The sequence below is a fragment of the Flavobacterium sp. 140616W15 genome (genome assembly GCF_003668995.1).
Lineage (GTDB): Bacteria > Bacteroidota > Bacteroidia > Flavobacteriales > Flavobacteriaceae > Flavobacterium.
The window spans coordinates 173,015-230,685 of the sequence record NZ_CP033068.1 but is presented as its reverse complement, the minus strand read 5'-3'; the positions used below and the strand labels follow the sequence as shown (position 1 = coordinate 230,685).

Here is a 57,671-nt window from a genome sequence, read left to right as displayed (position 1 = left end):
AATACTTTACCTCCAATTATTTTAAAAAAATAATTTCGTTTAATCATATAAGAAAAAAATAAAATTATGTAATCATCCTATAAATGAACAAATTAACTTTACATTAAGCGCTTTACTAAATGATTAATTAAATCATTTTACAATACTAATTATAAAAAAAGTCTTATTCATTTATAGTTTATCACTGCTAATTTTTGAGTTAATCATTTATTCTTTTAATAAAACCGAGTCTAACAAATAACCTTTGCACTATGAAAATAATAAAAAGTATAAATATAGTAAGACGTAATTTGATGCATCGTTTAACCAAAAACATTAGCTATACGAAACCCTCTAAAAAAAGTGATTTAATAATTAAACCCGATATTAAAAGAGTCTTAATTTCCAGACCTAATGCTCGATTAGGAAACTTATTATTAATTACCCCGTTATTAGAAGAAGTTATAAATACATTTCCAGGATGCAAAATAGATCTATTTGTAAAAGGAAGCCTGGCTCCTATTCTATTCGAAAACTATGATAATGTCGATACAATAATCCAACTACCTAAAAAGCCTTTTAAGAGCTTACTTCAATACATTAAAGTCTGGATATCACTTCGACAACAACATTATGACATTGCAATTAATGTAGATAAAAATTCATCCTCTGGAAGACTTTCAGTAAAATTTTCAAATTCAAAATTCAAATTCTTTGGAGATCCTACTACTGAAGACATTCAATTAAAATACAATGATTATGATCATATTGCAAAATACCCTGTATATAATTTTAGAAGTTTTTTAAATGAAATAGGTTTTATTCCTAGTGATACTCCTATTTCAGCGTTAAACCTTAGATTAAGTAATTCTGAAATCACTGAAGGTAAAAAAATATTAGAAAACTTGATCGATAATGACAAAAAGACAATTTGCATTTATACCTATGCCACTGGCGATAAATGCCATTCGAAATCTTGGTGGGGGAAATTTTACAAAAAACTAAAAACTCAATATCCCAATCATAATATTATTGAAATTTTACCTATCGAAAATGTCTCACAAATAGACTTTAAAGCCACTCATTTTTACAGTAAAGATATTCGTCAAATTGGTGCATTAATTGCAAATACTGAGGCTTTCATTGGAGCTGATTCTGGGATCATGCACTTAGCAAGTTCTGTACAAACTCCTACAGTCGGTTTATTCTCAATTAGTGAGCAAAAAAAATATGAGCCTTATTGTAATCATAGTATAGCTATAAATACTAACAAAACTTCTATTTTACAATCTATAAAAATAATAGCATACATGATTAGTCATAACTTATCGCTTAGAGTTACTACTACATCTACAATTATCGCTTTTTCTTAAGTAAATTTTTGATTTTTAGTAACTATATTAAATTTTAATCGTCTATTACTAATATATACTTAAAATATAGTAACCAAAAATCATCAATCATCATGAAAAAAAAATCAAATCACTCTTTATTTAAAGTGCTTATTTTCAGTGTTCTTTTTCAGTTAATCTTAACAAACACAAGTATTGCACAAACCAAGGCCGACAAAATAAATGAACTACTAAGCTTATATTCAAAATACGATCAGTTTACAGGTACTGCCCTTGTAACAGAAAATGGTCAGATTATTTATAAAAAAGGCTTTGGATTAGCCAATATGGAATGGAAAATCCCCAACCAGCCTAATACAAAATTCAGATTAGGCTCTATTACTAAACAATTTACTGCCCTAGCAATACTCCAACTAGTGGAACAAGGAAAACTTAAACTAGATGTTCCAATATTTACTTATCTTCCTGATTACTCTAAAACTAATGGCGACAAAATAACCATTCATCAATTACTAACACACACAGCGGGAATACCTAATTACACTTCATTTCCTAATTTTTTCCAGATATTAGCAGAAATCCATATACGCCAGAAGTTTTTATAAAGACATTTGCTGATTTACCACTTCAATTCAAACCTGGAGAAAAATTTGCTTATAGCAACTCTGGTTATTTTGTATTGGGTTACATCATAGAAAAAGTTACAGGAAAAACTTATGAGCAATACCTGCAAGAAAACATTTTCACTCCACTTAAGATGATTAATTCCGGATACGACCATCATAGTGACATTATAGAAAATAGAGCTACTGGATATGAAAGAAACGGAAAAGCCTATGTAAACTCACGTTATATAGATATGTCTCTTCCTTACGCAGCTGGTTCTCTATATTCGACTGTAGAAGATCTATACTTATGGGATCAAGCTCTTTATTCTGAAAAACTACTATCAGCTAAATACAGAGATTTATTATTTGGCAAATACATTCCTGCTGGACCGCCATCTTATTATGGATACGGCTGGTCTATTGAAGATGTCAACATTGGAGAATCAGACGAAAAAGTACAAATTGTCGAACATGGTGGAGGCATAAATGGTTTCAATACATTAATCACCCGAATTCCTTTATCTAAAGATCTGATAGTTTTATTAAATAATACCGGTGGAGCAAGTCTTAATGAGATGTGTCGTGCAATAAGAGCTATTTTATATGACAAACCATATGATATGCCTAAGAAATCTAGTGCATATGTTTTTTTAGATATTATTAAATCCCAAGGACTAGAAGCTGGCTTAGCAAAACTAAAAGAACTCAACAAATCTGATGAATATGCTATCAAGGAAAACGAAATGAACAGTGCTGGATATCAATTATTACAATCAGGAAAAACCAAAGAAGCTATAGCTGTTTTTAAAATAAATGCAGATACTTTTCCTAAATCTGGAAATGTATACGATAGCTTAGGTGAAGCTTATTTAAAAGATGGAGATAAAAAACTTGCCATTATAAACTATAAAAAGTCATTACAGTTTGATCCAAAAAATGAAAATGCGAAAAAAGTATTAGAAGAAATATCAAAATAACGATTTTAACAAACTTATTAGAACAACTGTAATTTTTCTAAATTGCAGTTTTCTTTTATAAAACCACAACTATGATGAGCTCTAAGCCTAAAACCATTGATGAATATATAGCTAGCTTTCCAACTGAGATTCAGGAAATACTGGAACAAGTCCGCCAAACAATAAAAAAAGTGGCTCCTACTGCCGAAGAAAAAATAAGTTATGCTATTCCTACTTTTACTCTTAATGGAAATTTAGTCCATTTTGCTGCTTTCAAAAATCATATCGGTTTTTATGCAATGCCTTCTGGAAATGAAGCGTTCAAGCATGAACTATCTACTTATAAAAAAGGAAAAGGTTCAATTCAATTCCCAATAAACAAACCAATGCCTTTGGATTTAATAACTAAGATTGTAAATTTTCGAGTTAAAGAAAATTTAGAAAAAATAAAAAAATAGCTATTCTAAAATGAGTAGTTAAGGCAATATCTTCAGTAAATATTTTATTCTAAAATACGATTAACTTGAGTAAAGTTTCTTTCGTAATATGCCTCTTTTGTCGAAGACACAATAACACCACGATGTACCGATGAATGAATAAATTTAATTTCACCATCGTTGGCTTCTATTACCATTCCAACATGATTTATCTGACGTCTTCCATTTGTTTTAAAGAAGATTAGATCTCCTTTTTTTGCCTCTTCTGAAGCAATTTTAACTCCAATACGAGATTGTTCAATAGAACTTCTAGGTAACTTAATATCAAAACTACCAAATGTTGTAACCATTAAACCCGAACAATCAAAACCTGATCTAGTTGTACCACCTGAGCGATAACGAACTCCTACATTTTCGGTTGCATTTAAAACCAGTTGGTTTAATAAGTCTGAGTTATGAGTAAATCTTCCTTCAGTTGTTGTAGCAGTATCTTTTACAACTCCTGTTGCTACTGCAGTAGCGGTATTATCAATTGAAGTTTTAGCTTCTTCTTGTACATTATTCTCAACGTAAGTTCCTGAAGGATTAATTTTTAAAACTGAACCTACTGGTAATCTCTTTTTTATAAATGGATTTTGTTTTTCTAATTCAGCAACTGTAAGTCCGTATTGTTTAGCAATTGCATATTTAGTTTCTTTAGGCAAAACCTTCCGTACAATTTCAGCTTCTGCCGTTTTTTCAATTATCTCTGGCTGAGTTGTAGTAATTGATACATTCTCTAATGAAGCTATTTCTTCTTGAGAATTGGCTTTTATAATTGGCTTAGCATTTCCTGGAATTAGAATTTGCTGTCCTATTTTAAGTCCTTCGCTTTCTAATTTTGGATTGGCTTTTTAAGATCTTCAACTGTAAGTTGGTATTGCTTTGAAATTCCATACAATGTTTCTTTTGCTAAAATTTCATGTGTAGTAGTTTCTTGAAGACTATTTGTTACATTACTTGCAATTACTTCTTTGGTCTTTTTTGTTTTATTAGCAATCGTTTTCTTTGAATTTGGTATTAGCAAGATTGAATTCAGTTTCAATAACTGGCTTGCCTTAGGATTTAAATCAAGAATTTCTTTAACTTTAACATTATATTTTTTTGCTATTACACTAACATTCTCTCCTTTAGTAATTTTGTGCTTGATATATTTTTCTTGCGAAAAAACACCAAAACTAAAAAAAAACAACGCTAATACTAGTCCAAAACTTTTCATGCTACTCAAATTACATTCGCAGATTCTAATTTGATTTATTGAAAAAACCAAAACATCAATCTAAATTACTTAAAAAGCTAATTTAATTTTTTAAACTAAAAATTGCTAATTTTTAACAACTCTTTATATTCAAATTAACAAATTCCGCATAAAATATAATCATTCTATATTAATTCAATTATTTTTATTGAAAAATATTCTTACTTTTAAAGAATGAATAATCAATTAAAATAATGATTCCTTGAGAAAATTAATTTTTATTTTCATTCTTTTTCCTGCAGTATTTATTGCTCAAAATACAAAAGGCAATGTAATTTCTCAAAAGACAATCTTCCAGTTGAAAACACTAATGTATTTGCATTGTCTAGTAAAGTTGGAACTATAACCGATGAAAACGGTAAATTCTCTTTGAATCTTCTTCCTGAATTTAAAAACGATGAGACATTAGAATTTTCTCATATTGGCTACATCACTAAAAAAGTTTCTTTAAGCTACCTGATAAAAAATAATTATAAAGTTTTTCTTGAAGAAGAGGTACAAAATTTATTAGGTGTTACAATTGCCACCAATCCTAAATTAAAAACAAAACTTGCTTTTACAGAAATAACGTCTTTAAAACATCCTGTATATTCATTTGGATCTTTTTTAAAAAACGATAAAATTTATATTAGTGGCGGTGATGCTTATCCTGAAATCGATCACATGGCTAAAGTGCGAGCAAAAATAGCCGCCCCTACCTTTCAGGACTTTTTTTATGAAGGAAAATGGGCAACTAAACGACATTATAAGAAGTACCTTTCTATTTACGATATCAAAACCAACTCTTGGGAATTTCCAGATTTAAAACTACAGGTTAGGGCGTATCATAACATTCATTTCTACAACAATTTGATTTATATTTTGGGAGGAAAAAAATGTTCGTAAATGAAGTAAGCAGCTGGGAATATCTACAAGATCAAATTGAAGTTTTAGATCTTAAAAAACGCAGCATTAAAGTCGACAAAACAAATCCACATCAGGCTGCTGATTTTGCTTCTTTTACTTATAAAGATAATATTGTTGTAATGGGAGGTTCTATAAAAGCAACTGAAAGTGGTGTAAAAGATTTTACAGATAAAGTGCATTTGTACAATATTACTTCAGGATATTGGTATGAACTTACGAGCATGCCAACGGCAGAAGAAACTACCGGAATACTGATAGACGATACAATTTACCTTATTGGCGGAAATAACGGAAAACCAATATCTAAAATAGAAACCTTTGATTTAGTATCAGAAAAATGGCAAACTGAGGGGGAACTATTTTCAGGATTAGAAAGACCTGCTATTGCTTACAATGACGATATTATTTATTTTTTTGAGGATGAAAAAATGTATACTTACAATCTAAAATCAAAGCTATTAAAAGAATACGAAATCAACCTTCCTATAAAATATTCAGCCATGTATTATAACGATAATAAATTATATATTTTGGGTGGACGTATTGACAATAGTTACTCTAAAATTCCTTCTGCAAAAGTTTTTAGTATAGATTTAAATGAATTTAAATTAACAAATCCGAATAAGATTAAAAGCTTATCTCAAGAAACAACTCTGGCAAAAATACAGGGTTAGTTTTATAATGTCAGAGCTATAATGTGTAAAATTATAATACCTGACAGATAAAAAAATCTTGGAGATCTTTAACTAAATTTCTTTTTCAAATAGACTTCCTTGCCCAGATAAAAGCAGCATCCTTTTCTTTTTTCCTTAAAAAAGAAAAGATATAGTGGATAGCTGGACCCGAGCGATACGAACTGACGAAGTAAATGACTTCAAATAAAAAACTCCCAAGTTACCTTGAGAGTTTTTAATATACTTTAAATCTTTAATTACGCTTTTCCTGCAGCAATTAAATTTAATGCTGAACCAGCTACAAACCAGCCAATTTGTCCTGCATTATACGTATGATTTGCTAAGATTATATCTTTAGTCCCATTTGCGTGAACGAATTCTAACGTTAATGGTTTTCCTGGAGCAAAATCTACTAAATCAACAAAATTGATTGTATCATCTTCTTGGATTTTATCATAATCTGCTTCGTTAGCAAATGTTAATCCTAAAAGCCCTTGTTTTTTAAGGTTAGTTTCATGAATACGAGCAAAAGATTTCACCAATACTGCTTTAACTCCTAAGAAACGTGGCTCCATTGCTGCATGCTCACGTGAAGAACCTTCTCCGTAGTTATGATCTCCCACAACAACAGACGGAACTCCTGCAGCTTTGTATGCACGGGCCACTGCTGGAACTGCATCGTAAGTTCCTGTTAGTTGATTTTTAACTGAATTCGTTTTTTGGTTGAATGCATTTACTGCACCAATCAACATATTGTTAGAAATATTATCCAAATGTCCACGGAAACGCAACCATGGTCCTGCCATAGAAATATGATCTGTAGTACATTTTCCGAACGCTTTGATTAACAATTTTGCTCCTGTTATGTTTTTACCATCCCAAGCATCAAACGGTGCTAACAACTGTAAACGCTCTGATGTTGGACTTACAACTACCTGAACTCCTGAGCCATCTGCAGCCGGAACCTGGAATCCTGGATCTTTAACATCAAATCCTTTTGGAGGCAATTCGTCTCCAGTAGGCTCATCTAACATTACTTCTTCTCCATCTTCATTGATCAAAGTATCCGTTAATGGATTAAAACTTAAATCTCCCGCAATAGCCATTGCAGTCACCAATTCTGGCGAACCTACGAAAGCTAGTGTATTAGGGTTTCCATCCGCACGTTTTGAAAAGTTACGGTTAAATGAATGAACGATTGTATTTCTTTCTTCTTTCTCTGCTCCTTCTCTATCCCACATACCAATACATGGTCCGCAAGCGTTAGCAAAAACTGTCGCTCCAATTTTATGGAATGTATCGATAAAACCATCACGCTCGATTGTATAACGAACTACCTCTGAACCTGGAGTAATTGTGAACTGTGATTTTGTTTTTAAATTTTTAGCCGAAACTTGTCTTGCCAAAGATGCTGCACGAGCAATATCTTCGTAAGAAGAATTGGTACATGAACCAATTAAACCAACTTCAATCTTTAATGGCCAATTATTTTTGATTGCTGCTTCTTTCATTTTAGAAATTGGAGTAGCTAAATCTGGCGTAAAAGGACCGTTTAAATGTGGCTCTAATTCAGTTAAGTTAATTTCGATTACCTGATCAAAATATTTTTCTGGATTTGCATATACTTCAGCATCTCCTGTTAAGTATGGTGCAATTTTATCTGCAGCATCTGCCACATCAGCTCTGTTTGTAGAACGCAGGTAACGACTCATAGAAGCATCGTATCCAAAAGTTGAAGTCGTTGCTCCAATCTCAGCCCCCATGTTACAAATAGTACCTTTTCCTGTACATGACATAGAAGTAGCACCTTCTCCAAAATATTCAACAATTGCACCTGTCCCACCTTTTACAGTAAGAATTCCAGCAACTTTAAGGATAACATCTTTAGGAGCTGTCCATCCTGATAATTTACCAGTTAATTTTACTCCAATTAATTTAGGGAATTTTAATTCCCATGCCATTCCTGACATAACATCTACCGCATCGGCTCCACCAACACCAATAGCTACCATTCCTAATCCTCCTGCATTTACAGTATGTGAATCGGTACCAATCATCATTCCTCCTGGAAAAGCATAATTTTCAAGTACTACTTGGTGAATAATTCCTGCTCCTGGCTTCCAGAAACCAATTCCGTATTTATTAGAAACTGATGAAAGAAAATCAAACACTTCATTACTTTGTGTTTTTGCTCTAGCCAAATCGGTTACAGCATCTACTTTAGCTTGAATTAAGTGATCACAATGTACTGTTGTAGGAACTGCTACTTTTGATTTACCTGCATGCATAAATTGCAATAATGCCATTTGTGCAGTTGCATCTTGACATGCAACGCGATCGGGTGCAAAATCAACATAATCAACTCCTCTTCCAAACGCCTTGGTTGGGGTTCCATCCCAAAGGTGATTGTACAAAATTTTCTCCGTTAAAGTAAGTGGACGACCAACAATTTCGCGTGCTTTATCAACACGACTTGGCATGTTGTCATACACTTTTTTAATCATTTCAATATCAAATGCCATAATATACTTGTTTTATTTTTTATTCTTTTTTGAACATGACAAGTTACAAAAAATAGAATAGCTGTAAAAGAAAAAGCCTGAGTTTATCACTCAGGCCTTTTATATATAATCATTATAACTTATCGTAAATTACATCACTAACAGTTTATGAGAAGGAGCAAACCTAGTCAGGCTAATACCTTCTACAGCTGCTGTATATTCATCTAATGTAGGAGTTCTACCTAAAATTGTAGACAACACCACAACTGGCGTAGAAGAAAGCAATGACTCTCCCTTTTTACCTTCTGTATCCTCTACTACTCTTCCTTGGAAAAGACGAGTAGATGTTGCCATTACAGTATCTCCTTTTGAAGCTTTTTCTTGGTTACCCATACAAAGATTACATCCAGGACGTTCTAGATACAACATGTTCTCATATTCTGTACGCGCAGCACCTTTAGGAGCGCTATCGTTAAATTCGAAACCTGAGTATTTCTGTAAAACTTCCCAGTCTCCTTCAGCCTTAAGTTCATCCACAATATTATATGTAGGCGGTGCTACAACAAGTGGTGCTTTAAACTCAACCTTACCGTGCTGTTCTTCTATATTTTTAAGCATTTGAGCAAGGATCTTCATATCACCCTTGTGAACCATACAAGAGCCAATAAATCCAAGATCTACTTTTTTCTCTCCTCCATAAAAAGATAATGGTCTGATTGTATCGTGAGTATATCTTTTAGAAACATCAGCATTATTTACATCTGGATCAGCAATCATAGGCTCTATAATCTGATCCAAATCAACAACAACTTCAGCATAATACTTCGCATTTGCATCTGGAGTTAAAGCTGGCTTCTCAGCCGATTTAATTTCTGCAATTCTCTTATCTGCTTTATTAATCAATCCCTGAAGAACTTGTTTTTCATTGTCCATTCCTTTATTGATCATAATCTGGATTCTGCTTTTTGCAATCTCAAGAGATTCAATTAAAGTATCATCTTCAGAAATACAAATAGAAGCTTTTGCTTTCATCTCTGCAGTCCAATCTGTAAACGTAAATGCCTGGTCAGCAGTAAGAGTACCAAGATGAACCTCGATAATTCTACCTTGAAATACATTCTCTCCACCAAACTTTTTAAGCATTTGAGCTTGTGTTGAATGAACTACATCACGGAAGTCCATATAATCTTTCATCTCTCCTTTAAACGTCACCTTTACAGATTCAGGAATTGGCATTGAAGCCTCACCTGTAGCAAGTGCAAGTGCTACTGTCCCAGAGTCTGCTCCAAAAGCTACACCTTTTGACATTCTTGTATGAGAGTCACCACCAATAATGATAGCCCACTCATCTATTGTAATATCATTAAGAACTTTGTGAATTACATCCGTCATTGCATGATAAACTCCTTTCGGATCACGTGCAGTGATTAAACCGAAATCATTCATAAATTTCATCAATTTTGGAATGTTTGCCTGAGCTTTTTTATCCCATACTGAAGCCGTATGACAACCTGATTGGTATGCACCGTCAACAATTGGAGAAATTACTGTAGCCGCCATAGACTCTAATTCCTGAGCTGTCATAAGCCCAGTAGTATCTTGCGAACCTACGATATTAACCTCTACACGAACATCTGAACCAGCATGTAATACTTTACCTGGAGCTATACCAACAGCATTTTTGTTGAAGATTTTTTCTACTGCTGTAAGACCTTGTCCTTCAAGAGAAATCTCTTTTGATGGAGCAAATACAAGAGGAGCCTCAATTTCTAAAATTTTAGCTGCTAATGTCTGAAGTTTTTTACCAAATACAATTGCATATGATCCTCCAGCCTTTATAAATTCCATTTTCTGAGGTGTAAAAGCCTTAGAAATATCAATTAATTCTTTGTCTCCGTTATAAAGCTTTTTTGTTTTAGTGTTTATAGTAAGCACTGTACCTGTAGCAACTGAATATGCTTCTTCCAGAATTGGCTCATTATTCTCATTACGAACAACATTCCCATCTGCATCAAGCTTTTTAACCCAGTTTTTAAGATCTAAACCAATACCACCCGTAACATCCACAGTTGTTAAGAAAATCGGAGAAATACCGTTTGTTCCCCCAACGATTGGAGCTATATTAACAAATGGAATATATGGGCTTGCTTGTTTTCCTGTCCAAAGTGCCACGTTGTTTACACCTGACATTCTAGAAGAACCAACTCCCATTGTACCTTTTTCTGCAATTAACATCACACTTTTATCAGGATGCTGTGCTTGTAATGCCTTAATTTCTTCTTGTGCTTTAGGTGTAATCATACACTGCCCATGAAGTTCACGATCAGAACGTGAGTGAGCCTGATTACCTGGAGATAATAAATCCGTAGAAATATCACCTTCGCCTGCAATAAAAGTAACTACTTTAATTTCTTCAACTACCTCTGGCAATTTAGTAAAAAACTCTGCCTGTGCGTAGCTTTTAATAATTTCTATAGCAACTGGATTACCATTTTTAAATGCCTCTTTTAAACGATCTGTGTCTGCCTCGTAAAGGTAAACTTGTGTTTTAAGAACATTTCCTGCTTCTTTTGCAATAGTAGCATCATTACCTAAAGCTAAATCTAACAACACTTCAATAGAAGGTCCACCCTTCATGTGCGATAATAACTCAAATGCAAAAGCTGGTGTTATTTCTTTCACTTCAGATTCTCCAAGAATAATCTCTTTAAAAACTTAGCTTTTACACCTGCAGCACTTGTAGTACCTGGTATAGTGTTATAAATAAAGTGTTTAATAGATTCTTCACGATACTCGTTATCTAAATCTTTAATTTGAGCAATAATCACGCTTAACAACTCAGCACCATCTATTGGCTTCGGGTGAAGACCTTGGTCTTTTCGTTCTGCAATCTCTTTAATGTAATCGTTATAAGTATTCATAATCGAAGTCTTTTCTAAGTATCTTATTTTTTTGTACGCAAATTTAAAAATTAAAGCCGAGAATTAAAAAAAATATAACAGAACTCGCCTTTTCAAAAGTTATTATTAAAAAATAACGATTTACATTGCGTAAATTTAGCAAAATTGCATTTTAACGTCAAAATATTAAATTATTAATAATATAAAATCCTTTCTTTGACAAAGTCGAAATTCTTTATTCCAAAGAAAAAGGTTCTTTGCTATGTTTTAAGCAAAGAACCTTTCTAAATAAGTATTTTTATAACGTTATAGTAGCTTCTTAATTATAATTTCTTCTGTAATTCCTTCAGCATCGGCTTTGTAATTTTTAATGATTCGATGTCTTAAAATACCAGTTGCTACCGCTTTTACATCTTCTATATCTGGCGAAAATTTTCCATTGAATGCAGCATGTGCTTTGGCCGCCAAAATTAAATTTTGCGAAGCTCTCGGTCCTGCCCCCAATCTAGATAATTTTTAACAAAATCATTCGTCAGACTATTATCAGGACGGGTTTTACTAACCAAAGTTACCGCATACTCTATCACATTATCTGCTACAGGGATTCTACGGATTAAGTGTTGGAAATCGATAATTTCCTGGGCCGTAAACAACGGGTTAATTACACTTGTATTATCTGAAGTAGTACGTTTTACAACTTGCACTTCTTCTTCAAAACTTGGATACTCTAATTTTATAGCAAACATAAAACGATCCAATTGTGCTTCTGGCAAAGGATAAGTTCCTTCTTGCTCAATAGGGTTTTGTGTTGCTAATACAAAATAAGGTAAGTCTAATTTATGATTTTCACCAGCTATCGTTACTGAACGTTCCTGCATTGCTTCTAGTAAAGCCGCTTGTGTTTTTGGCGGTGTTCTATTAATCTCATCTGCCAAAATGATATTCGAAAAAACAGGCCCTTTTATAAACTTGAATCGTCTGTTTTCATCCAAAATTTCACTTCCTAAAATATCTGACGGCATCAAATCTGGAGTAAATTGAATTCTCTTAAAATCAAGTCCTAAAGCCTGTGACAGTGTATTTATCAATAATGTTTTTGCTAATCCTGGGACACCTATCAAAAGAGCATGCCCTCCAGAAAAAATGCAAATCAAAATTTGATCTACAACATCATCCTGACCTACAATTATTTTTGCGATTTCAGTTTTTAATTCATTACGTTTTTGGACTAAGTTATGAATTGCAGTTACATCAGACATCTTATGAATGTATTTAAAATTAAAAAGAGTTAGTTCTATGAATTCATAAAACTAACTCTTTTTATTTATTTTATAAAAATTATTTTTTCAACCAATTATTAGTAAAAGCACAATCTCTGTACTCTCCAATAATTTTAATATAAGTTTCTTTTATTTTTTCATCAAACCATTTCGCAATAGCATTGATCTGTTTTTCCTTTAAAGCTAAATCTTTAATCTTGATATAATCTTTACCATAATCAGCAACATGCTCTTCGATTCTATTCGTTACAGTAATTAACTTATATGTTTTTTTACCCTTATCATCTGTATTCAAAATTGGTTGCGAAACATCGGTATCTTTTAAATTTGAAACCTGAGAATATAATGTAGGATCCATTTTTGTTAATTCAAAACGTGTATCCTGCGTATTTGGATTAATTAATGCTCCACCATTTGCACGTGTTTCTTTTTCGTCTGAATCTGCTCTTGCAGCTTCAGCAAAAGTAACTTTCTTATCTACTATTTTTTCTCTAATTGCTGTGATTCTTTCTTTTGCTTCTTTCAAAGCCTCTTCAGAAACAGCCGGAGCAATTATGATATGTCGTAACTCTACCTCTTGTCCTTTAATCTTATCAATTTTTATAATATGAAATCCAAAAATAGTTTCAAAAGGAGCTGAAATTTCCCCTTCTTGAAGACTAAAAGCAACATCCTTAAATTCTTTTACGAAAGCTGTCTTTCTATTCATCTTATAATATCCTCCATTTGAGCTAGAACCTGGATCTTGTGAATACAAAACGGCTTTAGTTGCAAAACTAGCGCCATCCTCTACATCTTTTTTAATACTGTTGAGCCTGTCTATAACTTTTTGCTTGTCTTCTTTAGAAACTTTAGGTTCCACTACAATCTGTGCTACTTCCATTTCTGCTCCAAAAGTTGGCAATTCATCCTTCGGTATTTTTTTAAAGAAATTACGAACCTCTTCTGGAGTAATCTCTACTCCATCAATAATTTTCTTTTGCATCTCTGATGCTAACTTTTGCTCTTTTAAGATATCTGCAAAATAAGTTCTAAACTCTTCAACAGAATTCTTTTTGTAATACTGAACTACCTTGTTTATATCTCCGATTTGCTGAACCATATAGGTCAATCGTTCTTCCATCATACCTTTTACTTCAGCATCACTTACAATAATACTGTCCTGAATAGCTTGATGTGCATATAGCTTATCTTCTAAAAGTTTTCCAAGCATTTGACATCTTGAAATATCTTTAACTGATCCTCCTTGACCACTAATTTCTAAATAACTTTTATCAATATCTGAATCTAAAATAATATAATCACCTACTGTAGCGATAATACCATCTATTTTTTGTTTTTGATTACTTTTAACTACAACTGGTTTTTTAACAACTGTATCTTTAATAATTTCTTGCGCTCTGGTTAGCGAAGTGAAAAGAAGCAAAAAACTTATTGTAAATACAAATTGACAATTGATAGTTTTTATTCGTAATTTTTTTAATAGCATTATTTTTAAAATTTAATTTTAATGTAAAGAAGCTTTATTATTTAGCATTATTTCGGTTACAAATATAGTAAACCGAATATTTCAATATATATTTTAAATGTTCAGAAAATAAAAATCTTTACAAATCTAACAAACATTGCTTAATTAACTTATAACGAACAAAAATAACAATTCAATCACATAATACAAGTTAACTTATTACTATTAACAAAAAATTATATGCTATCAAAAAAAATCTCGTATCTAAAAATTAATCACATCTAATATTTGGAATAATTTATAAGATCTCTCAAACTCTTTTCTACTCTAATCTAGATTAACCGCTATCAAAACCCCTCCGCAAGAAACTCATTTTAAGCTAAATAACTTAAAGTTTTCAACACTATAACGTTTTCGTTTAGAAATTAAAATCTTCAAATGCTTACACAAGCAAGTTTTACCTACATTCGATATGTGATTATTGTTATTTATCCCAAAAATATACAAATAAATCAAACTTTATATTTATTATTTAATTAATCACAATTTTATCACCCAAATCTACAATTAACCTAAAAACCATTTAATTATGAAAAAACAAATTGTAAAGCTTTATTTAATTAGTGCTCTAACAGCTTTTTTTAATTCTTGTAGCTCAAACGAAAATACTGATTCGGAAATTGAAGCCGCGAATTCCAATTTTAAAGTTATAAATGTCACCAATCACGATGGTCGTCCGTTCAGCACAGGAATTTCTACTACAGGAAAATATGTTGCAAATCCGGGTGGAGGAGTAATGATGCAAGCTTTTTATTGGGATGTTCCTTCTGGTGGAAATTGGTGGAATACTATTAATACTAAAATTACAGATTGGTCAAATGCTGGAATTGGTTCCATTTGGTTACCACCTGCATCAAAGGCACAAAATGGTGCTTTTTCGATGGGTTATGATCCAACTGATTATTTTGATTTTGGAGATTATAATCAAAATGGATCTGTAGAAACTCGGTTTGGATCTAAAACAGAATTGGTAAGTTTGATAACCAAAGCCCACGCTGAAAACATGCAGGTTTATGCTGATATTGTAATTAACCATAATAGTGGCGGGCAATCGGAAGCAAATCCGTTTACAGGAACCAATACTTGGACCAACTTTAGCGGAGTTTCTTCAGGAAAATTCACTCGTAATTATAATGACTTTTATAAAAATAGTTATGGTAATAATGACGAAGGCTCTTTTGGTGGTTTCCCAGATTTATGCCACGCAAATCCTCATGTACAGGATTGGTTATGGCTTAGAGCTGATGGGGTCGGTAAATATTATAAAAATACTATGAAATTTGATGGTTGGAGATTTGATTACGTTAAAGGATTTGGTGCGTGGGTTGTAAACGCCTGGAATGCAAATGTAGGTGGCTTTTCTGTTGGCGAATTATGGGATTCGAATGTAAACGTATTAAATGACTGGGCTAATAATGCTAATAGTTCAGTTTTTGATTTTGCTTGTTATTATAAAATGAATGATGCCTTTGATGGAAATAATCTTGCTCTATTAAATGACGATATGATGTGGAAAAGAAACCCATACAAAGCTGTTACTTTTGTTACCAATCATGACACTGACGAAATTTCGAATAAATTATTGGCTTACTCCTATATATTAACTCATGAAGGATATCCAACTATTTTTTATAGAGACTACGAAGAATGGCTTGATAAAAATAAATTAAACAACCTTATCTGGATTCATAACAACAAGGCCACTGGAACCACTTCTATTTTATACTCTGATAATGATGAATATATTGCCCGCAGAAACGGATATAACGGAAACCCTGGATTGGTAATGTACATCAACAATTCAACATCATGGCAGGAAAGATGGATTCAAACCAATTGGGCAAATACTCAAATCAAAGATTTTACAGGGAGCTCAAGTTGGTATCCTACAACTCAAGCTGACCAATGGGTGAAAATTCAATGTCCTCCAAAAGGTTATACCATTTGGTCGATTAATAATTAATTATTACCTAATAAATACATTTAATTTTGAGGCTGACTATTTAAATCAGCCTCTTTTTTATTCAAACAACCAGATAATAACAACGTAGTTTCTAAACGAAACAGACTTAAATTAAGAAGCTACTATTTTTTTTAAGCCGTAATTAATAGTACTTTTGCAAACTATTGATATTAAATATGAGCTTTTTAAAAGAAATACAACGTAGGAGAACATTTGGAATTATTTCGCATCCCGATGCTGGTAAAACAACATTAACTGAAAAACTATTGTTATTTGGTGGTGCTATTCAGGAGGCTGGTGCAGTAAAAAACAATAAAATAAAAAAAGGAGCTACGAGTGATTTCATGGAAATTGAGCGTCAGAGAGGAATTTCGGTTTCTACCTCTGTATTGGCCTTTAATTATAAAGATAAAAAAATCAACATCCTTGATACACCTGGACACAAGGATTTTGCGGAGGATACTTTTAGGACTTTAACCGCTGTAGATAGTGTAATTGTAGTAATTGACGTTGCTAAAGGGGTTGAGGAACAAACGGAGAAATTAGTTGCTGTATGTAGAATGCGTAAAATTCCGATTATTGTTTTTATAAACAAATTAGATCGTGAAGGTAAAGATGCATTTGATTTGATGGATGAAGTAGAACAAAAATTAGGTTTGACTGTAACTCCATTAAGTTTCCCTATTGGTATGGGATATGATTTTCAAGGAATCTACAACCTTTGGGAACAAAACATCAATTTATTTAGTGGAGACAGCCGTAAAAACATTGAAGAAACCATAGCTTTCTCTGATGTACAAAACCCTGAACTAGAAAAAATCATTGGTCAAAAACCTGCTGATAGGCTACGTGAAGAATTAGAATTAATTGATGAAGTCTATCCTAAGTTTGATCGTCAGGATTATTTAGATGGAAAATTACAACCTGTATTCTTTGGTTCTGCTTTAAATAACTTTGGAGTACGCGAATTATTAGATTGTTTTGTTACAATTGCTCCTTCTCCAAGACCAAAAGAATCTGAAACACGTTTGGTTGAACCTACCGAAGAAAAAATGACCGGTTTTGTATTTAAAATACATGCCAATATGGATCCTAAACATAGAGATCGTTTAGCATTTATAAAGATCGTTTCTGGTACTTTCGAAAGAAATAAACCGTATTATCATGTACGTCAGAAAAAGAATTTAAAATTCTCTAGTCCGAATGCTTTTTTTGCTGAGAAAAAAGAAATTGTAGACATTTCATATCCTGGTGATATTGTTGGTCTGCATGATACAGGAAACTTTAAAATTGGAGATACATTAACTGAAGGTGAAGTAATGAGCTTTAAAGGAATTCCTAGCTTCTCTCCTGAGCACTTTAGATACATTAATAATGCCGATCCGATGAAAGCTAAGCAATTAGACAAAGGAATCGATCAATTAATGGATGAAGGTGTTGCGCAATTGTTTACTCTAGAAATGAATAACCGTAAGGTTATCGGAACTGTTGGTGCACTTCAGTATGAAGTAATTCAATATCGTTTGGAACATGAATATGGTGCAAAATGTACGTATGAAAATTTCCCTGTTCATAAAGCTTGCTGGGTTAAACCTGATGATGCTAAAAATGATGAATTCAAAGAATTTAAACGTATTAAACAAAAATTCTTAGCAAAAGACAAATACGGTCAATTGGTATTTTTAGCTGACTCAGACTTTACAATACAAATGACTCAAAATAAATACCCAAGTGTGAAATTATTTTTCACTTCTGAATTTGAATAATGTTATTACATAAATAAAAAAAACGCCAACTTAAAAATTGGCGTTTTACATTTAATCTCTTATCCTGAAACATTTAAAAAAAATAAGGAATTTTAATTTCTAATCAATTTAACTGTTTTAGATTGATTATTCTCATTTGTTACTTTTAATAAGTAAACCCCTTTTGGTGCATTACCTAAATCAAGTGTAGTTGTACCAGAATTCATTTTTTGAGACTGAATAGTTTTTCCTGACAAATCAAATAAAACCATTGTACCGTTTGATTTGCTATCTACAGAAAAGTCATTACTTGATGGGTTAGGATACACTTTTAAACCACCATTAAAATCTAAATCATGATCATCTACGCCTAGAGAACCAACATTAACCTGTACTTCTGTACGTTCGCTTTCACAAGAGACCGTTTGGGAAACATAATATTTACCAGTTACTAGTGTAGTTACCGGATCCAATTCAGTACCACCTTCAGCTTGATTATACCATTTTAAGTTATCACCAACAGCTGTCAAATCTTGAACTTTTGCGTTAGTGCTTAGATTTTGCGGAGAATTCACCAAAGCTACTTGAGTAGAACAATAACGAAGAACAGCATCTTCAAACTTATTTGCACTCAATACTCTAAAATAATAAACATCCGTAATAGAAATAAACGCATTTGGCTTAATACTAAACTCATATTCAGTGAATATATTGTTCCCTGAAGGTAGAGTCCTTGCAGGATTAGTATTTGAACTAACAAACAATCCACCCTCAAAATTATTTGAATTAGTTACAGAAATCTGTTTAGTGGTAACGCTACCATCGGCCACATAAGCTGACCCTACATAAGTAAAAGGCGAACCAGAATCTGAAAGATTCTTCCAATTTAAAGCATCAGTAGAAAATTGAATATTTGATTGATAAGTTACAGAATTTCCTGTTGGAGCATTATTATCATCAACAGTAACTCTAAGTCTAATAGCATCAAGATTATAAATTGTCAAAGGTGTGTTTAATGGGGCTTTCCAAGTCGCTGTTGTTTCATCTCCATTATCATTTCGCCAACGGTAAGCAGACATTCTTGTGTATGCATTGGCTAAATAAAAGTTAGCAAGCAATAATGTAAAAAGTATAGTTTTATTCATATTTTAATTGTTTTTTTTTATTAATTTGTTCATTTTTAGAGTTTTCATTTGTGTCTATTCTTATAATTCGAGTTTTTATAATTATTAAATATAATAGTATGAAAAGGATAAGAGACAAAGGAAAAAATAAAGGATATTTTGTAAATATTGACAAATTGCTATTTGGTTGAATGACTCCAGAAACCAATGTATTACCAGTTTCTTTTTCTCTGAGACAATTACCCCATCACTATTAATTATTGCATTAACGCCACAATTATTAGCAACACAAATATCTTTGCGATTTTCTACAGCCTGAAGACGAGCATAATAAAAATGTAAATCGGATATATAATTATCTTTAAACCAGCCATCATTACTTAGGTTAAAAAAAAAGTTAGCACCGTTTTCAACCTGTTCCACGCCACTATTTTCAACGACTACTTCATTACAAATTAAATTACCAGCTTTACCAAAACTAGTTTGAATAGGTTGATTACTTTCTCCTTTTGACAGAACAAAACCCTCTTGAGTTAAAAAAGGAACAAGAAATTTCCCTAATGGTTCCTCAATTCCCTTAAGCAAAATTTGTTTGTTATAAATTCCATTAACCTTGTTTTGGTTATCTATATAAAAAATTGAATTATAAAGTTTTTTACCAATACTGTCCTGATTATTGATTCCAATAACATGAATAGGATTACCGCTACTGCTTATTTTTATTATCTCCTTCAATAATTCGTCATTGACATTATAAGTCCATGGTATTGTTGTTTCTGGCCAAATGATAAAATCTGGTCTAAGTGCCGCCGCATCTTTACAAAGCTGAAAGTAATTATTAGCTAATGTGTTTCCATTCTCGCTATTCCATTTAGTCTCTGGATTCGTATTGTCTGAAACAATAGCTACTCTAAAAGATTTTCCAACTGGATCAAGAGTGTAAGTATTAAAAATAATATACCCCGATACAAACATAAGAGCAAGAATTAAAAAGCTACAACCTAAATAAATTTTCTTTTTTTGTATAAAAAAATCAGCTATAAAAAGATTTATCAAAACCGTCAAAAAGCTTAATAATACCAAACCTCCCAAACTTGTTAATTGAATAGTATAAAGATTGGTAACAAAAGGAAAACCAATTCTAAAATAATGCAATGGAAATGACTGCAATACAAAGGCTAATACGAACTCCGAAATTGCCCAAATTGCGGCTACACATATTCTATTAAGAAACAATGTACTATTTGATTCTACTTTTGTTACCCATATCATCCTAATAACCCAGAAAAGAATAGAAAAATAAAGACCTAAAAAAATACTACTAATAATACAAACACAAACTCCATAAAGAGAGCTATTTCCTGTATAATGACTCACCCCTTGAATCATCCATGAAAACATCCCTATTCCTATTCCAAAACCAAAAATAAAACCAATAGCAATTGATTTTTTATAGAACTTACATTGATAATTACAAATAAAGGAACCAATGCAATACAGATAAGCAAAATCCAGAGATGAGTATTCGCAAAGTTTAATAGTAATCCTGAAGCAAGCGTTATTAATAAAGTATTTATTTTTATTCCCATTTATATTAATTTAATAAATCAAAGTGGTTTTTTTAACAATTTTAAGACGGCAAATATACTTTTTTTAACATATAAAACAATATGAAAATTAAACAGATTTTTTTCTGGATTTATCATATAAAAAAAGCGCTACTTTATTAAGTAGCGCTTTTTTTGAATATGTGAATTAACAAAAAAACAACCTCGAGTGAGTATTCAATTTCTAGGAAGTTGCAAATTATAAAAAGACATTCTAAGAATAAAATTAAGTCGATAAAGTGCACCTAAAATCGGATAAAATGTATCTTATTCATAAACAACCTCATTCTTCAAAATAGAAGTATCAAATTCTAGGGTATAAAAAAAGCCCCATTCCTGGGGCTTTTAAAATTTATGCTTGTCCTGCCGGACCGAAGTTAAGCGGTATCGGTGCTTGTTCAGTTTCCTTGATTTCGCCATGAGCGACTTCAAATCGATGAATATTTTCTCCAATAGCTTTTAGTAATCGTTTAGCATGTTGCGGTGTCAAGACAATTCTTGACTTTACCTTGGCTTTAGGAATACCTGGCATAATACTTACAAAATCTAAAACAAATTCTGAAGAAGAATGATTAATAATTGCTAAGTTGGAATAAATTCCTTCAGCGATTTTCTCATCTAATTCTATATTAATTTGCTCTTGTTGTTGGTTCGAATTACTCATAGTTTCCTAAATTAATAAATATATTCTTCTTTATTAGCCATCATTTCGTTGTAATCATCTTTAGATCCTACAATTGTATTATCGTATTCTCTCATACCAGTTCCTGCAGGAATTCTGTGTCCAACAATTACATTTTCTTTCAATCCTTCTAAGTAATCTACTTTACCTGCTACTGCAGCTTCGTTAAGTACTTTTGTTGTTTCTTGGAAAGAAGCAGCAGAAATGAATGATTTAGTTTGTAGCGAAGCTCTTGTAATACCTTGTAGAACTGGCGTTGCTGTTGCAGTAATTACATCTCTAGCTACTACTAGATTTTTATCTGTACGTTTCAATAATGAATTTTCATCACGTAATTCACGAGGAGAAATAATCTGACCCGCTTTTAATACACTAGAATCTCCAGCATCTTCAACAACTTTCATTCCGTATAATTTATCGTTTTGAACGATGAAATCTTTAGTATGAATTAATTGATCTTCTAAGAATAAAGTATCACCTGGATCTTGTACTCTTACTTTACGCATCATCTGACGAATAACAACCTCGAAGTGTTTGTCATTGATTTTTACCCCTTGCAAACGGTATACCTCTTGAATTTCATTTACCAAGTACTGTTGAACAGCTGCTGGCCCTTGAATTCTTAAAATATCGTCTGGAGTAATAGCACCGTCTGACAATGGTACACCTGCTCTAACGAAATCATTCTCTTGAACTAGAATTTGACTTGACAATTTAACCAAGTATTTTCTAACATCACCAAATTTAGATTCGATAACGATCTCACGGTTACCTCTTTTGATTTTTCCAAAAGAAACAACTCCATCAATCTCAGAAACTACAGCTGGGTTCGAAGGATTACGAGCTTCTAACAACTCTGTAATTCTTGGTAAACCTCCTGTAATATCTCCTGATTTAGAAGAACGACGTGGGATTTTCACCAATACTTTACCTGCTTTAATTTTCTCACCGTTTTCAACCATTAAGTGGGCTCCAACTGGTAAGTTATAAGAACGAATTAATTCACCTTCTTTACCGTAAACTAATAAAGTTGGAATTAATTTTTTAGCTCTTGATTCAGAAATTACTTTTTCTTGGAATCCTGTTTGCTCATCAATTTCAACCATGAATGATTGACCTTGCTCTAAATCTTCGTAAGCAATTTTACCAGTAAATTCAGAAACAATAACTCCATTATATGGATCCCATTTACAAATAACATCTCCTTTAACAACCGATTGTCCATCTTTTACAAAGATACTAGATCCGTAAGGAATGTTGTTTGTACTTAATAAGATACCTGTTCTTTCGTCAATTAATTTCAATTCAGTAGAACGAGATACTACAATATCAACTGCATTTCCTTCGTTATCCTCACCTTTAACAGTTTTTAAATCTTCGATTTCTAGTTTACCATTAAATCTTGTAATGATGCTAGATTCTTCAGAGATACCACCCGCAACCCCTCCAACGTGGAAAGTACGTAATGTTAACTGTGTTCCTGGCTCTCCAATAGATTGTGCAGCAATTACTCCAACTGCCTCACCTCTTTGAGTCATTTTACCAGTAGCTAAGTTTCTACCGTAACATTTAGCACAGATTCCTTTAACAGCTTCACAAGTTAATGGAGAACGAACTTCAACTTTCTCAACTGGAGAAGCCTCAATTGCTTTCATTATAGCTTCTGTGATTTGCTCACCAGATCTTACTAAATAGTCACTTGTTAAAGGATTAATTACATCTTGCAATGCAACACGTCCTAATATTCTTTCTCCTAACGATTCAACAATCTCTTCATTCTTTTTCAATGCAGAAACTTCAACACCTCTAAGAGTACCACAATCCTCAATGTTAACAATAACATCTTGAGAAACGTCATGTAATCTTCTTGTTAAGTAACCAGCATCGGCAGTTTTAAGAGCCGTATCCGCAAGACCTTTACGAGCACCGTGAGTAGAAATAAAGTACTCAAGGATCGAAAGTCCTTCCTTAAAGTTAGAAAGAATCGGGTTTTCAATAATTTCACCACCACCAGCAGTAGATTTTTTAGGCTTAGCCATCAAACCACGCATACCAGTTAACTGACGAATCTGTTCTTTAGATCCCCTTGCTCCAGAGTCAAGCATCATATATACAGAGTTGAATCCTTGTTGATCTTCTCTAATATTTTTCATTGCTAACTCTGTAAGTTGAGCATTTGCAGAAGTCCAAACATCAATAACTTGGTTGTAACGTTCGTTATTGGTAATAAGACCCATGTTATAGTTTGTTGAGATACCTTCAACTTGCTCTCTAGCATCTGCAATCAACTTAGTTTTTGTTCTGGAATTCTAATATCACCAAGAGAGAATGATAAACCTCCTCTAAAGGCAAATTTATACCCCATATCTTTCATATTGTCCAAGAAGGCAGCAGTAGTAGGTACATTGGTTGCGCTTAAAACGTGTCCAATAATATCTCTAAGGTTTTTCTTAGTCAATACATCATTAATATATCCAGCAGCCTCAGGTACTACTTCATTAAACAATACACGACCAGCGGTAGTTTTAATGATTTGGTACACTAATTCTCCAGCTTCATTAAAATCTTTTGCTCTAATTTTCACTGAAGCATTCAATTCTAATCTTCCTTCGTTTAATGCGATATTTACTTCTTCTGCAGAGTAAAAAGTTAGGCCTTCACCTAAAATTGTAAGCTCTGGAGTAGTAAGACGTTCTTTGGTCATATAATATAGACCCAAGACCATATCCTGAGAAGGTACAGTAATCGGCGCACCGTTAGCAGGGTTCAAGATATTGTGAGAAGCCAACATTAACAATTGTGCTTCTAAAATAGCCTCTGGTCCTAATGGTAAGTGTACCGCCATTTGATCCCCATCAAAATCGGCATTAAATGCCGTACAAACTAGAGGGTGCAATTGGATTGCTTTTCCTTCAATTAATTTTGGTTGGAATGCTTGGATACCTAATCTGTGCAAAGTAGGAGCACGATTCAGTAATATTGGGTGACCTTTAATTACATTTTCAAGGATATCCCAAACTACTGGCTCTTTCTTATCTATAATTTTCTTAGCAGATTTTACCGTTTTAACAATACCTCTTTCTATCAATTTACGGATAACAAAAGGCTTGTATAATTCAGATGCCATATCTTTAGGGATACCACATTCGAATAATTTTAATTCCGGTCCAACAACAATTACCGAACGAGCAGAATAATCCACACGTTTTCCTAAAAGGTTTTGACGGAAACGTCCTTGTTTACCTTTTAATGAATCTGATAATGATTTTAATGGTCTGTTTGATTCTGTTTTAACAGCAGAAGCTTTACGCGTATTATCAAATAATGAATCTACTGATTCTTGCAACATACGTTTCTCGTTTCTTAAGATAACTTCTGGAGCTTTAATCTCCATTAATCTTTTCAAACGGTTGTTACGTATAATTACACGACGGTATAAATCATTTAAATCTGAAGTTGCAAAACGACCTCCATCAAGTGGCACAAGCGGACGTAATTCTGGTGGAATAACAGGAACCACTTTCATGATCATCCATTCTGGACGGTTTTCGCGGTTTAAGTTAGACTCTCGGAAAGACTCAACTACTTGTAATCTTTTTAATGCTTCTGTTTTACGTTGTTTAGATGTTTCGTTGTTAGCGCTATGTCTTAGTTGGTAAGATAACTCGTCTAAGTCAATACGTGCCAATAAATCCATAATACACTCTGCTCCCATTTTGGCAACAAATTTATTAGGATCAAAATCATCTAAATATTGATTGTCTTGAGGAAGAGAATCTAAAATATTTAAATATTCTTCTTCAGTTAAAAAGTCTAATCTTTGTAAAGATTCTCCATCTGCATTTTTAGCAATACCTGCTTGAATTACTACGTATCTTTCGTAGTAAATAATCATATCTAATTTCTTAGAAGGAAGCCCAAGGATATAACCAATTTTATTAGGAAGAGAACGGAAATACCAGATATGAGCAATAGGCACAACAAGGTTGATATGTCCTACTCTATCACGACGTACTTTCTTTTCAGTAACTTCAACACCACAACGGTCACATATAATACCTTTGTAACGAATTCTTTTATATTTACCACAAGCACATTCAAAATCCTTAACAGGTCCGAAGATTCTTTCGCAGAAAAGTCCGTCACGTTCTGGTTTGTGAGTTCTGTAGTTAATTGTTTCTGGTTTCAACACCTCTCCTCTTGATTCTTTCAAGATAGATTCTGGTGAAGCCAATCCGATAGAGATTTTATTAAATCTTTTAACTGGATTTTTATCTTTATTATTGTTTCTATTATTCATCATAGTTTTTACTATTGATTTATTTGCAATTAAAAAATTGATTCTTGTTTTAATCTAAAGTCAAATGTCTTAAAGTTTTTAAAGTCACGAATAACTTTATACTTTGGACTTTCAAACTTTCGACTTAAAAACTACCTCGGGTTACTTCTCTAAACTTCAAACCTCTATTTTGAAGTGCTAATTATAAAACTTTTCAGGTTTAAATAAAAAATCGGAACGGGTTACGGGTATAAATCCTAAAAACTTTTATTTTGGTAAACAGCTTAAGTCCCAGTTTTCAGTGTGAACTGAATACTGAGACTGTAACTGAAAACTTTATTTATTCTTCTAGACGAATATCAAGTCCAAGACCTTTCAATTCGTGCATCAATACATTGAATGATTCTGGTAAACCTGGTTCTGGCATTGACTCTCCCTTAACGATTGCTTCGTAAGTTTTAGCTCTACCAATAACGTCATCAGACTTAACAGTTAAGATTTCACGTAGTGTACTTGACGCTCCATAAGCCTCAAGTGCCCAAACCTCCATCTCTCCAAAACGCTGACCTCCAAATTGAGCTTTACCTCCAAGTGGTTGTTGTGTAATCAACGAGTATGGTCCGATAGAACGTGCGTGCATCTTATCATCTACCATGTGTCCTAATTTCAACATGTAGATCACACCTACAGTTGCTCTTTGGTGGAAACGTTCTCCAGTTCCTCCATCATACAAATACGTATGACCGAATCTTGGGATTCCCGCTTCGTCAGTCAATTCATTGATTTGATCCAAAGTAGCACCATCAAAAATTGGAGTAGCAAATTTTCTACCTAAATTTTGTCCAGCCCAACCTAAAACCGTTTCATAAATCTGACCAATGTTCATACGAGAAGGTACCCCTAGTGGATTCAATACAATATCTACAGGTGTTCCGTCTTCAAGGAAAGGCATATCTTCATGACGAACGATTCTTGCAACAATACCTTTGTTACCGTGACGTCCTGCCATTTTATCTCCTACTTTCAACTTACGTTTTTTAGCAATATAAATTTTTGCTAATTTCAAAATTCCTGCTGGCAATTCATCTCCAACAGTAATAGTGAATTTCTCTCTTCTTAAAGATCCTTGTAAGTCATTCAACTTAATTTTATAGTTATGAATTAAATCATTAACCATTTTATTAGTTGCGTCATCTGCAACCCATTGACCTTTACTTAAGTGAGCAAAATCTTCTACTGCGTAAAGCATTTTTTGAGTATATTTTTTACCTTTTGGTAAAACTTCTTCACCCAAATCATTCATTACACCTTGAGATGTTTTTCCGTTAACGATCAAGAATAATTTTTCAACCAATCTGTCTTTTAATTCAACAAATTTAGTTTCAAATTCCATTTCCAAAGCACCTAAAGCATCTTTGTCTTGTGTACGTTTACGTTTATCTTTTACGGCTCTTGCAAATAATTTTTTATCAAGAACTACACCATGTAAAGAAGGAGAAGCTTTTAATGAAGCATCTTTAACATCACCTGCTTTATCTCCGAAGATTGCACGAAGCAATTTCTCTTCTGGAGTAGGATCTGATTCTCCTTTTGGAGTAATTTTTCCGATAAGAATGTCGCCAGGTTTAACCTCTGCTCCAATTCTAATCATACCGTTTTCATCTAAATCTTTAGTAGCTTCTTCAGAAACGTTAGGAATATCATTAGTCAACTCTTCGTTACCTAATTTTGTATCTCTAACTTCTAATGAATAATCATCTACGTGAATTGACGTAAAGATATCATCACGAACTACTTTTTCAGAAATTACAATCGCATCCTCAAAGTTATACCCTTTCCATGGCATGAACGCTACTTTTAGGTTACGACCTAAAGCTAATTCTCCATTTTGTGTAGCATATCCTTCTGATAATACTTGACCAAGTGCTACTCTATCACCTTTCTTAACGATTGGTTTCAAGTTGATACTTGTTCCTTGATTGGTTTTTCTAAATTTAATTAGATTATATGTTTTTTCATCAGACTCAAAACTAACCATTCTTTCTTCTTCAGAACGATCGTATTTAATAGTGATGATGTTTGCATCAACATATTCTACTGTTCCATCACCTTCTGCATTAATCAATACTCTTGAATCAGACGCAACTTGACGCTCTAAACCTGTTCCTACAATAGGAGCTTCAGGGCGAATTAAAGGTACTGCCTGACGCATCATGTTTGATCCCATCAAGGCTCTATTCGCATCATCATGCTCTAAGAAAGGAATCAAAGATGCAGAAATAGAAGCAATTTGATTTGGAGCAACGTCTGTATAATCTACCTGTGTTGGGTCGATTACAGGGAAATCACCTTCCTGACGTGCAATTACGTTTTCAGCGATAATTTTTCCTGTTGCATCCATTTCGATGTTTGCTTGCGCAATCAACATTCCTTCTTCTTCTTCAGCACTTAAATATACTGGAGTAGTATCAAGATCTACAACACCGTTAGTTACTTTACGGTAAGGAGTCTCAATGAATCCCATTCCGTTAACTTTAGCATAAACACCAAGAGATGAAATCAAACCAATGTTTGGTCCCTCAGGGGTTTCAATTGGACATAAACGTCCGTAATGCGTATAGTGAACGTCACGTACCTCGAAACCAGCTCTCTCTCTCGAAAGTCCACCTGGTCCAAGTGCAGATAATCTTCTTTTGTGCGTAATCTCAGCAAGTGGATTCGTTTGATCCATAAATTGAGACAACTGGTTAGTACCAAAGAAAGAGTTGATAACTGATGATAATGTTTTAGCATTAATCAAATCAATTGGTGTAAACACCTCGTTATCTCTAACGTTCATTCTCTCACGAATAGTTCTAGCCATACGTGCTAAACCAACACCGAATTGTTGAGACAATTGTTCTCCAACTGTTCTAACACGACGGTTTGATAAGTGATCAATATCATCAATCTCAGCTTTAGAGTTGATTAATTCAATCAAATATTTTACAATGGTAATGATATCTTCTTTGGTAAGCACTTGCTTTTCCATTGGGATATCTAAACCAAGTTTTTTGTTCATTCTATAACGACCAACTTCACCTAAGTTATAACGTTGATCAGAGAAGAACAATTTATCTATAATACCACGAGCAGTTTCCTCATCAGGCGGTTCAGCGTTACGCAACTGACGGTAAATATGCTCAACAGCTTCTTTTTCAGAGTTTGTTGGATCTTTTTGTAATGTATTGTGGATAATAGCATAATCTGCTTGATTATTATCCTCTTTATGTAACAAAATAGATTTAACGTTAGAATCGATGATTTCTTCAACATTATCTTTGTCGATAATAGTATCTCTATCAAGGATGATTTCGTTACGTTCGATAGAAACTACTTCACCAGTATCTTCATCAACGAAATCCTCATGCCATGTATTTAATACACGTGCAGCAAGTCTTCTTCCAATATATTTTTTAATACCTGTTTTAGAAACTTTAATTTCTTCAGCAAGGTCGAAAATCTCAAGGATATCCTTATCTCTTTCGAATCCAATTGCACGGAATAAAGTTGTAACTGGTAATTTTTTCTTTCTATCGATATAAGCATACATTACGCTATTGATATCTGTAGAAAATTCTATCCAAGATCCTTTAAAAGGAATTACTCTTGCAGAATAAAGTTTTGTTCCATTTGCGTGGAATGATTGTCCAAAGAAAACCCCAGGAGAACGGTGTAGTTGAGATACTACAACACGCTCAGCACCATTGATTACAAAAGTACCGCTTGGAGTCATATAAGGTATTGTTCCAAGATAAACATCTTGTACAATAGTTTCAAAATCTTCGTGTTCTGGATCTGTACAATATAGTTTTAACCTAGCTTTTAAAGGCACACTATAAGTAAGACCTCTCTCTATACATTCTTGAATTGTATAACGTGGTGGATCAACAAAATAATCTAGGAACTCCAACACAAAGTTATTTCTTGTATCTGTGATTGGAAAATTTTCCATGAAGGTGTTGTACAACCCTTCGTTGCCTCTTTCATCAGATTTAGTTTCTAATTGAAAAAAATCTTTAAAAGATTTAACCTGAACATCTAGAAAATCTGGATATACAGGGATATTTTTTGTAGAGGCAAAATTCAATCTTTCAGTCTGATTTGTTATCATCAATGGACAAAATTTTGATTAAAAAAAAGTAGTTTTTTGTGTAAAAACACATTGTTTAATTTATACTTTCTTTTTATAATCAATACATCTTTAAAAATAATCCGATAAATTCGGTTCAATTTTTTTTCTTCGTATTGATCAAAAACTTTTTCGTATTTTAAACTATTTGATAATAAAACATGCTATATTTTATTATACGAAAAATGGTTTAGGCCATTGAGATAACTCAAGACCTAAACCTAGTTCTTAAAACTGAGTTGAATTATTTAAGCTCAACAACAGCTCCAGCTTCTTCTAATGATTTTTTAAGACCTTCAGCCTCTTCTTTAGAAACACCTTCTTTAACGTTACTTGGAGCACTATCAACTACATCTTTAGCTTCTTTAAGACCTAAACCTGTAAGTTCTTTTACCAATTTAACTACAGCTAATTTAGAAGCACCAGCTTCTTTCAATACAACTGTAAATTCTGTTTGTGCTTCTTCAGCAGCTACATCACCACCAGCAGCAACTACAACAGCTGCAGCAGCAGGCTCAATACCATACTCGTCTTTTAATATTGTTGCTAATTCGTTAACTTCTTTAACTGTTAGGTTAACTAATTGTTCTGCGAATTGTTTCAAATCTGCCATTTTTTCTATCGTTTAAAATGATTTGTAAAATATAATTATTTATTGTGCGCTATTTAAGCAGCAAGGAAATACGATCCCCTCGCATTTTTGTTATTATGCTTCTGCCTCTTCGCTGTTTGCGAATTGGTTTTGTAAAGCAGAGATAACTCTTTGAGCTGGAGATTGAAGTAATCCAATAAGTTCTCCAAGAAGTTCTTCTTTAGATTTGATAGTTGCTAATGCATCTAATTGATCATCTCCAATGTAAACTTCTGAATTAATAAAAGCTCCTTTTAAAATTGGTTTATCAGATTTCTTACGGAAATCTTTGATAATTTTTCCAGGTGCATTTGCAACATCTGAAATAAAGATTGAAGTGTTTCCTTTCAATACTGAAGGCAACTCACCATAATTATTTTCAGAAGCTTCCATAGCTTTTGCAAGCAATGTGTTTTTTACAACCTCTAATTTTATACCTGCTTTAAAACAAGCTCTTCTCAAATTTGAAGTTGTTTCTGCATTTAGTCCAGAAATATCTGCTACATAAACAATATTTGTACCAGCTAACTGTGCAGTTAAATCTTCAATCGCGATTGATTTTTCTTCTCTAGTCATACTAAAAATTTTTAACTACCAATTATACTGCTTTAGGGTCCAAAGCAATTGCTGGACTCATAGTGCTAGTAAGGTGAATTCCTTTAATGTAGGTACCTTTAGCAGCAGTTGGTTTAAGTTTGATTAATGTTTGAATAATTTCGTGTGCATTGTCATAAATTTGCTCAGCTCCAAAAGAAACTTTACCAATTCCTGCATGTACGATACCAGTTTTATCAACTTTAAAGTCAATTTTACCAGCTTTAACCTCTTGAACAGCTTTTGCAACATCCATAGTTACAGTACCTGTTTTAGGGTTTGGCATTAAACCTCTAGGTCCTAAAATACGACCTAATGGACCTAATTTACCCATTACAGCTGGCATAGTGATGATAACATCAACATCTGTCCAACCATCTTTTATTTTTTGTAAATAATCATCAAGACCTACATAGTCTGCTCCAGCTTCTTTAGCTTCTGCTTCTTTATCTGGAGTAACTAATGCTAATACTTTTACATCTTTACCTGTTCCGTGAGGTAATGTTACCACACCTCTAACCATTTGATTCGCTTTTCTTGGATCTACACCCAATCGAACTGCGATATCAACAGACTCATCAAATTTTGCAGAAGCTATAACTTTAATTAATGCAGCTGCATCTTTTAAAGAATATAGTTTGTTCTTTTCAATTTTTGAAGCAGCCTCTTTTTGCTTTTTTGTCAATTTTGCCATGTCTTTCTCTTAATTAAAAAGGAGAATCTCCTGATACAGTTATACCCATAGATCTAGCTGTTCCAGCGACCATACTCATTGCAGACTCCATAGTGAATGCATTTAAGTCAGGCATCTTGTCTTCAGCAATAGCTCTAATTTGTTCCCAAGTAACACTAGCTACTTTTTTACGATTAGGCTCACCTGAACCAGATTTTAGCTTTGCAGCTTCCATTAACTGAACTGCTGCTGGAGGAGTTTTTACAACAAAATCAAATGATTTGTCTTTATACACAGTAATTTGTACTGGGCATATTTTGCCAGGTTTATCTTGTGTTCTAGCATTAAATTGCTTACAGAACTCCATGATATTAACCCCAGCAGCTCCTAAAGCAGGTCCAACCGGTGGCGACGGATTCGCAGCACCTCCCTTAACTTGTAGTTTAACTACCTTACTAATTTCTTTAGCCATTTTTTAAAAAATTTAACACTGCAATTATTGGAAGCAATTGTAGTGATTATTATAGATGTAACGAAAATTATACTTTTTCTACTTGCATAAAGCTTAGCTCTAATGGAGTTTTTCTTCCGAAAATTTTAACCATTACTTCTAACTTACGCTTTTCTTCATTGATTTTTTCAACTGTTCCATTGAAACCATTGAAAGGTCCATCAATAACCTTAATTGTTTCTCCTAAGTTAAACGGAATCGAACGTGTATCTGTATTAACAGCCAGTTCATCAACCTTACCTAGCATTCTGTTTACCTCAGATAATCTAAGCGGAACAGGTTCTCCACCTTTAGTTTCACCTAAAAAACCAATTACACTAGTTATTGATTTAATAATATGAGGTATTTCACCAACTAAATTGGCTTCGATCATAACATATCCAGGAAAATATACTTTATCCTTAGCTATTTTTTTACCCTCTTTCACAGTTACTACTTTTTCAGTAGGAACTAAAACTTGGGAAACATAATCACCCATACCTAATCTGGCAATTTCCGTTTCGATATAAGTTTTGACTTTATTTTCTTGTCCACTTACTGCTCGAACCACATACCACTTTTTCACATTATTATCTGCCATTACAAAAAAATTACGCTTTTATCCAGTTAAAAAATCCAGCCAATGCTTTTGCAAAAAATTCATCTACTCCCCAAGTTGCCAAAGCGAATAATACTGAAAATACAGCTACTACAATTGTCAATCGTTGCACTTCTGCCCATGCTGGCCAAGTTACATTTGACTTCAATTCCTCGAATGCTTCTGATATGTAATTAACAACTTTTGTCATGAGATATATTTATTATTGCACGGGCGGAGGGATTCGAACCCCCATCAACGGTTTTGGAGACCGCTATTCTACCCTTGAACTACGCCCGTAATTAAAGCCAGTGGTCTCAGTTAAGAAAACCAACTGGCTTTTAAAATTTATTTTATAGGATTATCCTACGATTTCAGTTACCTGACCTGCTCCTACAGTTCTACCACCTTCACGGATAGCGAAACGTAAACCTACGCTCATTGCGATTGGGCTTAATAAAGAAACATTAATAGTCAAGTTGTCTCCTGGCATTACCATCTCTACTCCTTCTGGTAAAGTAATAACTCCTGTTACGTCAGTTGTACGTACGTAGAACTGTGGACGGTAGTTATTATGGAATGGAGTATGACGTCCACCTTCTTCTTTTTTCAAGATATAAACCTCTGCTTTGAAAGTAGCGTGTGGTTTTACTGATCCTGGCTTAATGATAACCATTCCTCTTTTGATAGATTCTTTATCAACACCTCTTAACAATAAACCTACGTTATCTCCAGCTTCTCCTCTATCAAGGATTTTACGGAACATCTCAACTCCTGTAATAGTAGAAGTTAATTTATCAGCTCCCATACCAATGATTTCAACAGGATCTCCTGTATTAGCAATACCAGTTTCGATACGACCTGTAGCAACAGTTCCACGTCCTGTAATTGTAAATACATCTTCAACTGGCATCAAGAATGGTTTAGCTACGTCACGCACTGGCTCTTCGATCCAAGCATCAACAGCCTCCATTAATTCAATAATTTTAGGAACCCAAGCAGGATCATTATTCAATCCTCCTAAAGCTGAACCTTGAACAACAGGACCATTATCTCCATCATACTCGTAGAAAGATAACAAGTCTCTGATTTCCATCTCAACAAGCTCTAACAACTCAGCATCATCAACCATATCCACTTTGTTCATAAAAACAACGATTCTTGGAATACCAACCTGACGTCCTAAAAGGATGTGCTCACGTGTTTGTGGCATTGGACCATCTGTAGCAGCAACTACTAAGATAGCTCCATCCATTTGAGCTGCTCCAGTAACCATGTTCTTTACGTAATCCGCGTGACCTGGACAGTCAACGTGAGCGTAATGACGATTAGCTGTTTCATACTCTACGTGTGAAGTATTAATTGTAATACCTCTTTCTTTCTCCTCTGGAGCGTTATCGATTTGATCAAACGATTTAGCTTGACAGTAACCTGCATCAGACAATACTTTAGTAATTGCTGCAGTTAATGTAGTTTTTCCGTGATCTACGTGTCCAATTGTACCTATGTTTAAGTGCGGTTTGGAACGATTAAAATTCTCCTTTGCCATTTTACTTAATTTTTAATCTTAGTTATATATTAATTTTCAATTTCCTACTTACTTGAGCCAATGTCGGGAATTGAACCCGAGACCTCTTCCTTACCAAGGAAGCACTCTACCCCTGAGCTACACCGGCAGAGCATTTTAATCTTCGACTTTAAATATCACTATTTAAAATCTTTTTTTTGTGGGGAGAGCAGGATTCGAACCTGCGAAGTTCTCACAGCAGATTTACAGTCTGCCCTCGTTGGCCGCTTGAGTATCTCCCCTTTTTTTTTATCAATAATTACATGAACAATTTCAAATCGCATTTGAACTATTTAGAGCCGGCGGAGGGACTCGAACCCACGACCTGCTGATTACAAATCAGCTGCTCTAGCCAACTGAGCTACGCTGGCATTTTTGATAAAAAAAGTCCGCTATTTCTAACGGACTGCAAATGTAGCTATTTTATCTTTGAATCAAAACATTTTTTCAAAAAAATTACATTAAATATGTGTTCTTATTTTTTCTTTCCTCTTAACCAACAATCTTTCTAAGGACTCGGCCGAAAGCTCAACCGCCTCTTCAAAGGTTTTGCATTGCTTTTTAACCAAAAAATCATCACCAGGAACATTAATCTTTATCTCAGCAATTTTATTCTCCTTGTCACTTGTTTTTTCAACTTTCAAAAAAACATCTACTGATACCATCCTGTCATAATACTTTTCCAACTTATCCATTCTTTCTTGAACGAAATCTACCAATTTTCTGTCAACAGTAAAGTTAACCGCATTAATACTTACCTTCATAATAGTTATTTTAGAATTAAACATTTAAGAACTACTTTTTATTCCTAGGATGCGCATCTGCATACACTTTTTTAAGAGTCGCCAAACTACTATGTGTATACACCTGGGTAGACGCCAAACTAGAATGTCCTAATAATTCTTTTACTGAATTTAAATCAGCCCCGTTATTCAATAAATGAGTCGCAAATGTATGCCGGAGCACATGAGGACTTTTTTTTACCTTTTCAGAGACTTTACTAAAGTATGAATTTATTAATCGATACACAAAGGTTTCATTCAATTTTAACCCTTTTTTAGTAATAAAAAAATATTCCCCATCAACTATATTCTCAACACTTTCACGTTCTTTTACATACAACAAAAACTGCTCAGCAACAACAGGCAAAACAGGAACAATTCGTTCTTTATTACGCTTCCCCAACACTTTAATCGTATTAGCAGACAGATCAACATTAACTCCAAGCAAACCTATCAACTCCGCCCTTCGGATACCTGTCGTATAAAACAAATCAATTATCAATTTATCCCTAACCCCTTCAAACCCCTCAGAATCTCCCATTTGATTTATCAAATCTATCAATTCCTTTTCCGAAAACGGCACCTGCACCATCTTAGGAGTCTTTAAAGCCTTATGCTTCTGCATTGGACTAATCTCTATTTGCTTCGTCTTTAACAAAAACCTATAAAATGCTTTTAGAGACGCCATCTTACGATTAACAGAAACATTTGACACATTAGCATCCACAAGTGAAACCACCCATGACCTAATCTGACTATAATTCACCTGATCAATATTTTCCTGATCGAAATGCAATTTATTAAATAACTCAAAAGAAACAACGTCATTCATATAAGCACCCAAAGTATGTGAAGAATATTTTTTCTCCAACTGAAGATACTCTTGAAATGCCTGCTTATTTGTTTTCACTCTTACCTTATGTTTTTTTTTACTTCTCTAAAGAACACAACACTACCATCCCTCCTTTACAATTCTAAGATTCAGAATCGTTCGATTTATAAAACGAAAAAACCGTTAGCATCAAAGTTATAAAATTTTGATGACTAACGGTATTTATTTGAATATAGATTTTATCTAACTCTCCAAGTTGTCTTTCATGTTTTGAATGTAAGCAGCTTTTTGAATTTTGATTCTATTTTTTACAGATGGCTTAATAAAAGCAGTACGTGCTCTTAACTGACGAACAGTTCCTGTTTTATCAAATTTTCTTTTATAGCGCTTTAATGCTCTATCGATATTTTCTCCGTCTTTAATTGGTATAATTAACATAATATTGACACCCCCTTTCGTTAAGTGTGCAAAAGTAAACATTATTTCCAATTACGAGTCATAAATTATGAATTATTTTTTTTCCTAATGAAATATTTATTATTGAGATAAGCGATCATAAATAATTTCACTAATCAATACTCGACACAACAACATTATAGCATTACATGAAGAATTGAAACGAAAATCCTTTTTGTTCTTTCTTTAAGAACAAAAGAATCACTTCGCTTAACATTTATTTTAATTGATACTCAATGAACTTCGTTTATAGCAGAAAGTCAACCATAAAAGAAGAAGCCAATCAACACAAATGAACATGCCCCAAAAAGTCAGACACTATTTGAGGCATTTTTTTATAAACATGTTCTTAATTATATAATCTAATCTTTTAAGATATTTCTTGAAATAACTAGTTTCTGAATTTCGGTAGTTCCCTCACCTATAGTACACAACTTAGAATCTCTATAGAATTTTTCTACTGGAAAATCTTTTGTATATCCATATCCTCCATGAATTTGAACTGCTTCGTTAGCTACTTTTACACACACTTCTGAAGCATACATCTTAGCCATTGCTCCCATCGTGGTTACCGGTTTATGTTGTTGTTTCAAAAACGCTGCTTTATGCAATAATAATTCCGAAGCTTCAATTTCAGTTGCCATATCTGCCAACTTGAACGAGATCCCTTGAAAGCTACTGATTGGTTGCCCGAATTGATACCTTTCTTTTGAATATTTCAACGCCGCTTCATATGCTCCTTTAGCGATCCCTAGAGATAATGCTCCTATTGAAATCCTCCCTCCATCTAAGATTTTCATTGCTTGTACAAAACCCTGTCCAACTTCTCCTAATCTATTAGCATCTGGCACACGGCAATTATCAAAAACCAGCTCCGCTGTTTCGCTTGCTCGCATACCTAATTTATTTTCTTTTTTTCCTGACGAAAAGCCTGGCATTCCTTTTTCAAAAACAAAAGCCGTCATTCCTTTAGAATCTCCCTTTTCTCCTGTACGAACAATTACAACTGCAATATCTCCCGAAATAGCATGTGTTATAAAATTTTTCGCTCCATTCACAACCCAAAAATCCCCATCCTTAACAGCCGTTGTATTCATACCTCCTGCATCTGAACCTGTATTATGTTCTGTTAGCCCCCACGCACCAATATGCTCTGCAGTTGCTAATTTAGGAATCCACTTTTTCTTTTGCTCTTCGTTACCAAAAGTCAAAATATGGTTTGTACATAATGAATTGTGAGCCGCGACTGACAATCCAATTGAAGGATCTACTTTTGAAATTTCCTCAATAATCGTTATATATTCATGATATCCCAATCCTGATCCACCATATTCTTCTGGAACCAAGACCCCCATAAACCCCATTGCTCCTAATTCTTTGAAGAGCGGAATTGGAAATGTTTGCGCTTCATCCCACTCCATTATATAAGGACGGATATTTTTTTCAGCAAATTCTTTTATGGACTGAGCAATCATAGATTGCGTTTCGTTATATTCAAAATTCATTAGTATATTTTTAGAACTCCAAATATAAACGAATTATATTTGCTTTTTCAACAGGAAAGCCCTTAATTTTTATCAAATCCTCAATATTATTTATATTTCCATTCATACTTCGATGAGTTACTATTGCTTTTGCTAGCGCATATCGGAAATACGGAAAGCTAGAAAGTTCCTTTAGAGAAGCGTCATTTATTGCTATTTTTCTAAAAGAAGTGAGTTCTGAAATTTCAAAATGATTATTCAAATTCGAAATGACTTCTGGCGAAAGCCCCCATACTTCTTTAAGTTGCTCCATCGAAACAAAATATCCAAATCTTTCTTTTTGCATTAAAATCCGCAAAGAAAGAACCTCTCCTACACCAGAAACCTTAACCAAATCTTCTTGAGATGCCTGATTAATATCTGTTAATATAATTTTCTCCTTTTTAAGAAATTTCTTCTCGCTTGAATAACTTTTATTACCTCTTACTTCTTTCTTATTAAGTATCCAATTAGGAAATTTAAAATAAGGAGTCATAGTGGCTAATAAAGAATCTGAAACCTTAGTTACATCCTGAAACTCGTTGGGTGAGTTAACATATTTATTTTCTTTTCTAAAAGCCAACAACCGATCAATTTCATCTACAGTCATACCTAATTTATAGCCTTTATAATCAGTAATGAAATTAGGATTAAATGAATACTTTTTTTCTTCTTTATCGCCATCACTATTTTTAATTGAATCTATCTCTTTTTGTAAAGACATCCATTTTTCTTTTTCAGGAAAGAAATATGATGACGAACTAAAATCTGCAAAAAAATAGATCAACTGCAAAACTATTATAATTGCAAAAAGTAAATAAATACCAATTCTTTGATCTCTGCTAAATTTAAAATAAGTAAGGATTTTTCTAAAATTCATCTTTAAGTAAATTATATTTTATTTGGAATTGTAAATTAAGCCAAAAAAATATAAATTTAACAAGATTTATTTTATATTTAAAAACTAAAACGAGCAATATAGTCAAGATAAAAAGTAGGACAAACCAACAATTCTTCATAAAATTAATTATTTTACAACTTAAAACGCACTAAATGTTTTTATTTTTTATAAAAAACAATACATTTGAAGCTTAATAACAATTAACCAAAATAATATATGTCAATTTGGAAAACTAAACCACTATCGGTATTGCTTAATGAAGCTTCCGAATCTGAAAGAGGCTTAAAAAGAACTCTATCTTCACGCTCTCTAGTAGCACTTGGAGTAGGAGCAATTATTGGAGCTGGATTATTTTCACTAACAGGAATTGCTGCAGCAGAACATGCTGGACCTGCAGTTACATTATCGTTTATTCTTGCCGCAATAGGATGTGCTTTTGCTGGTCTTTGTTACGCTGAATTTGCTTCAATGATACCTGTTGCTGGTAGTGCTTACACCTATTCTTACGCCACAATGGGTGAATTCATGGCTTGGATAATTGGATGGGATTTAGTACTAGAATATGCATTAGGAGCCGCGACAGTCGGCGTGAGTTGGTCTCGTTATCTACTCGAATTGCTTAATAAATACAATATACATTTGCCTCATAATTTAATATGTTCTCCCTGGGAAACATTAAAACTTAGCGACGGAACTGTTATCGAGGGAGGGATATTGAACCTTCCTGCAATAATAATTGTTTCTTTACTTTCATTATTATTAATTAGAGGTACAAAAGAATCAGCTTCTATAAACAATTTCTTAGTTGTTTTAAAAGTTACCGTTGTAATCGTTTTTATTGTATTAGGATGGAGCCATATTGACACAGCAAACTACACTCCTTATATTCCTAATAATACAGGCGTTTTTGGTGAGTTTGGTTGGTCTGGTATCGCTGCTGGAGCTGGAACGGTATTTTTTGCATTCATTGGTTTTGATGCAGTTTCTACAGCTGCACAAGAAGCAAAAAACCCACAAAAAGGAATGCCTATCGGTATTTTAGGATCACTAGTAATTTGTACTATACTATATGTTTTATTTGCTCACGTAATGACTGGACTTGTACCATATTACGAATTTGCTGGCGATGCAAAACCTGCTGCAACTGCTTTTGCTAAAACTGGATATTCATTTTTACAAACAGGTTTAATCGTTGCAATTTTAGCTGGTTACACCTCTGTAATATTAGTAATGTTAATGGGACAAAGCCGTGTGTTTTACACTATGAGTAAAGATGGATTATTACCAAAATTCTTTAGTGAAATTCACTCTAAATTCCGTACTCCTTGGAAAACTAACATTTTCTTTTTGATATTTGTAAGTCTATTTGCTGGATTTGTTCCAGTGAGTGATTTAGGTCATATGGTTAGTATTGGTACCTTATTAGCATTTGTATTAGTATGTATTGGGGTAATGGTAATGCGTAAAAAAATGCCAGATGCTCCAAGATCTTTTAGAACTCCATTAGTTCCTTTTGTGCCTATTGCTGGAATTGTAATTTGCTTAGCATTAATGTATTCATTACCAAATGAAAGCTGGGTAAGACTTGTAATATGGATGAGTTTGGGTGTACTTATTTACTTTACCTACGGTAAGAAAAACAGTAAATTAAACAATCCAGATAAATAAAAAATAAAAATACTAAAAAAGGGATTACAAAGTTTTATTGCTTTGTAATCCCTTTTTTTATGGAGTAAAATGAGTTATAAATCAAAAACAGAAGTTCTTTTTGCACGAACCAAATCTTTTAATCTAATCCAGAACGCTAATGTTAAATAGACTCCGAACCAAAGTCCAGCCGTAACAAAAGATATATATATAAAGAATAAACGAACGCTTGTTACGCGCATTCCTAATCTATCGGCTAACCTAGAAGAAACGTGAAAACCGTATTTTTCAAAAAAGAATTTAAGTTTGATAATTGCTGACATATATACTTCAAATAATAGACAAAAATACAAAATTTACCCATCTTCTGATTCCTTAATTTTGTTTTCTCTAATTACCCTTTAACAATTCCAATCCAACAACACAATCAAGACACCTATTTTTATTACAATATTCATTTTTTAGCTGTAGTAAAGATTGTGTTTCTAAAGCATTAACTGCGTTAATATCGAATGCTTTAAACTTATCAATAACGGCATTTTTCTCAGGTTTAATTTCATTTAAAATAACAATTAAATCTTCTAAAATAAATTCACCTAGTTTTTTAGTATAGGCAAACTTTATTGGAATAATAGTATTAATAATAAGTAAATCGACAAAGGAGCAAACCGTTTTCTTTGATTTAAAAGGACTTTCTTTATCAAACTGATAGTGATTTTGCCAATATGGAGCGACCGGAACCAATAACAAATCATAAATTTCCTGAACCGTCTTTAAATTTATAATCTTTGAAAATAAATTTTGGTATTTATGATACAAATTAGCCAATTGAGAAAGGCGGATAGTCGGAAAATTGTCAGGACGATGCTTAAAAAACTGCACGGGCTCAACATGCACTCTCTCTAATTGATATTTATGCAATAGATAAAAATACCTGATTTTTAAATCTTTAAAATAATTATCTTCTTTATCAGCATCTAATAACCCAGCATTACCAAAAAGCAAGGCTTCTAAATTTTCAACTTCAAAACTTTCTTTTCTAATAATAGTAAACGGTATTGATTGGGCTAATTGTAAAAAAGAATCTCCATTGGTGTTTAAACCAAAGTTTTTAGCTAAGAAGCAAAATAAAACTGCTTCCCAATCATTATTAGTTTTTTCTAATAGATCATAAACAGCCTTCGATTTACGTTCTAATCGCTCAAAAAACAAGCGCTCTTGCCAATTTAGAAATGAAAACTTATTAATATCTTTAATCTCTTTTTCACAAAAAATCCAGGATTTAGGAGTTATTAACGTTTTATAATTTTTAATGATTTCTTCTGAAACATAATTTTTTAAAATCAAAACGGGTATCTCAGAGTTATTTTGATTGAATACTTCACTATCATGTTCCCAAACTACATGAAGAATAACACTTTCATAGGCTATATCTTTTTCATGATTATGCAAATACCAATCAGAAGATTTTAAATGAATTTCAATGTTTCCTGCCCATTTTTGATTCCCAATTATTATTTGAGCATTAAAAAAATCTGGCCCTGCCAATTCTAGATACTGACCAACATTAATTATTACAAGTTCCTCATTATTGAACGTTCTGAGATTTAAAGTGTCAAACTTTTTATATTTCCATAGGTAATGTAGAAAATCTTCTTTCATTATTTAGTCTTTTAAAGATTGACTAAAGTAATTCAAAAAAACTTAAAAATATAAGAAAATTACCTCAATAAATATAATTTAGCACAAGCACGTGCATCTGACAAGGCTTCGTGATGATTAAGTTGAATATTCATTTCACGGCAACAATCACTCAACTTAGTTGGCTTTAGTCCTTTTGCTTTATAGATTTTAACGGTACATTCCCAACGTGAAGCAATATTCAAATCTTCATAATCTAAACCATATAATGCCATTGATTTCGCTAATACATTACGATCAAAACTTTCGTTATGAGCAACAACAATTCTATTTTCTAGACGCTTTTTTATTTCTGGAAATACTTGAGTAAATGTTTTAGCATTTATTGTGTCTCGTGGATAAATACCATGCACTCTAATTGTAAATGGCGAGTACTCGTTATTAGGCGGTTTAATCAGAGTAACAAACTCATCTACAATTACCCCATTCTCTACTGTAACAATACCTACTGAACAGGGATGGTGTCCTGTAGCTGTTTCAAAATCTATAGCTGTAAAAGTCATTTTTAATATTTTTTATAAGCTAAAAATGCCACAAATTCAACGAGAACTCCCGTTAGATTTGTGGCTATTTAAATTGTACGAACTATTGCTTTATTTTATCGAACCAATAATATCGTATTTGGTAATAATATGATGCCTTCCGTTTCCTAACTCTACAAGGACAGCATCATTTTCTTTTGTAAAAAGTTTAGAAACTTCTTCAATCGGTGTTCCTAATTTCACAATAGGAAAAGGTTTTCCCATTACTTCTTTAATTGGTTTTTCGGCTACATTTTTATCTGCTACGTAACTTCTAAATAAATCAGTTTCATCAACTGAACCTACAAAGCCTGTAATATCAACTACTGGAATTTGAGATATTTTATATTTACGCATTCTTTCAATAGCGTGTGAAACCAATTCTTCTGTACGTACAACAATTAATTGCTTGTCGATATGATCTTTTATAACATCTTCGGCTTTAGTAATATTCTCTTCTAGAAAACCGCGCTCACGCATCCAATCATCATTAAACATCTTACCTACGTAACGACTTCCTGAATCATGAAAAAGAACAACTACGACATCATCTTTTGTAAAATGTTCTTTTAGTTGCAACAATCCTTTTATACAAGCTCCTGCTGAGTTACCCACAAAAATTCCTTCTTCAAGTGCAATTTTTCTAGTATAAACAGCTGCATCTTTATCTGTTACTTTTGTAAATCCATCTATTAACGAAAAATCAACATTTTTTGGTAAAATATCTTCTCCAATTCCTTCAGTTATATATGAATAAATTTCGTTCTCATCAAAAATACCAGTTTCGTGGTACTTTTTGAAAACTGATCCATAAGTATCTATTCCCCAGATTTTAATATTAGGGTTTTTCTCTTTTAAGTATTTTGCAACTCCCGATATTGTTCCTCCTGTACCTACTCCAACTACAAAATGAGTTATTTTACCTTCTGTTTGTTCCCAGATTTCAGGTCCAGTTTGCTCATAATGCGCTAATGCATTTGATGGATTATCATATTGATTTACATACCACGAATTTGGAGTTTCCTCTGCCAATCGTTTCGATACTGAATAGTATGAACGAGGATCTGTAGGCTCTACATCTGTTGGGCAAACCACAACTTTTGCACCCACAGCACGCAAGATGTCCATTTTTTCTTTTGATTGCTTATCCGAAATTACACAAATAAGCTTGTATCCTTTTATAATTGCAACTAGTGCCAATCCCATTCCTGTATTACCTGAAGTTCCCTCGATAATGGTTCCTCCTGGTTTTAAACGTCCATCGGCTTCGGCATCTTCAACCATTTTTACTGCCATTCTATCCTTAACCGAATTTCCTGGATTAAAAGTTTCTACTTTGGCTAAAACCAAGGCATCTATTTCGGTAACGATTTTATTAAGTTTTACTAAAGGCGTGTTACCGATTGTTTCTAAAATATTTTTTGAGTAATTCATTTTATTAAGTTTGGAAATTATACAATCTGATTCCCATTATTATTAATTATTTTATTGGAAGAAATTCCAAGTTAAACCAAAACGGATAGCTAAATCACGGTAAGGATTATTAGGTGCTGAATAGTAATTACTACCTGAAAACGACGAATTAAAATGCTCTATTTTAAAAAAGATTCTTGTTTGTCTGATTCTTGCATTTATAAAAAAGTCTAAGTTCGGGTAATTTCCTATTTCTTTCTTATTCTGAACAAAAAACTCACCAATTACAGGATTATAATCATTTCCATAATAACTAGTGAAATAATTAAACACAATTCCTGTTTGAAAAAAAAGTGCTTTTTTAAATAGATAATTAGTGTAATACAGCGTATTTCTTGTTACAATTTCTGGTACATTTAATATAGCATCAGCCTGATCTACTTTTTGATATAAAATTGTATTATCTAAGGCAAAGCGTCCAAATTTAAATTCTTTTCCTGCCTTTACTTCTAAGTAATTAATTGCACCACTATATTGGGCTGGTTTTATAATTTGAGTACCTTGATTAGCTTGTAAAGCTGTCGATTTATCTTCAAAATAGAGATGATCATTCAATACTGAATACTGAAATGACATATTAACCCATGGTGTAGTTGCACTTGCGCTTAAAGAGTTAATCTTCTCATTTTTAAAACTTTCAGACCAATTGTACTCTACAAAGCTACTTTGATACAAAGAATAATTATTATTAGGTAACTTATTTATGTTTTGATATTCAAATGAAAATTTAATTTTATCACTAAAATCATGTTTAAGCTTTGCTTCTAAATTTGATAGCGACTGGTTTGTAATTGATCTTGAATATAAAAATCTTCCATTCCACTTATTTTTTTGATATTCATATTGACCTCCAAAGCTATTAATCTCTTGATTTAATGAACTAGGGATAATTTTTCCTTTATCTAAAATTATAACTCTTCCGTAGTATGAATTACTTCTAAAATCATCTACAAAAAATTGAAATTTCCCTAACAATATATTTTCATATACTACTCCTGCCTTATTATACATTTTGTTATAATGCGACTGGTCATTAATATTACTTGTTACATACGACTCTCCAAATCGAAGTACATTCCTTGAACCAAGAACCGCTGATAACACTGTGGGTTGATTGTATTCGAAAAATTTATTTTCATAATTAAATTGATGAGTGACATATAGATTATTATTTCCTTGGGTCTCATTTATTCTATATGCATGATCAAAAAACAGTCTCTTTCCCTTTAAGAATGATTTTGCATCAGTAAGATACACCTCTAATCTTTGTCTGTTTTTAAAATCAGGATCGCCACTTTCAAAATCTTCTGCCGTAGTTATCCCTCCGTTTTCTTCATTCAAGATATCTTGATAAGTATAATGTCCGTTAATATAATATTGTCCTTTTTTAGTACTATAACTTGCAGTTAATTTAAAATTTCCTGTACTCGACAATTGATTTATATAATTCCCTTCAGATCGTAACCCTTTGTATTCTGCTGAAATATTAAATCGCTCACTCATATTCAGGGTGATAAATGAATTTAGCAATTGTCCCTTATTGATTGTCGATTTAAAAAACAATTCTGTCAATGGAGTTGCTACAGAATAATATTGAACCTGATTGGCTTCAAGAAAATTAAAGTGTTTGGCTTTAAACCCCATTTCTGGATATGGAGTAAAATCAGTTAAACTGTATTGAAGCGTATTGTATGTTTGTCCAATATTCGAAAAAGGTAATAATCCAAAATTATCTTTTCGCAAATAATTATGACTGTATTCTTTTTGGATTGTAAGCGACGTATCTACATAAGTAGTATCACGTTCAAGTGTTATATATCTATATTGATCTATCCTTGCAACTTTCTTCTTCGCTTTTATGGTATCGTTAAGCCCACGATGAACACCATTCATGTCTAGATTACTTTTATTATTTACTTTTGCCTGAGAAAACAATAGTGTGGGTAGTACTAAAAGATAAATTAAAAAAAGAATTCTCATTTGAAAGGGTTATATATATTTAGATATTATTATCAACTATTTGAATGTGGCAAAGGTAAATGAAAAAAATTTGACTAGAACTAAAGAAATAGGATATTGGTAAATATTGCTTAAGTATATTACAAGTCAATACTCTACAAAAAAATCTCTTTGAATAATGAGGTATTAAAAACTTCTACTTCTTCAATTAATATCCTCTCTTAAATGCTTAGAAATAAAAAAAGGAGCTAGAATCTACATAGATCCCTACTCCTTTTCTTATTTTAAGACTTTTAGCTCTTTCTTTAATACTAGATAACGGAATGACTTTTTAAATTCATTTGCGAATCAAAGTCTGTAAAACTACCCTATAATTATCAATACTATTTTAAGATTATCCACAATAAGAAACTAACACCCAATTCTTTTCTCCTCTTACCCATGTATTAATACATGTTCTTCCAGGACCTTCTTCCTTACCAGGATCCTGAGACAAACCTGTATCAGACCCATTACCTCCACTACCACCTCCGCCCTGATTATTCGGTATTACATTTAATACAAAATTGCCATCTTTATCAGTACATTTTATAATGGTATTATTCCCTTCTTGATATATTTCTTTCATGATATCATTGGCATCACAATCTACAGCATAGTTAGGGTCATTTTGTGAAAAACCTAAAAAAGGACAGAAAACTAGTAAATAAAGTAATTTTTTCATTTTGTTTTATTTTGGTTAATATTTTATTAATAGAATATCAAATATATATTTTACTAACAATAAAATAGTTAACATAAAGTTAATCATTTAACCATTTATCAATTTTAATGATTAATACCTTATTTATTCACAAAATAACGTGCTATTAAATATTAATATACATTGTTATATTCATCGATTCTAAAAAGGCATTTTATTTTAAATTTTACATAAATTCAAAAAGAAAAGGAGTTAAAATCCATAATGGATTCCCACTCCTTTTCTTTTTGAAAGACTTTTTAATGCCTTTTATTTTGCTATTCCAATCCTAATTATACAAGTTCAGATACAAACTTAACCATTTCTATTACTTGAACGATAGGATTAAAACCATTATCCTCCACAGTATACAGTTTGTTGCCATGCATTATTATCCCTTACCCAAGTGTTAATACAAGTTCTACCTGGTCCTGAATCTTCTGGTCCTGGATCTTCAGACATTCCTGTATCAACTCCAGGTCCGCCACTACCGTTACCTCCTCCACTACCTCCTCCGTTACTTCCACCAGATCCAGGAGCGACACCTATTACATTTAGAACATAGTTCCCATTAGCATCTGTACATTTCATTACAGTATAGCCATCTTGGTAATATATTTCTTTTATAATGTCATTTGCATCACAATCTACGGCATAATTAGGATCGTTTTGTGAAAAACCTAAAAAAGGACAGAAAACTAGTAAATAAAGTAATTTTTTCATTTTTTTTATTTTGGTTAATATTTTATTAATAGAATATCAAATATATATTTTACCAACAATAAAATAGTTAATATAAAGTTAATAATACAATTATTTAGCATTTTTTACACTTAATATTTTACTTATTCACAAAATAACAAACCACTCAACAACAATATCCGCTATATATTCATCAATAGCTAAAAAGACATTTTATTTTAAATTCCATAGAAATTCTTGTTCAAAAAAAAAACTGCCCAAAATATTTTGGACAGTTTTATCAAATTCTTAAAATTAAGAGCTGTATAGTTACCTCATCGATGTAAAAAAATTAACTCCATTTAATCTCACATACCTATTTATTTTAATATGCTTTATTGCTTTCTTTTTCAAGATTTAATCTTCCTTTGAGCATCCATTCTGGAGTTTTTTCACCTTTTAAATAATGATCAAAAAATTGTTTCATTCTCGTTGACAAATCTTTTCTGTTACCCCAGCTATCAGCCTTAAGATTATGCGGTTCTCCATTATAATTTAACATCCATACTGGCTTATCTAAACGGCGTAATGCAGTAAAAAATTCAATTCCTTGATACCATGGCACTGCCCCATCATTATCATTATGCATCATTAACAAAGGCGTTTGCACTTTATCGGCATAAAACAAAGGGGAATTTTTTATATAAGCATCTAAATTACCCCAAATAGTTTCGCCTATTCTACTTTGCGTATGTTCATACTGAAACATTCTGCTTATACCTGTCTCCCATCGAATACCTCCGTAAGCACTAGTCATATTACTAACTGGAGCTCCTGCCATAGCAGCTGCAAACATATTTGTCTGCGTTATAAGATATGCCGTTTGATATCCTCCCCAACTTTGTCCCTGAAGCGCTATATGTTTCGCATCGATTGCTGGATATTGTTTTATCATATTCTCCACGCCACTCACAATACAGCTATAAGCACTCTCTCCAGGAAGCCCCTTTTTATAAATGATATCAGGAACAAAAACAAAATAATCATTACTAGCGTATAATGTTCTATTAATTGTAGATCTGCTAGGCTGAGGAGCATAATGGCGGTGGTATGTATCTGAACTCAATTCATAAAAATATACTACCATTGGGTATTTTTTGTTAGGATCAAAATTTTCTGGCTTGTACAATAATCCCTGTAAAGTAATTGCATCATTATTTTTCCACTCTACCAAACTTACTGAACCCCATTTATAATTTTTTTGTTGCGGATTTGCATTTGTTACTTGCTCAGGAGATTCAAAATCAGTTGTAGTAATCCAAACATCAGGATACTGTTGATAATTTTGTCTAGTATAAAAAATCATTTTACTATTTTTTGATTTCTTTGGAGCTGTAAAGAAATAATCCCCTTCCATTATAACTGTTGGTGTTTTTTCTTTGTTAAAATCGGAATAGACATATCCTGCTTTTTTAGTACTTTCTTCAAAAACAGACAATAGAACTTGTTTTTAGAATCTATAAATTTCTCTTCGCTATCAATCTGAAGGTATCGATATATCTTTTTGTTTTCTCTTCCGTTCTTAGTGATTCTTTTAGGTTGTATTTTTGATTCTGGATCAAACTTCCAAATGTCATATCGATCATAGATATAAACGAATTTATCTCCTTCATCCCAACCAGCAATACCGTATGGAGAAGGCTCATTAGGCTGATCATTTCTCTCATCATACCAAACCACATTTGTCCCTTTGGTTAATGGTTTCTGCTGATTGTTTTTCAAATCAATAGTATAATAAATACTATCCTTTCTGTTGTAATAAACAGCATATTTTTGAGAACCTCCAAACCATATCTGCTCTTGTTCTTTAATCAATAGGCTTTGTTCTCCTGTATTAATATCAATTTTATAAAAATCTTTTATAGCTAAAGCATTCCATGAAGAAGCTCTTTTATAAGATTCATCATCAGCTCCTAAAACAAAATTTCCGTCTCCGTTATTTAATACTTTAATATCAGGAACTACAGTGTTTGCTAACTGTACTGCTTTATCTGAGTTAAAATCATATACTGCTTGATAGGTTCTGTTTTGTTCTTTTTTACTATTTACAATCTGTTCTGGCTGTAATTCTTTATCTGTCCATGCCCATATATCTAATGTCGCACGTTCTTTGTTTAATAAAGTATCTTTACGCTTTTCCCCTTCAAATAAAGCATTTCCAAAAAATAATCTTTTCCCATTTTTCGAAAAAAACAAATCTCCTTTATCTGAATAATTCCAGTTCTCAGGGAGGTTTTTAATTCTGTTCGCTTTTAATTCTGCTAACAATGATTTTGTCCCTTTATACAACTGGTATTTTTTTATTTTTGTTGTATCTGATGAAAATAGGAATCCTAACTTTTCTCCCTTATCCTCTATAGCAATCTTTGATATTGTTCCTTTTGATTTAAAAATAGTATCCGTCTTTTTACTCCCTGCGTCAAAATATAATAATGCAGATGCGGTTAAAGAATCTTTCTTTTTCTCTGAATGAAGCAATAATTTGTCAGCTTTCTTCGACCAACTAAATGTTTTGATGTTCAAAAATGCGATACTATCTTTATTTATCGGATTATAAATTACCACTAGAGTATCACTCTTTGGTTTTACCTTTATTTTTTTATCAACTCCAGCTGAATCTTTGGCTTTTACTGTTTTTAAAATAGTTTTATAGGCAAGCCAATCCCCTCCTTCAGTGGGTTGACTAAAATTTTTCAGACTTGGATATTTTTTTATCTCTTTGGTTTTAAACACATAGATTCCCAAAGAATCAATAGGCAGTTTTTCTTTTTTTAATTTCTTTGTTTCAGCTTTTCGTCTAACGGCTATTTCTGGTTTTATCTTAAATGATACAAACGTACTTTTACCATTAATTTGAGCATCATATCCTCTAGAAATTGTATCAGATACTTTTGTTTTAACATTAACAATAACAAGCTTACCATCACCATTTCCGGGATTATATTCGTATACTAAATAAGCGCCATTTTCTGATAATTGTGCTTTTTCTATTTGTTTCCAATTATCAAAATCATCTACAGTAAGTGATTTTTTTTGTGCAAATGATGCAATTGCAACAAAAAAGAAAGAAACAAGCAAATACATTTTAAACTTCATAATTCTATTTTATTAGGGATAATTCTAGTTCAACAATTCAACTATTGCTCGTAAAACTACATAAATAATGTACATTCCACAAACACCTCTCTACAGAAATACGCTAACCTTAAATTATTACAAACAAAAGCCACAACATTACTGCTGTAGCTTTTGCGTTTTATTATTATTTTTTCAACAATCAATCAGTAAAAAGCACCAGTACTTATCAAAACAATTAGAAAACAAATCAATTAACTAATACCTTATGACTTTCTTCATATTCATTTGTACTTATCTTTAAAATATAAATCCCCTTTTGCAAGCTATGTATATCAATTGGAGTAACACTGTCAGAAATTACAACTTCTCTTTTTTTCTTACCACTAATATCATAAAGCTTAGCAATAATTTTAGAATTTAATTTTAACTTAAAATTATCTCTCTTAAATTTTATATTTACAATATCATTTGATGGATTAGGATATATTTCAAACTCCGCATTATTAACAATATTAGAATCAAACTCACTAACAGAATAGTTATCTAAAATGAGATTTGATTTATTTGGGTTCACAATTCTTTGTAATTCTTCATCATCATTATTTAACCAATCCGATACTAATCGCTCGAAAGTACCACACGTATTTGTCCCTTTTAACCTCATTGTTATCGAGAATGGTGGACAAGCAGAAAAATAAGCCTCCGAATTGCCTCCATAAAAACTCGAAACACCCTCACTTTTAACAAGTTCCCAATTATAAACAAAAGAACCGCCATTCCTGTTAATTCCAATATATCTAAACTCACAATGATTCAATCTTTCTATTTCAAAATATAAACCTGATGAATCAATAACACTAATAGATTTTGTAATTGTTGTATTTTGACCACATTCATTTGTTATTACTCCAACCAAATTAAAACCCCCTTTTGAAACTGGAACAACTATAGCTTGAGTTCCCGAAGTGGTAACTTTTGCCACTGAGATATTTGATGAATCCCAACTAATTGTGCATCCATTAAAAAGATTTACAACATCGTATACTTCTGAAACTGATTGAATACAAACTGAACTGTTACCACTAATTTTAAAGAAATCTCCACCAAAACTATTTCTCGATATAGAACAAACCTTTGTAGCCTGATTTACATTATTCAAAACAGGAGTAACTTGAACATCTGAGGGTAAGAACTTGAAATCAGTGGGACGTAAATCTATATAAGCTTCTGTCGTAGAAAACCTCCCATTGACTGGAACTCCATTTCTACTCCATCCCCACCCAACATCCCAAGTATAAGATAAACTACCAGGAGAATTATAACTATTCGAGACATAAAATCGGTACCCCCCATATAAAGGATCACAATAAATCACCTGTGATACAGGTCTAATTTCAAAAATTGGAGATGGATTTTTAGTTATCAAATACGTGCATGTCTTCAAAGGTGCAACTGACCCTAAACTATATTCTCCGTAAAAAAAATTATCAAAATTACCAATATCTGATTTTGATATTGTTTTACTAAATTTTCCTTCCCAAGTAGTTCCTTTTGATCCAAAAGCTGAGTTATTTACAATGATAGCATCAAGTTGAATGGGATTACTTACACCACTTTTTTTTTAAATATACTTTAAAGGTTGCTGTTGGTGAAACATCAAAATAAGCGGGCTTAGTAACTTTTAATGTAAAATTCACTACTACCGAGCTATTATTACCTAGTACTATTGTACTACAATTAGTAATTAATTTTCCATTAACTACTACATCATACATTGCTGCAACTTGTCCATTAATGAAATTTATAAAAAACAGAAAAAGACTTGTGGTTATAATTTTTTTCATGATTAATTCTATTAAGGTTATAATTCAAATAATTATTTATCAAGTAATTTTCAAAAAAAGCTACTTTAGAACTCACAACCCAATTCTAAATTCATAATAAAAAAGAGGAAATCTCAGGATATTGAGACTTCCTTTTTTCTAATTTATCAAGATTAAAGTTCGTTTTGTTTTATCTCTTAAGACATTCTATTATATCTGGACTAGTGAATAAAGCTAACAGTTTGTCCCTAATCCAGGGTTTTCTGTCAATTTAATTTGTGGTATTGGTCATAAAAATCTACGGTCAGCATATTGTACAATAGCAACCGTTAATGATAACAGTGATGAATTTAAGCTTATACACTTTTAGGATAGTGTCTAAAAAAACTGTCCAAAATATTGGACAGTTCTTATAGTTTATTGGCTCTAGAACTTTGTAATAATCTTAAATTTAATTATAACTTAAACTACCTAGCAGTACTAAAATCAATAGCCTTTATTTTGAATTGCATTAGCGTTTGCATTCATTTCTTTCAATGGAATAGGAAATGCATATCTAGAGCTTCCATAAGTGATTCCTTCTAAACCTAAATCGTCATAAGTTTGTTTAACAGGATCTACCACTGGCATATTCATCTTAGTCCTTGCAATATCATCAAACCTAAAACCTTCAAAACATAATTCTTTTCTGCGTTCTAAAAGAATATTATCAATTGACACCGACATATAAGGTGTAGCATTACGATTTGTTGCTACTAGATTTAAATTTGTCAATGCAAGTGGATCTGCTGCATTAAGTCTAAAAGAAGATTCTGCATTTATCAATAACATTTCTTCAAATCTAAACAAAACAACATTTATATCAACTTTTACAAACTTGCCTGTATTTCTCAAACGCAATCTTTCTTGTATAGTAATCATATTCCCTCTAACATCTGAAGAAGAGAATTGATTTTTTAAGTCTTCCAAAACTACAATATCACCATAAGCTGTATTATTATATATCCTAAACAAACTGTCGTTACCACGGTTGTCATCTGAAGTAAATGCCAACTCAAAAATAGAATTAGGTTGAAGATTTGCTTTAAAAGATTCTGCATATTCTACTGCTGTAAGTATTCTCGCTCCACTATTATTAATAACTTCCTGAGAGGATACTTTAGCTATATCCCAATCTCCGAAATATAGTGCAACTCTAGCTTTAATTGCATAAACCATAGTTGTTCTAACTGCCTTTTTATTTCCTTTATCAAACGCTTTATCCATCATTGATAAAGCTTTATCCAAATCTGAATAAATAAAAGATTTCACTTCTCCTGCAGTACTTCTTTTGGGCTTCATATCGTCTACATCTAAAAAATGCTTAACATAAGCTACACCCAAAGAATTTAAATCTCCACCTGCAACATGTTGTTGCCCATACATACGTACTAAATCATAATGAACCAAAGCACGTAGGGCTAAAGCCTGTCCTTTTACGTAGTTAATTTCTGCTTCATTTCCCACAATATTTGGATCAGCAACAATATTTGCATCTATAATAATGTTACAATTTGCAATTACTGCATACATACGCAAAAAGGCATCATTTGCATCAGAATCAGCATTTGTCATATCCATTGCTGCCGAAGTTCTAAAACGCCCTGAATTACCATTTGCATAAGCATTATCAGAACGGACATCTCCAAAAACCATTACATTTCGCCCATAATAAGCATATGTGGTCATTATATCATAAGCACCACCAAGTACAACTTTTAAATCTCCAACTGTTTTTATCTCTGTGTTGGGTTTGTTTATACTTAGTTTAGGATCCAAATCTCCATCTGTACATGAACTTAAAATAAGTCCTAAAAGAGCTAAAGATGTGTATATTATTTTTCTCATTTTCTTATAATTTTATGTTAATTGCAAATACTACCGATTTTACTGGCGGACTTACTAGACTCGTAAACCCATCTGCCCTTACCTCTGGATCGTATTTCATCTTGCCATCTTTCACAAAAGTCAATAAGTTTGTCCCTCTCAATGATAGATCTAATCCTGCAAGGCTCATAAACTTAACCGTCTCTGGACCGAATCTGTATCCCAAAACCAAATCTTTCATTCTTATATAATCTCCATCATACAAAAATCTTGTTGATGTAGTTGCTGCATTTCTCCCTGCCCCAAGCTCCATCTTAGGAGTCGAAACAATATCACCTGGTTTTTGCCATCTATCCATCAGATTTTCTGTACCGTTAAATGAAACAAAAGTATTATCTCCTGTACTTTGAGTATAACTAGTCCAATCTTCATACACTTTGTGTCCTCCTGCGAAATAGAAAGAAACATCTAAATAAATTCCTTTATAATCAAAATGAGTACCGAATCCACCTGAATAAACTGGAGCTGATTTTCCTTGCATTGCCACTTTGGCATTGTTGTAAACTGAAGTTGTTTCTCCGTCTACACCATTAACATACCACAATGGTAATCCATTAGCAGGATCTACACCAGCCCATTTGCGCATATTCCATGTCCCTATTGACTCTCCAACTTTAGTAACTTTAGTTCCTGTAGTAATCTCGATGTCTTTTCCTGCTGGATCTTTTGCTAATTTTTTAACTTCATTATCATTGTGTGAATAATTACCTGAGATAGACCAATTAAAGTCTTTTCCTCTGAAAATATCTACATTCAATTCAACTTCTATTCCTTGATTTAAAACTGCACCTGCATTCATTAATTGTATCACACTAGTTCCTGTAGGAACTCCTTGTGTTAATGAAACTGGCACATTCTGTAGTAGATCATACGTATCCCTATTGTAATAAGATACACTTCCCGAAAGCCTATTTTTAAACAGTCCAAATTCTAAACCTACATCAATTGTTTTATTTTTTTCCCAAGTCAACAACTCATTACCTATAGTGGATGGATAAGCTACAGGTTCTGCATCATAACTAGCATCAAATGCAATTAATCTTTGATATGAATTCTCGTTTATACCACTATTTCCAGAAGTTCCATAAGAAGTTCTAAGTTTTAAATTATTAAAAACAGAACCTTGCATAAACACTTCATTATTAATATTCCATGCAGCTCCTACAGACCAAAAATTACCAAAACGATGCTTTGGAGCAAACTTGGATGATCCTTCTCTCCTATATGTAGCATCAAGTACATATTTATTATTATAATTATAATTAAACAAGCCTAAATAAGAAACATTTAACCAATCTGAAAAATTCCCAATCGTTCTTTTGTTTTTAGAAACAACATCCAAATAAATCAAGTCATCCGAAGCAATATTCTCACCGTATCCTCCAACAAGGTCATTTTTATTTTTTTGGTGCTCAAATAGTGCAGTTGCATCAAAATTATGCTTATCTAATTTCAAAGTGTAATTAATCGAATTCTGCGAAACTAGATTCGTATTCCTTCTAATGCTCTGTTCTATGGAACCATTTCGAGTCCTTCCATCTCCATGAAGTCTATTATTATAATTATGATAAGTATTCATATTATAATCTACTGCAAATACTGATTTATACTTGAAATGATTTGAGATTTTCCAGTCTAAAGTATTATTAGACCTAAGCCCTAATAAATTATTAGTTTTAACGTTATTTGCTAAAGTATAAAAAGTATTATGTAAAGAAGTCCAATATCCAATATCTGAAACATTTGCTCCAGTACCAATATTATACGTACCATCACTATTATAAGGATTTACCCAAGGATTCATAAAATATTTTGTCAAATTAGGGTTACTAAAGGTTCCTGTCCCTTCTAGAATACCATTTTGCTTAGCTTCAGAAAAAAAGTTTGCAGTACTAAACTTAAGTGTTTCACTTAATTTTCTTGTAACTCCTATCGTAGCAGTAAATCTTCTAAATTCAGCTCCTCTAACAGTAGCTTCTGTCTTATTATATCCAAGCGAAGCATTAAAGGTCGTTTTCTCATCTCCTGCAGATACAGAAAAATCTGTATTCTGAACTAAGGCATCTTTATTCTTTAATAGCTCTCCCCAGTTATGACTTACCCCATCCCAATCTTGCAAACTTGCTTTACTAGCATCAATACTTAATCCCTCGGGAGTATTCAATAGCCAATTTTCGGCTGTCATTCTATCAAAACCTTTAGAAGCACCATAAGTATTATAAACTGCATCTAAGTACAATTCTTTTCTTTGATCTCCTGTAAGAGGTCTTCTGCCTGTAACTGCATTATTCTGAAAACCAATAGAATTACTAAAGTTATAAGACGGTTTTCCAACTTTTCCTCTTTTCGTTGTAATTACGATTACACCATTAGATCCTCTTGCTCCATAAGCTGCAGTTGCAGACGCATCTTTCAAAACCGTTACACTTTCTATATCATGACTATTTAAAGTCGCTAAAACCGACATTGACGAAGCTGAACTCGTTGTTGTCTGAATTGTTTTATTATCATTACCTCCAGATAGATCTCCACTTATTACAGGCACACCATCAATAACATATAAAGGTTGATTATTTGCAGAAATCGAGCCTGTTCCTCTAATACGAATATCCTGAACAGAACCTGGAGTCCCAGAAGAACTTGATACCTGCAAACCAACTACTTTACCTTGTAAAGCCTGATCAACAGAAACTGTTGGAATTCCACTTAAAACATTACCAGAAAGCTGTTTAGAACTACCCGTCATATTGCTTTTAGTTTTTGTAACATACCCCATTACTACTACTTCATCCAACGCTTTCCCATCTTCTTGCATCTTCATATTAATCACTGAAGAGCTACCAACTATTGCCGTCATATCTTGCATTCCCATATAAGAAAACACAAGCACATCTCCTGTTTTTGCTTTAACAGAATATTTACCGTCAAAATCCGTTTGAACACCTGTTTTTGTTCCCTTAACAATAACGTTTACACCTGGAATTGGACCTGATATTGCATCTGAAACAATTCCAGAAATAATTT

The 57,671-nt window shown here is 32.7% G+C and carries 41 protein-coding genes, 4 tRNA genes and 4 pseudogenes (1 of these 49 cut by a window edge); 9 read left to right on the top strand and 40 right to left on the bottom strand.

Going from position 1 to position 57,671, the window contains the following annotated elements; genetic code table 11:
- Positions 1-251 precede the first annotated feature (251 nt).
- From EAG11_RS01010 to EAG11_RS01000, 4 genes are all read left to right on the top strand, one after another.
- The gene (locus EAG11_RS01010; protein ID WP_129537477.1) at positions 252-1,352 is read left to right on the top strand and encodes a glycosyltransferase family 9 protein; all 1,101 of its coding nucleotides are present in this window, start codon (positions 252-254) and stop codon (positions 1,350-1,352) included.
- A gap of 92 nt (positions 1,353-1,444) precedes the next feature.
- Positions 1,445-1,936 (top strand): serine hydrolase, encoded by a 492-nt coding sequence (locus EAG11_RS22570; RefSeq protein WP_256387079.1) that lies wholly within the window; start codon positions 1,445-1,447, stop codon positions 1,934-1,936.
- A complete protein-coding gene (locus EAG11_RS01005; RefSeq protein WP_371414652.1) occupies positions 1,900-2,916 on the top strand; it encodes a serine hydrolase in 1,017 nt (338 codons plus the stop codon). Before EAG11_RS22570 ends, EAG11_RS01005 begins: the two co-directional genes overlap by 37 nt.
- A gap of 71 nt (positions 2,917-2,987) precedes the next feature.
- Positions 2,988-3,353: an iron chaperone gene (locus EAG11_RS01000; RefSeq protein ID WP_129537476.1), complete on the top strand. Its 366-nt coding sequence runs from the start codon at positions 2,988-2,990 to the stop codon at positions 3,351-3,353.
- A 44-nt stretch (positions 3,354-3,397) separates the two neighbouring features.
- Here EAG11_RS01000 and EAG11_RS22710 read toward each other — a convergent pair.
- Positions 3,398-4,590: pseudogene (locus EAG11_RS22710) on the bottom strand (NlpC/P60 family protein).
- A 360-nt stretch (positions 4,591-4,950) separates the two neighbouring features.
- Between EAG11_RS22710 and EAG11_RS22025 the strand changes: the two are divergent.
- The gene (locus EAG11_RS22025; RefSeq protein ID WP_242499237.1) at positions 4,951-5,514 is read left to right on the top strand and encodes a carboxypeptidase-like regulatory domain-containing protein; all 564 of its coding nucleotides are present in this window, start codon (positions 4,951-4,953) and stop codon (positions 5,512-5,514) included.
- Complete coding sequence (locus tag EAG11_RS22020; protein WP_242499236.1) at positions 5,505-6,209, top strand: hypothetical protein; 705 nt, start codon at positions 5,505-5,507, stop codon at positions 6,207-6,209. The genes EAG11_RS22025 and EAG11_RS22020 overlap by 10 nt, the downstream gene beginning before the upstream one ends.
- Before the next feature lie 257 nt (positions 6,210-6,466).
- Here EAG11_RS22020 and EAG11_RS00985 read toward each other — a convergent pair whose 3' ends face one another.
- The 4 genes and pseudogenes from EAG11_RS00985 to EAG11_RS00970 form a co-directional block, all read right to left on the bottom strand.
- A complete protein-coding gene (locus EAG11_RS00985) occupies positions 6,467-8,731 on the bottom strand; it encodes an aconitate hydratase (protein ID WP_129537475.1) in 2,265 nt (754 codons plus the stop codon).
- A 129-nt stretch (positions 8,732-8,860) separates the two neighbouring features.
- Positions 8,861-11,631: pseudogene (locus tag EAG11_RS00980) on the bottom strand (bifunctional aconitate hydratase 2/2-methylisocitrate dehydratase).
- Positions 11,632-11,916: 285 nt separating this feature from the next.
- Positions 11,917-12,869: pseudogene (locus EAG11_RS00975) on the bottom strand (AAA family ATPase).
- A 79-nt stretch (positions 12,870-12,948) separates the two neighbouring features.
- On the bottom strand, positions 12,949-14,379 hold the full coding sequence (locus tag EAG11_RS00970) for a peptidylprolyl isomerase (protein ID WP_129537474.1): 1,431 nt from the start codon (positions 14,377-14,379) through the stop codon (positions 12,949-12,951).
- A gap of 568 nt (positions 14,380-14,947) precedes the next feature.
- Here EAG11_RS00970 and EAG11_RS00965 point away from each other — a divergent pair.
- Positions 14,948-16,381 carry an alpha-amylase gene (locus EAG11_RS00965; RefSeq protein WP_129537473.1) on the top strand — a complete coding sequence of 478 codons (1,434 nt, stop codon included), beginning with the start codon at positions 14,948-14,950 and terminating at the stop codon, positions 16,379-16,381.
- 176 nt (positions 16,382-16,557) lie between these two features.
- Positions 16,558-18,147, top strand: a complete 1,590-nt coding sequence (locus EAG11_RS00960) for a peptide chain release factor 3 (protein ID WP_129537472.1) — start codon at positions 16,558-16,560, stop codon at positions 18,145-18,147.
- A 92-nt stretch (positions 18,148-18,239) separates the two neighbouring features.
- On the opposite strand, the gene EAG11_RS00955 is transcribed toward EAG11_RS00960, so the two are convergent.
- The 22 genes and pseudogenes from EAG11_RS00955 to EAG11_RS00850 all read right to left on the bottom strand — a co-directional run bounded on the left by EAG11_RS00955 (position 18,240) and on the right by EAG11_RS00850 (position 39,015).
- Positions 18,240-19,271, bottom strand: coding sequence for a T9SS type A sorting domain-containing protein (locus tag EAG11_RS00955; RefSeq protein ID WP_129537471.1), 1,032 nt, complete (start codon positions 19,269-19,271; stop codon positions 18,240-18,242).
- 84 nt (positions 19,272-19,355) lie between these two features.
- Positions 19,356-20,693, bottom strand: coding sequence for an apolipoprotein N-acyltransferase (gene lnt, locus EAG11_RS00950; RefSeq protein WP_371414651.1), 1,338 nt, complete (start codon positions 20,691-20,693; stop codon positions 19,356-19,358).
- On the bottom strand, positions 20,660-20,839 hold the full coding sequence (locus EAG11_RS00945; protein ID WP_129537469.1) for a hypothetical protein: 180 nt from the start codon (positions 20,837-20,839) through the stop codon (positions 20,660-20,662). The genes lnt and EAG11_RS00945 overlap by 34 nt, the downstream gene beginning before the upstream one ends.
- A gap of 370 nt (positions 20,840-21,209) precedes the next feature.
- A complete protein-coding gene (locus tag EAG11_RS00940; protein WP_129537468.1) occupies positions 21,210-21,521 on the bottom strand; it encodes a DUF3467 domain-containing protein in 312 nt (103 codons plus the stop codon).
- Between the two features lie 11 nt (positions 21,522-21,532).
- A pseudogene (gene rpoC, locus EAG11_RS00935) lies at positions 21,533-25,842 on the bottom strand (DNA-directed RNA polymerase subunit beta').
- 316 nt (positions 25,843-26,158) lie between these two features.
- Positions 26,159-29,971 (bottom strand): DNA-directed RNA polymerase subunit beta, encoded by a 3,813-nt coding sequence (gene rpoB, locus EAG11_RS00930; RefSeq protein WP_129537467.1) that lies wholly within the window; start codon positions 29,969-29,971, stop codon positions 26,159-26,161.
- Between the two features lie 262 nt (positions 29,972-30,233).
- Positions 30,234-30,602 (bottom strand): 50S ribosomal protein L7/L12, encoded by a 369-nt coding sequence (gene rplL / locus EAG11_RS00925; protein ID WP_039111372.1) that lies wholly within the window; start codon positions 30,600-30,602, stop codon positions 30,234-30,236.
- A gap of 93 nt (positions 30,603-30,695) precedes the next feature.
- Positions 30,696-31,196, bottom strand: a complete 501-nt coding sequence (rplJ, locus tag EAG11_RS00920) for a 50S ribosomal protein L10 (RefSeq protein ID WP_129537466.1) — start codon at positions 31,194-31,196, stop codon at positions 30,696-30,698.
- Between the two features lie 22 nt (positions 31,197-31,218).
- Positions 31,219-31,908, bottom strand: a complete 690-nt coding sequence (rplA, locus tag EAG11_RS00915; RefSeq protein WP_055094620.1) for a 50S ribosomal protein L1 — start codon at positions 31,906-31,908, stop codon at positions 31,219-31,221.
- 13 nt (positions 31,909-31,921) lie between these two features.
- Positions 31,922-32,359, bottom strand: a complete 438-nt coding sequence (gene rplK, locus EAG11_RS00910) for a 50S ribosomal protein L11 (protein ID WP_035619182.1) — start codon at positions 32,357-32,359, stop codon at positions 31,922-31,924.
- A 67-nt stretch (positions 32,360-32,426) separates the two neighbouring features.
- Positions 32,427-32,978 carry a transcription termination/antitermination protein NusG gene (nusG, locus tag EAG11_RS00905; protein WP_129537465.1) on the bottom strand — a complete coding sequence of 184 codons (552 nt, stop codon included), beginning with the start codon at positions 32,976-32,978 and terminating at the stop codon, positions 32,427-32,429.
- A 10-nt stretch (positions 32,979-32,988) separates the two neighbouring features.
- Complete coding sequence (gene secE / locus EAG11_RS00900) at positions 32,989-33,186, bottom strand: preprotein translocase subunit SecE (RefSeq protein ID WP_035619188.1); 198 nt, start codon at positions 33,184-33,186, stop codon at positions 32,989-32,991.
- Positions 33,187-33,204: 18 nt separating this feature from the next.
- Positions 33,205-33,275: transfer RNA gene (locus EAG11_RS00895), tRNA-Trp, on the bottom strand.
- Between the two features lie 61 nt (positions 33,276-33,336).
- The gene (gene tuf, locus EAG11_RS00890; RefSeq protein WP_129537464.1) at positions 33,337-34,524 is read right to left on the bottom strand and encodes an elongation factor Tu; all 1,188 of its coding nucleotides are present in this window, start codon (positions 34,522-34,524) and stop codon (positions 33,337-33,339) included.
- A 55-nt stretch (positions 34,525-34,579) separates the two neighbouring features.
- A tRNA-Thr gene (locus EAG11_RS00885) sits at positions 34,580-34,651 on the bottom strand.
- A gap of 52 nt (positions 34,652-34,703) precedes the next feature.
- Positions 34,704-34,784 (bottom strand) — tRNA-Tyr (locus tag EAG11_RS00880).
- Between the two features lie 55 nt (positions 34,785-34,839).
- Positions 34,840-34,913 (bottom strand) — tRNA-Thr (locus tag EAG11_RS00875).
- Between the two features lie 90 nt (positions 34,914-35,003).
- Positions 35,004-35,306 (bottom strand): ribosome hibernation-promoting factor, HPF/YfiA family, encoded by a 303-nt coding sequence (gene hpf / locus EAG11_RS00870; RefSeq protein WP_129537463.1) that lies wholly within the window; start codon positions 35,304-35,306, stop codon positions 35,004-35,006.
- Between the two features lie 31 nt (positions 35,307-35,337).
- Entirely contained in the window at positions 35,338-36,234 is an 897-nt protein-coding gene (locus EAG11_RS00865; protein ID WP_129537462.1) for a tyrosine-type recombinase/integrase, read from the bottom strand.
- 165 nt (positions 36,235-36,399) lie between these two features.
- On the bottom strand, positions 36,400-36,594 hold the full coding sequence (gene rpsU, locus EAG11_RS00860; RefSeq protein ID WP_039111382.1) for a 30S ribosomal protein S21: 195 nt from the start codon (positions 36,592-36,594) through the stop codon (positions 36,400-36,402).
- A 380-nt stretch (positions 36,595-36,974) separates the two neighbouring features.
- The gene (locus EAG11_RS00855) at positions 36,975-38,117 is read right to left on the bottom strand and encodes an acyl-CoA dehydrogenase family protein (RefSeq protein WP_129537461.1); all 1,143 of its coding nucleotides are present in this window, start codon (positions 38,115-38,117) and stop codon (positions 36,975-36,977) included.
- 10 nt (positions 38,118-38,127) lie between these two features.
- Positions 38,128-39,015, bottom strand: a complete 888-nt coding sequence (locus EAG11_RS00850; RefSeq protein WP_129537460.1) for a helix-hairpin-helix domain-containing protein — start codon at positions 39,013-39,015, stop codon at positions 38,128-38,130.
- A 237-nt stretch (positions 39,016-39,252) separates the two neighbouring features.
- On the opposite strand from EAG11_RS00850, the gene EAG11_RS00845 reads away from it, so the two are divergent.
- Positions 39,253-40,704: an amino acid permease gene (locus EAG11_RS00845; protein ID WP_129537459.1), complete on the top strand. Its 1,452-nt coding sequence runs from the start codon at positions 39,253-39,255 to the stop codon at positions 40,702-40,704.
- Positions 40,705-40,778: 74 nt separating this feature from the next.
- Here the strand turns inward: EAG11_RS00845 and EAG11_RS00840 are convergent, their stop codons facing one another.
- The 13 genes from EAG11_RS00840 to EAG11_RS00780 all read right to left on the bottom strand — a co-directional run.
- Complete coding sequence (locus tag EAG11_RS00840) at positions 40,779-41,006, bottom strand: PspC domain-containing protein (protein WP_129537458.1); 228 nt, start codon at positions 41,004-41,006, stop codon at positions 40,779-40,781.
- A 67-nt stretch (positions 41,007-41,073) separates the two neighbouring features.
- Entirely contained in the window at positions 41,074-42,345 is a 1,272-nt protein-coding gene (locus tag EAG11_RS00835) for a DUF2851 family protein (RefSeq protein WP_129537457.1), read from the bottom strand.
- Between the two features lie 59 nt (positions 42,346-42,404).
- The gene (locus EAG11_RS00830) at positions 42,405-42,887 is read right to left on the bottom strand and encodes a 3'-5' exonuclease (RefSeq protein ID WP_129537456.1); all 483 of its coding nucleotides are present in this window, start codon (positions 42,885-42,887) and stop codon (positions 42,405-42,407) included.
- A 90-nt stretch (positions 42,888-42,977) separates the two neighbouring features.
- Positions 42,978-44,339 carry a pyridoxal-phosphate dependent enzyme gene (locus EAG11_RS00825; RefSeq protein ID WP_129537455.1) on the bottom strand — a complete coding sequence of 454 codons (1,362 nt, stop codon included), beginning with the start codon at positions 44,337-44,339 and terminating at the stop codon, positions 42,978-42,980.
- Positions 44,340-44,390: 51 nt separating this feature from the next.
- Complete coding sequence (locus tag EAG11_RS00820) at positions 44,391-46,358, bottom strand: putative porin (RefSeq protein WP_129537454.1); 1,968 nt, start codon at positions 46,356-46,358, stop codon at positions 44,391-44,393.
- A 373-nt stretch (positions 46,359-46,731) separates the two neighbouring features.
- Positions 46,732-47,061: a hypothetical protein gene (locus EAG11_RS00815; protein ID WP_129537453.1), complete on the bottom strand. Its 330-nt coding sequence runs from the start codon at positions 47,059-47,061 to the stop codon at positions 46,732-46,734.
- A 372-nt stretch (positions 47,062-47,433) separates the two neighbouring features.
- On the bottom strand, positions 47,434-47,802 hold the full coding sequence (locus EAG11_RS00810; protein ID WP_129537452.1) for a hypothetical protein: 369 nt from the start codon (positions 47,800-47,802) through the stop codon (positions 47,434-47,436).
- 343 nt (positions 47,803-48,145) lie between these two features.
- On the bottom strand, positions 48,146-49,258 hold the full coding sequence (locus EAG11_RS00805) for a S9 family peptidase (protein ID WP_129537451.1): 1,113 nt from the start codon (positions 49,256-49,258) through the stop codon (positions 48,146-48,148).
- On the bottom strand, positions 49,177-50,916 hold the full coding sequence (locus EAG11_RS00800) for a hypothetical protein (protein ID WP_129537450.1): 1,740 nt from the start codon (positions 50,914-50,916) through the stop codon (positions 49,177-49,179). Before EAG11_RS00800 ends, EAG11_RS00805 begins: the two co-directional genes overlap by 82 nt.
- Positions 50,917-51,145: 229 nt before the next feature.
- Positions 51,146-52,324: a T9SS type A sorting domain-containing protein gene (locus EAG11_RS00795; protein WP_129537449.1), complete on the bottom strand. Its 1,179-nt coding sequence runs from the start codon at positions 52,322-52,324 to the stop codon at positions 51,146-51,148.
- A gap of 175 nt (positions 52,325-52,499) precedes the next feature.
- Positions 52,500-52,742 carry a hypothetical protein gene (locus EAG11_RS00790; RefSeq protein WP_129537448.1) on the bottom strand — a complete coding sequence of 81 codons (243 nt, stop codon included), beginning with the start codon at positions 52,740-52,742 and terminating at the stop codon, positions 52,500-52,502.
- 465 nt (positions 52,743-53,207) lie between these two features.
- Entirely contained in the window at positions 53,208-54,608 is a 1,401-nt protein-coding gene (locus tag EAG11_RS00785) for a RagB/SusD family nutrient uptake outer membrane protein (RefSeq protein ID WP_129537447.1), read from the bottom strand.
- Between the two features lie 4 nt (positions 54,609-54,612).
- Positions 54,613-57,671, bottom strand: partial view of a SusC/RagA family TonB-linked outer membrane protein gene (locus EAG11_RS00780; protein ID WP_129537446.1) — the 3' portion only. 73 nt of this gene lie beyond the right edge of the window; 3,059 of the gene's 3,132 nt are visible here — the last part of the coding sequence; the start codon falls outside the window, past its right edge; it ends in the stop codon at positions 54,613-54,615.

Bases quoted from the DNA above. Each gene is read 5' to 3' on its own strand.
- EAG11_RS01010 (WP_129537477.1), top strand. From the start codon at position 252: ATGAAAATAATAAAAAGTATAAATATAGTAAGACGTAATTTGATGCAT.
- EAG11_RS22570 (WP_256387079.1), top strand. From the start codon at position 1,445: ATGAAAAAAAAATCAAATCACTCTTTATTTAAAGTGCTTATTTTCAGT.
- EAG11_RS01000 (WP_129537476.1), top strand. From the start codon at position 2,988: ATGATGAGCTCTAAGCCTAAAACCATTGATGAATATATAGCTAGCTTT.
- EAG11_RS22020 (WP_242499236.1), top strand. From the start codon at position 5,505: ATGTTCGTAAATGAAGTAAGCAGCTGGGAATATCTACAAGATCAAATT.
- EAG11_RS00985 (WP_129537475.1), bottom strand. From the start codon at position 8,731: ATGGCATTTGATATTGAAATGATTAAAAAAGTGTATGACAACATGCCA.
- EAG11_RS00970 (WP_129537474.1), bottom strand. From the start codon at position 14,379: ATGCTATTAAAAAAATTACGAATAAAAACTATCAATTGTCAATTTGTA.
- EAG11_RS00965 (WP_129537473.1), top strand. From the start codon at position 14,948: ATGAAAAAACAAATTGTAAAGCTTTATTTAATTAGTGCTCTAACAGCT.
- EAG11_RS00960 (WP_129537472.1), top strand. From the start codon at position 16,558: ATGAGCTTTTTAAAAGAAATACAACGTAGGAGAACATTTGGAATTATT.
- EAG11_RS00955 (WP_129537471.1), bottom strand. From the start codon at position 19,271: ATGAATAAAACTATACTTTTTACATTATTGCTTGCTAACTTTTATTTA.
- EAG11_RS00945 (WP_129537469.1), bottom strand. From the start codon at position 20,839: ATGGGAATAAAAATAAATACTTTATTAATAACGCTTGCTTCAGGATTA.
- EAG11_RS00940 (WP_129537468.1), bottom strand. From the start codon at position 21,521: ATGAGTAATTCGAACCAACAACAAGAGCAAATTAATATAGAATTAGAT.
- rpoB (WP_129537467.1), bottom strand. From the start codon at position 29,971: ATGATAACAAATCAGACTGAAAGATTGAATTTTGCCTCTACAAAAAAT.
- rplL (WP_039111372.1), bottom strand. From the start codon at position 30,602: ATGGCAGATTTGAAACAATTCGCAGAACAATTAGTTAACCTAACAGTT.
- rplJ (WP_129537466.1), bottom strand. From the start codon at position 31,196: ATGACTAGAGAAGAAAAATCAATCGCGATTGAAGATTTAACTGCACAG.
- rplA (WP_055094620.1), bottom strand. From the start codon at position 31,908: ATGGCAAAATTGACAAAAAAGCAAAAAGAGGCTGCTTCAAAAATTGAA.
- rplK (WP_035619182.1), bottom strand. From the start codon at position 32,359: ATGGCTAAAGAAATTAGTAAGGTAGTTAAACTACAAGTTAAGGGAGGT.
- nusG (WP_129537465.1), bottom strand. From the start codon at position 32,978: ATGGCAGATAATAATGTGAAAAAGTGGTATGTGGTTCGAGCAGTAAGT.
- secE (WP_035619188.1), bottom strand. From the start codon at position 33,186: ATGACAAAAGTTGTTAATTACATATCAGAAGCATTCGAGGAATTGAAG.
- tuf (WP_129537464.1), bottom strand. From the start codon at position 34,524: ATGGCAAAGGAGAATTTTAATCGTTCCAAACCGCACTTAAACATAGGT.
- hpf (WP_129537463.1), bottom strand. From the start codon at position 35,306: ATGAAGGTAAGTATTAATGCGGTTAACTTTACTGTTGACAGAAAATTG.
- rpsU (WP_039111382.1), bottom strand. From the start codon at position 36,594: ATGTTAATTATACCAATTAAAGACGGAGAAAATATCGATAGAGCATTA.
- EAG11_RS00855 (WP_129537461.1), bottom strand. From the start codon at position 38,117: ATGAATTTTGAATATAACGAAACGCAATCTATGATTGCTCAGTCCATA.
- EAG11_RS00850 (WP_129537460.1), bottom strand. From the start codon at position 39,015: ATGAATTTTAGAAAAATCCTTACTTATTTTAAATTTAGCAGAGATCAA.
- EAG11_RS00845 (WP_129537459.1), top strand. From the start codon at position 39,253: ATGTCAATTTGGAAAACTAAACCACTATCGGTATTGCTTAATGAAGCT.
- EAG11_RS00840 (WP_129537458.1), bottom strand. From the start codon at position 41,006: ATGTCAGCAATTATCAAACTTAAATTCTTTTTTGAAAAATACGGTTTT.
- EAG11_RS00835 (WP_129537457.1), bottom strand. From the start codon at position 42,345: ATGAAAGAAGATTTTCTACATTACCTATGGAAATATAAAAAGTTTGAC.
- EAG11_RS00830 (WP_129537456.1), bottom strand. From the start codon at position 42,887: ATGACTTTTACAGCTATAGATTTTGAAACAGCTACAGGACACCATCCC.
- EAG11_RS00825 (WP_129537455.1), bottom strand. From the start codon at position 44,339: ATGAATTACTCAAAAAATATTTTAGAAACAATCGGTAACACGCCTTTA.
- EAG11_RS00820 (WP_129537454.1), bottom strand. From the start codon at position 46,358: ATGAGAATTCTTTTTTTAATTTATCTTTTAGTACTACCCACACTATTG.
- EAG11_RS00815 (WP_129537453.1), bottom strand. From the start codon at position 47,061: ATGAAAAAATTACTTTATTTACTAGTTTTCTGTCCTTTTTTAGGTTTT.
- EAG11_RS00810 (WP_129537452.1), bottom strand. From the start codon at position 47,802: ATGAAAAAATTACTTTATTTACTAGTTTTCTGTCCTTTTTTAGGTTTT.
- EAG11_RS00800 (WP_129537450.1), bottom strand. From the start codon at position 50,916: ATGAAGTTTAAAATGTATTTGCTTGTTTCTTTCTTTTTTGTTGCAATT.
- EAG11_RS00790 (WP_129537448.1), bottom strand. From the start codon at position 52,742: ATGAAAAAAATTATAACCACAAGTCTTTTTCTGTTTTTTATAAATTTC.
- EAG11_RS00785 (WP_129537447.1), bottom strand. From the start codon at position 54,608: ATGAGAAAAATAATATACACATCTTTAGCTCTTTTAGGACTTATTTTA.